Raw genomic sequence first — 56,313 nt, forward strand, 5'->3', positions numbered from 1 at the left:
TTAACCGATGCATATTCCTGACGGATTTTTGAATACAGCAACCGTGGCCACCACCGGTATCGCCTCGGTCGGCGGACTGAGCGTCGCCGTAAAAATAGCTGCCAATAAACTGGGCGAGAAACAGGTGCCGCTGATGGGCATTCTGGCCGCCTTCATCTTTGCCGCCCAGATGCTCAATTTCCCGGTTGCCGGCGGCACCAGCGGCCACCTGATCGGCGCAGCGTTGTGCGCCGTTTTGATCGGCCCCTGGGCTGGAGTGATTATCATGTCCGCTGTTCTCATTGCCCAATCACTGATCTTTCAGGACGGCGGTCTGCTGGCGTTGGGCGCCAATATCTTTAATATGGGCTTCGTAGCCGTTTTTGGGGCTTTCCTAACCTATAAACTGGTCTCCGGCATCCTGGGCAACAGCCGCCGAGGACGGCTGACCGGCGCGGCCATTGCCGGCTGGGTATCGGTCATGCTGGCAGCATTTGCCGCCGCCATTGAGCTGGCTGTTTCCGGGGCTTCCCCTTTTGCCGTGGTGACACCGGCCATGCTGGGCATTCACGCCCTGATTGGTATCGGTGAAGGGGCAATCACTGTCTTCATTCTTCAGGCCGTATTAGCCACCAGGGCTGATATTCTTGATTTGGAGCGGGTATAAGTTCATGAATAGCTATCGGAAATGGTGGCTGATTGCGCTGGGGACAGCTCTAGTCCTGGCTACCCTATCACCTCTGGCTTCCGGCTCACCTGACGGTTTGGAGCGGGTTGCTGAAGATCATGAGTTTATTGACACTGCCAGGGCCGCTCCTTTTGAGATCATAGCTGATTACGTTTTTCCCGGAATCCAAAATGAGGCACTGGCGACGATACTTGCCGGCTGGATCGGGGTGTTAATCCTGTTTGCGCTGATGTATGCCTTCAGCTGGCTGATAACTCGCAAGCAGCTAAAGCATAAAAGCAACAGTCACGAATTTTAAGTATAGCTGATCAGGATATATCTTCCATGCGACACAGTTTTTTAGACCAATACAGCCACTTGAACAGCCCGGTACACCGACGTGACCCGCGGCTGAAGTTCCTGTTATCACTGCTGTTCATAGTGGCAGTCGTCCTGACACCCGAAGCCGGTTGGCTGACCTTTGCCGCTTACTTCGGTATGCTCGCCGTCGTCTTTGCGCTGTCGCGGCTGCCGCTGGGTTACGTTCTAAAACGCTCGCTCGTTATTGTTCCTTTCGTTCTGCTGCTGGGCATCATCAATGTCTTTACCCGGCCCGGACTGGAACTCCTGGGATTCAATCTCGGCAGCTGGCATCTGGGCCTTACCGACGGCGGTTTGATTTTCCTTGGTACGCTGCTGGCCCGTAGCTGGTTATCGGTGCTGGCGCTTATTCTTCTATCCTCCACAACCCCCCTGCCCAGCCTGTTGAAAGGCCTGGAAAAGCTCAGAATTCCGCGGGTAATAGTGATGATACTTTCCTTCATGTATCGCTATCTGTTCCTGCTGATTGATGAAGTGATGCGGATGAAACAGGCCCGGGACTCCAGAACCGTGGGGCACTTATCCCGTTCTTTCCAGGCCAAAACCGTGGGCGGGATGATTGGCGCGTTGTTCATCCGTTCCTATGAACGAGGCGAAAGGGTCTATGCCGCCATGGTGGCACGGGGCTTTGATGGCACCTCCCGGACACTGAACGACCTGACCTTCCGCCGCGGTGACGCCGGAGCCGGCATTTTGATGGGGCTGGTTATTCTATTGCCCCTGATAGCCGGACGGTGGCTGTCATGAATAAACTGATCAGTATTAACAACCTAAGTTACTGCTACCCCGACGGCCATAAAGCGCTGGACGGTATCAACCTGAATATCAGCCGCGGCGAAAGTGTGGCCATTGCCGGCTCCAACGGTGCCGGTAAATCAACCTTGCTATTGCATTTCAACGGCATCATCCACGGCACCAACGGCGCCGTGAAGGTAGGCGGGTTGCCGGTAACCGCCGCCAATTTGAAAACGGTACGGCGGCAGGTTGGCGTGGTTTTCCAGAACCCCGACGATCAGCTTTTCTGCCCTGAGGTTTTTGATGATGTCGCCTTTGGCCCCATTAATATGGGCTTATCCGAAGCTGAAGTGCGCCGGACCGTAGCCGACGCACTTAAAGCCGTCGGTCTGGCCGGTTTTGAACGGCGCTCCTCGCATCACCTGAGCCTGGGTGAGAAAAAACGCGTTTCGCTGGCCTCCGTCATGGCTATGTCGCCGGAAGTGCTGGCGCTTGATGAGCCGTCCAGCAATCTTGATCCGTCCGCCAAATGGGGACTTATTGACCTGCTTCACTCACTTGATATCACCAGGATTGTCGTTACTCATGATCTGGAATTAATTGAAGCCCTCTGCCCGCGGCTGATCGTCATGAAGCAGGGGAAGGTGCTGGCTGACGGCGCCACTACCGACATCATGGCTGACCGGGAATTGCTGTTGGCCGGCGGCCTGGCAGCGCGAAGACACCAGTAATCAGGACCAATCGGCCGGGCTGATCAATGCAGGAAAGCGCCGTAACCTATCCGCCTCATCACCGTTGGCCTAAACGGTTGGATAAAGGTTTTTCGCCTCAATGTAAGCGGCCACCTGCGGCGGCACCAGGTCATCGGTTGCCAGTCCCTTTTTCAACCGGGCCCGGATATCCGATGCTGAAATTTCCACGTGCGGACCGTCCAGGATAACCGTGGCCGTTTTTATACCCGGTATCCGGGCATCCAGTGCGTCCAGATCCGGTCGGGGAAAACCGGCGCGCGGCGCGGCAGCTAGTTTGGCAGCGGTAATAATACGACCGGCGTGATGCCATAAAGGCAGCGCCGCCAGATTATCCCAGCCGAGAATAAAATAGAGCTCATCATCAGGATACAAATCCCGCAACTGGACCAGCGTCTCCCAGGTATAAGAAGCGCCGGGGCGCCGGACCTCAATATCACTGACCTTGAAACAGGGCCGGCCGGCGACAGCCAGTTTGACCATCTCCAACCGTTCTGCAGCGGGACTGACCTGCTGGGCGGCTTTAACCCACGGTTCACCGGCGGGAATAAAGATGACTTCATCCAGTCCCAGGCAACGACAGGCTTCTTCCGCCAGCATCAGATGACCCATATGAGGCGGGTCAAAGGTGCCGCCCAATATACCCCGTTTTACCAATAGAACTCCATATTGCCGATATAAAACTTCTCACCGGGTTTTAATTTAGCGGCTTTCAGGTGCTTGCCCACTCCCCAGCGCCAGAGTTCCCCGAACAACTGCCGCCTCACTTCCGGATCATTGGTTTCGGAACCGGCCACCAGACGTTCAAATTCATCAGAATAAACATGCCAGCCGTCTTCTTCCTGAACAGCTGTCACCTTTTCCTTCTCCGGTTCAGGGCGGAAAACCTTGATATCGCCGCTTTTATCTTCTGTTTGATCCTGCTCCTGAAGCAGACGGTCAATTTCTGCAAGCAGCTTATCAACACCTTCGCCGGTCAGGGCTGAGATGAATAACGCATTGAAGCCGGCCGCCTTGAACAACTTTTTAAGTTCCGGCATTCGCTCCCTGACCATGTCCAGATCTATTTTGTTGATGGCCACAACCTGCGGTTTTTGTCCCAGACGCGGGTCGTACAACGATAGCTCGGTGTTTATCATCACCATGTCATTGACCGGTTCCGCGGCGGAGCCGTCAATCAGATGGACCAAAACACGGGTGCGGGATACATGGCGCAGAAACTGGTGCCCCAGCCCTTTACCCAGGTGGGCATCCTCAATCAGTCCCGGAACATCAGCCATCACCCAGCGGCGATCGGCGGCTTCAATCACGCCCAGCGCCGGTTCCAGTGTGGTGAACGGATAAGCACCGATTTTGGGTGTGGCCGCCGACACAGCGCGTAACAGGGAAGATTTACCGGCATTAGGCAGGCCGACAATGCCGGCATCCGCAATCAGCTTCAGCTCCAGCAACAGCGTTTTGGTTTCACCCGCAACGCCCGTCTGCGCCAGTTTCGGAGCCTGGTTGGTGGAAGAGGCAAAGTGAGTATTACCCAGCCCTCCTTTGCCGCCGTGGGCAGCCACAACCCGTTCCCTGTGCGCCATCAGGTCGCCAATAACTTCCCCGGTGTCCCGGTCCCTGACCACCGTGCCGATCGGCACTTTAATAACAACGTCAGCCCCGCTTTTACCGGTACACCGCTGTCCGGCTCCCCGGGTGCCGTCGCCGGCCTTGAAATGCCGCTGATGCCGATACTTCATCAGGCTGCCGGTATCTTTATCGGCTTCCACAATAACATTGCCGCCGCGGCCGCCGTCACCACCGTCCGGACCGCCCCGAGGCACAAACTTCTCCCTCCGGAAGCCCGGCGAACCGCGGCCGCCGTCGCCGCTCTTAACTTCTATTTCAGCCTGATCAATCAACTGGAATATCCTTTTTCAGGTCGTCAAATACCTGTAACAACAATATCTTAAATCAGTATATCAGAATTAGTTATCTTTAACAGTTATATTTATAGGCAGATGCCGCATTCAAACGTAAGCTCTCCGCCGAGTGGCCTTTTCCTGAGTAACCCGCCGCTGACTTATCAAAAATAAACCATACTTATCTAATTTCTGTCTAATAGTTGTTTGATTTCATCGGGAAGTCATCAAAAAACGGCACCGGTTGTAAAATACTTTACTGCTTTTGCTGATGCTTTTGCGGGACAATGACCGGAATTAAAAAGAGGAGGTTTCACCAATGTCATTATCAGTTTGGAGCGCTATCTTTGTGGTCTTCGCGGGCGTTTGTGCCTTTACACTGAAGGCACCGGGTAATCCCTTGAAGGGCTTTATCACGCCGAAGCTGTTTTTTGTCCACATCCTGCTGGGGTTGACTGCGATTGTACTTGCCATCGCCGCCGCCTTGTAGTTATTGAACAGTTATCAAAAGAAGAAGGAAAGAGCGTTTACACTCTTGAAAAGCTGAATTTGAGAAGCAGATTACAGTGACCTTGCCCGTTTAAACGGCTGGTTCGGAAAAACACAGACAGCGCCGGGACGATAATGTTTCCGGCGCTGTTTCCGTCTCAATATTTAGCAGGTGCGGGGCTATGACCAGGCGCCGCAGTTCATTATCGGTGGTGACCAGCCCTTCTTCCCGGAGTGCTTTAAGGACGTTGGTTACCATTACCCGGGAAGTCCCAATCAATGCTCCCAGGTCGTCGTGAGTCAGCCGGAAGCCCAGACGGATGCCGTTTTCTGTAGCTTCTCCGTTTTGCCGGGCTAACCTGCCCAGTGTCCGCAACAGCCGGTCACGGGCATCATATATGGCCACATCCGCCAGGTGTTCGGTCAGTTGGGCCAGCCGGTCAGCCATCACTTTGATCACCCGGGTTGCCATTGCCGGATGACTGGACAGCATCGCCTCCATATCCTTCTTAAAGCAGGCGCAAACCCGGGTGTCTTCCACCGCTTCGGCATTAAAGGTACGGCGGTTGTCGGCAAACAGGATTTCCTCGCCGAACAGGTCATTCAAGCCCAGATAGCCCAGCGTGATTTCCCGACCGTCTTCAGATAGTTTGAAAAGCCGGAGGCGTCCGGCGGTTACCAGGAAAACCGCTTCAGCAGCATCTCCCTCACTGAACAGGCTTTCACCACGCTTGTATTCCAGCCGTCTTACTGAGGAACGCTGCAATTCTGTCCGTTCTTCATCGGACAGGGCCGCGAAAAGCCACATGTCAGTCATGCAGCCGAGTCTGGTCATCGGGTTGCTTAGCGCCTTCCGCCCATGAGGAGCATGACGAAGTACAGTAGCTGCATTACGGCCTGGAGCATGGCGGCCACATAGGTTAGCGCCGCTGCCGACAACACCGCTGAGGCACCGTTCATTTCGGTAACCGAGGCCAGCCCAGTGGAACGGAGCATGATCCGGGCTCGAGTGGAGGCGTTAAACTCCACCGGCAGGGTGATGACGGAAAAGACGACGGCAGCTCCGAAAAGTGCCACGCCGGCCCAGGCGATATTAAGCCCGAAAGCGGTGCCGAAACTGTAAAGGATGAAACCTAAAAACACTAAAATGAAGCCGAAGTTGGAGCCGAGGCTGGCTACCGGGTAAATGGCATTACGGATTTTAAGGGGGGTGTAGGCGGTCGCATGCTGCACAGCATGACCGACCTCATGGGCCACAATCCCCAGCGCCGCCACCGAGGACTTGTTGGCCACATCGGGTGACAGCCGGAGCACCCGGCCGCGCGGGTCGTAGTGGTCGGATAGTTTACCCTTGGACAGTTCAACCCGGACTTCCTGAAGATTGTGCTGGTCCAGCAGCCAGCGGGCGGCGGCCAGCCCGGTCATGCCGCGGTCATTGGCAATCTTGCTATATTTGCCGAAAGTTGAAGAAACCCGCCACTGGGCATAAAGCATCAACAGCAGCGGAGGTATGATAAATGCCAGATAAAGTCCCATCGCACCCTCCAGTTAGACATAACGATACACCAGAATTATACCAGAAATCCCCCGTAGCTTAAAGCTGTAGACACCGCTATGCGGTTGTCAGGCCGGTGTCCATGGGTACCGCTGTTACTCGCCCCCGCGTCTGGCCAGTGTCTCCTGACAGGCGGGCACCACCTCATGCAAGCCGCAGGCCAGACAAGAGCCGTCGTGACAGTCACCGGTGGCTTCCGCCGCCAGCGCCCGGCGGTATTCGCGTTTAAGGTGACCCGGGCTGACACCGATATCAATGTGCGACCACGGCAATAACTCTTCCAGGGACCGGGTCCGGCGGGCGTAGAAATCCGGATCAAGACCGGTCTCGGTAAAGGCCTCCGCCCAGCGCCCCCAGTCAAAGAACTCGCTCCAACCGTCAAGAGTACTGCCCCGCTGCCAGGCAGCGTAAATCACCGCCGAGATTCGCCGGTCCCCGCGCGAGAGCGCCGCTTCCAGGAGGCTCATTTTAGTATCACTCCAGGACAGGCGGATACCCTTGTTTTTAACCAGTCCCAGCAAATGGTGCTGCTTGGCTGTGACAGTGTCTTCGTCGTCCTGAGCGACCCACTGGAAGGGTGTATGCGCCTTAGGAATAAAAGTCGCCAGGCTGACCCGGAGACTCGGCCGCCGGCCGGGTGAAGTACGGCCCAGGTTATAGACCCGGTGCAGGGTTTCGGCCATGGCGGACAGGTCTTCCATTGTTTCGGTCGGCAATCCCAGCATGTAATATAACTTGAGGGTGGTCCAGCCCCGGTTGAAGGCGGCCGCTGCGGTCGTCAGCAGCTCTTCTTCGGGGATGACTTTATTGATGACCCGGCCCAGGCGCGGACTGGCCGCTTCCGGGGCGAAGGTCAGGCCGCTGCGTCGTTTTTCCGGCAGGCTTTCCACTAGTGATACGGAACCTGGGGTAACTCTGAGGCTGGGCAGCGAAATTGCCAGATGCCGGCCGCGGTAGCGCTCGCCGAGTTCGGCCACCAGTGTTTCAATACCTTCATAGTCGGAGGTGGACAGCGATAACAGCGATATTTCATCGTAACCGCAGTTATGAATAATCGCGTCGGCGGCTTCCAGCACTTCCTGATGCGGGCGCTGCCGGGACGGCCGGTACACCGTTCCGGCATGACAGAACCGACAGCCGCGGACACAGCCGCGGGAGATTTCAATAACGCCGCGGTCCTGCACCGCTTCCAAATAAGGCACTACCGGTTTGGTCACCGGCGGCGGTAATTCCCGGATAATCCGCCGGTTGATAACCGCCGGCGCGGCCGGGCTTTCGGGCACCAATGCAGCCAGCGTGCCGTCATCATGGTAATCCGCCCGGTAAAGAGAGGGAATATATACCCCTTCAATACCAGCCAGTTTCTCCAGCAGGGCAGCCCGCCCGCCCGCTTTGCCGCCTGATTGCCACTCGCCTAAAACATCCAGAAATTCGGTGATGCTGTCCTCGGCATCGCCGACAAAAAAAGCGTCAATAAATGCCGCCATCGGTTCCGGGTTAAAGGCCGAAGTCCCCCCGGCGATGACCAGCGGGCAGGTATTATCCCGCGCTGCCGCCCATACCGGCAAGCCGGCTAGATCCAGCATTTCCAGCACCGTGGTATAGGATAATTCGGCGCCCAGCGAAAACCCGATAACGTCAAAATCCCGCACCGGCCGCTGGTTTTCCAGCGACAGCAGGGCCAGTTCGTTTTCGCGGATAGCTGCGGCCATGTCCGGCCAGGGCATGTACACCCGCTCGGCCAGGGCATCCGGACGGCGGTTGATGATGTCGTAGAGGATCGGCAACGACAGGTTGGCCATACCGACCTCGTAAATATCGGGGAACGCCAGCACGCTTTTAACCAGCGTCCGGCTGAAATCCTTTTTCACGGCGTTCCATTCGCCCCCGGTATAACGGGCCGGTTTTTGAACGGCATTCAGAACCTGGTCAGGGTAAGACAAATTATTTCTCCATATTCAAATAACTAAAATACAATGGTAATCGCTTCCACGCCGGACACCCTATTCAGGCTTGGAAACATTCCCGTCAAGATCGGCGAGGCGGAATACCATCCCGTCCCGGGCGGCGATGACGCGCACCCCTGTTCGTAGGGTCATCTTTTCCGCGGCTTCCCACGGGTGGGCGCGCCAGACGTTCATGCCGAAGTGGGTCAGCAAGGCCGCCCCCGGCCTGACCGTTGCGATAATCTTCTCTGCGTCGTCCAGCGTCAGGTGGTCCACTGTTGGTCTGGGTTCGGTCAATACCACGTTGATGATTAGCAGGTCGGCCTGATAGACCTCGGCCAGCCGGTCAAAATACCGGGTATCGGTGATATAAGCCAGTGACCGGCCGCCGGAACGGAAAATAATACCATATGTTTCCACCGGATGCCGGTGCCGGAGCGGTGTTTCAAATGACACGCCGTCAAGGTCATATTTACCGCCCTCCTCCAAGGTGGTGACCTTGCTCAGGAACTTCCGGAGATAGGAAAACATCACCGGTTCCGGGCCGAAGGCGTCGGCGGGAGCGAAGAACTCCCCGTGACCGCGGAAACCGCCCCCGGTCATCGCCTCAATCATCACGTTGGTATCGCCGGAATGGTCCAGGTGACGGTGAGACAGCACCACCGCGTCCAGGGTTTCGGGCTTAAGCTCACGTTTATTTACCTGCACGATACAACCCGGCCCCGGATCCAACAGGATGTTTTTACCGGCCAACGACAGCCACAGGCCGCCGGAGGCCAGCACCTGATGGGCGACCATGAAACGGGCGCCGCCGGTACCGAGAAAGGTTATGGAATCATCAGTGGTGACAGATTCAGACATGACCGCCCCAGTATAGCGGGATTTTTTGGCAGGCGCTATTCAGCAATCCCTTCCCCTGTGGTAATATGGTAAAAATGTATTGTCGGGGAGTTTATGAGCGATAGACGTTTTATCACTGTTGCCGGGTTGATTGCCGTGGGCCTCTCCGGCCTTTTGTACACCCTGCATTACACCATTTTTGCTGATGCTCATCATATCTTCATCTTTGCCTTGCATGATATCGCCTTTTTACCTCTGGAGGTGTTTCTGGTTGTCGTGGTGATTGAACGCCTGTTGTCGCAGCGGGAAAAAAAGGCGTTGCATTCCAAACTCAATATGGTGGTGGGCACCTTTTTCATGGCCATCGGCAATCGGCTGATGGCGGAATTATTAACCGATTTCTGCGAGCGCGAAACGCTTTACCAGCAATTCAAGATCGGTGAGAACTGGCAGGCCTCAGATTTCCGCCGGGCTCGAGAGCAGGCACTCAATATAAAAATGGAAATTGATTTTGAACGGATTGACCTGGAAGGCTTGAAAGGTCTTTTAGGTGAAAACCGGCAATTCCTGATGACCTTGATGGAAAACCCGAATTTACTGGAGCGCGAGGCTTTCACCGACCTGCTGTGGGCCATCACCCATCTGGCTGAAGAGCTGGAAGCCCGGGGCAATCTGACCGCTTTACCGGCAACCGATCGCCGGCACCTGACCGGTGACATCAACCGTTTCTATGACCGGCTGGTGGCCGAATGGCTTTCCTATGCTGAGCACCTGAAAGGGCATTACCCCTACTTCTATTCCCTGCTGTTGCGTACCCACCCCTTCCAGAAAGCCCCGACTGCGGTCGTCGGGTAGTGACAACCGCTTCCGGCCCCGCCCTGATTGACTAGAGGGCGTCGTCCTGTTGCAGCGGGTTCAGGATGTGGTCGGGACCGGTACCGTCGCCCAACGGGGTCAGGGTCAGCAACCGTCGGGCAGTGTGCGGGTATCGGGCGATGAACAGCAGCTCTTCTTCCACCAGTGGTTTGTGAGACAATACGTTGGCGTAACGCACCAGCTCCAGAACTTGCTGCGCCTCTTCCTTGTCCTTGAAATGCCAGGCCATGCGGTCGCTCATGATGTGAGAGAAGCCGGAAATACCGGAATACTCGCCGGCACAGATTTCCCGGCCGGTTTCCACCAGTTCGGCGTCGCCTCGCCCCAGTTCTTCACAGCCGTAAAGCTCATAGTTGTGGGGGTCTTTCAATATGCCGTCGGCATGGATGCCGGATTCATGAGCGAAGGCGTTGGCGCCGACCCCCGGCTGATTGATGGGAATAGGCACGCCGAAGGCGTAAGAGGCGAATTTGGCAATCTTCCAGCTCTTGGACATGTCTATCGGACTGCCGAGTTCGTATTTGCCGGCAAAACTCTTGCTCTTTGTTAAGGCCAGCACCGTTGCAATAAGGTCGGCATTGCCGGCCCGTTCGCCGATGCCGTTGATGGTCGTGTTGATATAGGCGTCCTGGCCGCCGTCAATAACGCCGCGGGCTCCGGCAATAGAGGTGGCTACCGCCATTCCCAGATCGCCGTGGCAATGAAGCTCAATCGGCATCCCCACCCGCTCGGCCAGTGCCCGGCCGGTCTCATAAATTGAGAAGGGGTCGTCATAACCCAGAGTGTCGCAGTAGCGCAGGCGCACGGCGCCGTGCTCCCTGGCCGCCAAGCCATATTCAATCAAGAATTCCAGGTCGGTTCGGGAAGCATCCTCGGCATTAACGCCGACCGTCTCCGCACCCAGCCGGTAGGCGGTGTCTACCGCTGCGGTCATGTCATTGAGGACGTCTTTACGGGTCTTTTTGCCCTTGAACTTGCCGTTAATCATCTGGTCGGAAGTTGAGATGGACAAGTTGACGTGCTTGATTTCCGGTACCATCTTGAAGGCCAGTTCCACGTCCGAGGTAACTGCCCGCAGCCACCCCTCCAGGCGCAACGGGGTAATGACGCCTAACTCGGCCAACCGCAGATTGGCTCTCAGGTAGTTAGTTTCATGCTTGGTCGTCGGGAAGCCGAACTCAGACTGGAAGACGCCCATCTCCGAGAGATACATGTTGACCATGGTTTTTTCCAGTTTGGACAAGCCCAGTCGCGCCGTCTGTACGCCGTCGCGGTTGGTTACGTCAATGATATATATTTTTGGCATTTTTCACCTCGTTTTTGGGGGTTTGTTGCCCGAGTGGGCTAACTATCAATATACCATGAATAGACATTTTTGACCAGTATTCCGGCTTGTCATTGCGTTGGAAAACCAGGAAAAGAAGAGAAGCTTTTGCCTTACAGACAGCAGCCGGTGGCTCAATCGGCTTATGCCCCCGCCGCCATGCCCGACGCCCAGGCCCACGCCAGATTGTAGCCGCCGCGCCGGCCGTCAACGTCCAGCACCTCGCCGGCGAAATAAACCCCGGGGTAAATCAGCGATTCCTGAGTATGAGAGTTGACCTCAGTAACGGCCACGCCGCCGCTGGTGAATTCGGCTTCATTCCAGCCGCGGGTGCCGGTGACTTTGAACCGGCGGTCTTTCAGGAAGCCAACCGCCGCCTCCGGATTGTTCTGTTGGGTAAACAGCTCCCGCAGCAGCGGCCCGAATTTATTAGGCAGGAAGCCGGTAAGCATGTCTTCCGGCTGGAGGCCCATCTGGCAACGTCGAGTAATTTCTGTCCGCAGGGCAACCCGGTCCAGAAAAGGCACCAGGTCAACTGATAACTCAATATCGGCACGACGTTCCCGGTTCAGAGCCACTGAAATTTCCCGGCTGATATCCAGGATACAGGTGCCGGACAGGCCGTACTTGGTGAACAGCAGCTCGCCGCTGATCGGTTCGCCCGGTTGTCCGCCGATGATGCTGCGGGCACTGGCGAAGATGCGCTGTCCCTGAAGCTGTTGACATAAACCGTCTTTTATCACCAGCGGCACTGCGGAAGGCACCGGTTCCACGATGGTGTGTCCCAGTTTTCCGGCCAGCGCAAAGGCGCCGCCGTCGGCCCCGAACGCCGGATAAGTCTTGCCGCCGCCGGCGATGATAACTTTAGCGCCGTTTATCTGTCGGCCTGTTTTAGCTGTGACCGTCAGGCCGGCGGCTGTCCGGCTGATGGATGTGCATTCAAAATCGTATTCCACCGGTACGCCCAGCCGCTTAAGTTCCAGATCCAGAACTTTAAGTACCGATGCCGCCTGGTTGGTCCGGGGGAATACTCGTCCGTCCTGGGAATAGACCTCCAGACCGAGGTCTTTGAAAAAATCCAGGATTTCCTTTTTGCCGTATCGGTCAAAGACGGAACGCACCAAATCCTTGGCGGCCGGGTTGTAATGGTGTTCGCTCAGGTCGTCGTTCAGCAGATTACACCGGCCATTGCCCGTGGCCAGGATTTTCTTGCCCAGCCAGGGGGTCTTCTCACAGATAACCACCGGCCGGCCGCGTCGGGCGCTGGTGATGGCGGCGCAAATGCCCGCCGCACCGCCGCCGACAATAACCGTTAAATCATTCTGCATTGTCCCGGATTATACCGCGACGATACCGGGTGGGCGCAATAAACCTGTCTTTCACCCGGTTGATTAAAATTCAGTAACGCGGGCTTCCTCAACCAGCATGCTACCGAGTATCTTCTCAATGGCCATGGTGTGGGAGCACCGGCCCCAGGTGACAAAAAAGTCACAGTTGCAGTGCCATTTGCCGTTTCTAAGTTCTGTATCATGAATATCGTTCTCGCCGCGGAACTTTACACTCAGGTCGGTAAAGGAAATGCGGTCGGGTTCCTGGGCGTAGCGGTGGGCTTTTTCGATCTTGCCGATTAAGCTGGATTGCATGTCACCCCTCCTCAATTCTTCCTGTTAATAATTAAAAAGCACCGCCGCGTACGACGCGCCAGTGCTTCAGCACCCATTTTCCCGGGGGCTGACTACTCGCATATCTGAATATTCCTCAGTACGCTTTTCACTCCCTCATTTTACCCCTCTCCGGGGCTTAAGTCTAGGGGGTTTTGGGGAAATATTTTCTCCGGCGGGGCGTGAAATATCCAGCATTCACGCCCCGCCACTTCCGTTTTATTCCAATTTTTGTGTGTAACGAGTTGTATCAAAGCCGTAAACCGGGGCATTCTGGATGTCCCACCAGGTATTACGTTCTTCCCTTAATGAAAAGCCGTCTGCGCCTCGCGGGTCATAACCAAAGGCTTTGTCCATATTGGTGAAGAAACCGTCAAAGACAGGGGTAAAGGAGGCAATCGGCTTCACCACCCAGTCATGGATACTGGCTTTATCCTTCTGAGAGAACGGGCAGGATGCTCGGCAGATACCACAGCCGAACACGCTTTCAAACCAGTAGGTGAGACAGGTTGCTCCGTTGTAATAGTAGTTCTTGATGCCCGGTTTGTTGTAAGGCCCTATGATTTCCCAATACGGTTCAGTTTCAGAACTGATAGAACCGGACGGGCAGGTCTCGGCACAAAGTTTGCAAGTACGGCAGAAACTAAACATTCCGGCATCAATTGGTTTGGTCGCCGCTAACGGCAGGTCGGTAAGGAATTTGTAAGTCCGCATCGCTGGGCCGAAATCCGGATTTAGTGTTGACAGACTCATTCGACCCATTTCTGCCATCCCGGAAAGAGCGTTGCCTCCGGCGCACTGGACAATGGCATTAGACATCATCTCAACTAATCCCTGGTAACCAATGCCGCGTAGGAATTGCTGCATCCGGTTTCCTACCAGCGCGCCCTGGTTGTAGGCTAATGTCGTGGTGGCTGAATTAATGTTGTCGGGGGCGCGTTTTAGCATCTCCTGTGATTCCAGGATTGAGAACATGACCACATATTTGGCCTTTTCCGGAATCACTCTTTTAGTTTCCGTTTCCTCTGCCTGGTCAACGTTTTCGAATGTATAAGCCTTGCCGTCAGCTTCATGGGAGTACACGGTTTTTCGGGTGTTCTGGTCAAGTTCAAAGACACGGACGTCCTTCGCTCCAAAAAAGCGTGCAGCGGTTTGTATCATTCGCAGGTTCTCTTCCGGATTACCCTGCCATTTCGCTGCGCCGTATTCTTCTGGTGTTGATACTATCGGGGGAGCAACGAAATGACCCTCCAACCCGTAAGCAAAACCGAAACCGGTGGCATTATTCAAGGCAACGTCGCGGAGGGTCGCGCCCGGTTTATTTTCTTTAATCCAGCTTTTTGTATTTGTATCGTTGAGCTGAGCAACCTGCATCAGCTTTTCAAAGCCGATCACTTTAATGAATGCGTCGTTGTTAAACATCGTCTCCCGGTTATCAAAATAGGGCATCTGGCTCCAGTCAACTTCGGTAGTCGGCTTGTCAACGTCTTTAACCCACCAGGCGTTCTTGAATCCGGATGCGGCGCCGCTCATTTCATCAAGATCATGAAATATCGGTCCTGCCGCAGCAGCGGCTCCCAGTCCAACACCGGCCAATCCCAGCGACCTCATGAAATCGCGTCTGCTTAAAGTCGTGTGAAACTTCCCCATAGTTATGTTCCTTTCGTCGTTTTTTGTAAAGGTGTTATTAGGGAAACGAGATAATTTATTTCATGCCTTATCCCCCTTTGACGTTACAAGATGTTACTGAACAGGTTAGATTATACTCCCTGATTTATAGAAATACTAGATAGTTAGCAGAAAAATATGGACAAATATTACATATTCGCTGCCAGTGGCACGGTAGAACCAAATTGTCCTACAATAAGCCCGTGAAAGCCTTAATCCAGCGGGTCAGCCGGGCGCAGGTAAGCGTGGATGATGAGGTCATCGGCCGCATTACCGCCGGCCTGCTGGTCTTTATCGGCATCGCCCGCGGCGACGAACCGGCGGACATTGATTACCTGGTTAATAAGCTGGTCAATCTGCGTATTTTTGCCGATGAACAGGGTAAATTTAATTTATCGATGCTTGACGTTAAAGGCGACCTGCTGCTGGTCAGCCAGTTCACCCTCATCGCCGACACCCGCAAAGGCCGACGCCCCTCTTTTACCGATGCCGCGCCGCCGGAACAGGCGGACCGTATGTTTAATGACCTGGTCGCCGAAGCAGTTAAGACCGGCCTCCGGGTGGCCACCGGCCGTTTTCAGGCGCACATGATGGTGGAACTGGTTAATGACGGGCCGGTGACTATCATGCTGGACTCGCGTGATCGTCTGCTGCCGCGCGCCTGACCGGCGCGGTTGAATCATCCCTTTATGCGGCGTACAATGCAACCGATGTCCGACTTTAATCCCTACACATATCGCGACAGTGGTGATTTCAAGGTTGAGCCGGTGAACAGCTCCGGGGCTTTCAAGAAGTTTGAAGTCAGCTTTTCCTCTGCCTGTCCGACCGACTATCCGCAACTGGATACTGTTACCGGTGAATATTGTCTGCCTAATACTGATGACAAGCCGCCGCTGGTGCTGCTGGTTCATGGTGTCGGCGATACCAGCACCGTCCCCTGTCGCTTGCTGGCCGGGGCGCTGACCAAGTCCGGCATCGCCAGTCTCACGCTGACCATGCCCATTCATTCCCGCCGCCTGCCGGCAGAGATGAAGCGGGATTTTTATAGTCTGTCCGCTCAGGACTGGTACAATCTTTACCGTATTTCGGTGGTTAACATCCGGCAGGCACTGGACTGGGCGGAAAGCCGCTCGGAGCTGGATTCCCGGCACATGGGCGTCGCCGGTATCAGCTTCGGTGGTTATGTTTCGGCTATTGCTCTTGGTCTGGATCAGCGTCTGCGTGCCGGGGCACTGCTTTTTACCGGCGGCAATCTGGAGAAACTGGCTCGGACCCGATCATCTCGCAAATACGCCCGATACGCGGTCAGCGACGAACTCTATCGCAAAAATCAAAGCCGGTATATGGCTTATGTCGCCGAGGTCGCCGCCCGCGGTTTTGAAAATGTTTCGCCGCCCCAGCTCGGTTATCTCTTTGACCCGTACACCTTCACTCCGGAACTGAAAACGAAGCCGGTACTGATGATGAATGCTTTATGGGACGAATATTTTCCCAAAGAGGCCGTCAATGATTTCTGGCAGGCCAGCGGCAAACCCCGTCAGGTATGGCTGCCGGCCGGCCATGCCACCGCCTGGGTCTTTTACCCCGTGATTCGCCGCCAGGTAGTGGACATGTTCCGTAAAACGCTGCTGCGTTGATTTTAAAGCCTTTCCACCAACTCCGCCACCCGTTGCTTAATCTCGTCCCGGATTTCCCGCACCGTCGCCAGATCCTGCCCCTTGGGGTCGGGTAGTCCCCAGTCTTCCGCCGGAGTGAAGGTGACCGGGCAGACGCCCTCGTCTTTCATACAGCCCATGGTGATCACCTTGTCCGCTGCGGCGATCATTTCCGGCGTCAGTAAACGGGGTTTCTTCCGGCTCAGGTCAAAACCGAGTTCCGCAATGGCTTCGGCGACCACCGTATTGACGTTATCCCCCGGTGCCGTCCCGGCTGATTCAGCCGTCGCTTTGCCGCCGGCCAGGGCGTTAAAAAATTCCTCGGCCATCTGGCTGCGGCCGGAGTTGTGGATACAGACAAAAAGCACTTTTTTCACTGCCTAATACTTCCCGCCGATCTCCTCCTGTTTGCCGGTGACCACAAAGACCACCCGCTCGCAGATATTGGTTACCCGGTCGGCGGAGCGTTCCAGGTTATGTCCCGCCCAGATAAGCCGGGTCGCCCGGCTGGCGGTTTTGGGATTTTCAGCCATGAACAGCAGTAATTCACGGAATATCTGGTCATAAAGGGCGTCAATTTCATCATCGTCCTCGGTTACCTTCCGCGCCGCCGCCGCGTCCCTGGCCACAAAGGCGTCCATTGAACGCCGCAGCATATCAGCCGTTTTCTCAGCCATCCGCGGCAGGTCTATCAGCGGTTTAAGGGGCGGTTCGTCGCCCAGCATGACGGCAATCTTGGCATTACCTGCCGCGTGGTCGCCGATGCGTTCCAGGTCAATGATGATATTGAGTACGGCCACGATGACTCTCAAGTCGCTGGCCATCGGAGCCTGAGTGGCGATCAGGTGGATACAATCTTCCTCAATCTCAAAACGCCGGGCGTTAATCTTCTCATCCTGCTTAATGACCTTGTCGGCCAGTGCCAGGTCGCGGTTTTTCATGGCGTCCATGGATAAGATCAATGCCTGCTCCACCATGCTGCCCATGCTTAGTACTTTATCCTGCAATTTTTTCAAACTACGTTCATAATCTGTTCTCATTAATTACTCCTTTAGCCGAAGCGGCCGGTAATATAATCTTCAGTGCGTTTGTCCCTGGGATTGGTGAAAATTTCGGTGGTCGGCCCATATTCCACGAGTTGCCCGGAACGTTCTTCATCCACCATGAAGAAAGCTGTCTGGTCGGAAACTCGGGCTGCCTGCTGCATGTTGTGTGTCACAATCACGATAGTATATTGGGGCGCCAGTTGCCGCATCAAATCCTCTATCTTCAGGGTGGCGATGGGGTCCAGTGCTGAGCAAGGCTCGTCCATCAGGATAACCTCCGGCTCCACCGCCAGCACCCGGGCGATACACAGCCGCTGCTGCTGGCCGCCGGAGATGGACAGCCCGGATTGCCCCAGCTTGTCTTTGACCTCATCCCACAGCGCTGCCCGCCGCAGGCTCTGCTCCACTATTTCTTCCAGCACCTGCTTTTTACGGATGCCGTGTCGTCGCGGCCCGTAGGCGATATTATCAAAAATGGACATGGGGAAGGGGTTCGGCTTCTGAAACACCATGCCGATGCGCTTCCGCAGCTCTACCACGTCAATGTTCCGGTCATAGATATTGACGCCGTCAAATTCTGCCAGTCCCTCCACCCGGGCAATCGGGATCAGATCGTTCATCCGGTTAAATATCCGCAGCGCCGATGATTTACCGCAGCCGGAGGGCCCGATGAGCGCGGTGATGCCGCAGGATGGAATGTCCAGTGACAAGTCTTTAATCGCCTGGAAATTGCCGTAGTACAGGTTGATGTGTTCCAGCCGGAGCTTGCCGCCCTCGCCGGGGCCGGACGTGTTTTCAGTGTCTTGGTTAATTACAGGTCTGATATCCATTGTTACCTCTTACGGGTTTTTGTTCTCACTATACTGACCAGGATGTTGAAAAACAGCACCATGGCCACCAGCACCAGCGCCACGCCCCACATCACTTCTTTGGGCATCCCGGGCACATGGGCGGAAACGGTGTACAGGTGATACGGCAGCGCCATGAATCGGTCCAGCGGTGAACCGGGCAGGCCCGGCACCAGAAAAGCAGCACCGACCACCAGTATAGGCGCTGTTTCGCCGGCGGCCCGGCTCATAGCCAAAATAGCCCCGGTCAGGATACCGGTGGAGGCTTCCGGCAGCACCGCGTGGCGGATGGTCTGCCATTTGGAGACGCCGATAGCCAGACTGCCCTCACGGTACTCCGTGGGTACGGCGTTGATGGCTTCCCGGGAGGTGGTAATGGTCATCGCCAGTGCCTGAGCGGCCAGGGTCAGGGAAGCCGCCAGAATGGACATACCGAAGTCCAGCGCCAGCACGAACACCGCCAGTCCGAACAGACCAAATACGATGCTGGGTACGCCGGCCAGGTTGATAATGGCCAGATTTATCAGCCGCGTCAGCCAGTTGTTTCGGGCGTATTCGGCCAGATAGATACCGGCCAGAACGCCGATGGGCAGGGCAAAGAGGATAGTCCCCAGCATCAGGTAGAAGGTGCCGACGATGGCCGGCAGGATACCCCCGGCCTTGCCCGCCTGGGAGGGCATCTGAGACAGGAACTCCCAGTTGATGACGCTGTAGCCCTGGATAATCATGTAAGCCAGGATGAGGATAATAGGTATCACCACCAGCAGCGTGGCTGTCGCCAGCAGCGTCATGGCGGTGCGCTGGGTGAATATTCTGCGGTGATGGACGTGACTTTTAATATAACCGCTCAAATCAGTTCCTCGCGAATTTGCGCTTCTGGGCTTCCATGACCCGCGCCGCCGCCAGATTTACCAGGAAGGTCAGGATAAACAGGATCAGGCCGATGGCAAACAGTGACTGGTACTGCAATCCGCCCCGCACTGCGTTGCCGATACCGGACGCCACGGCCGCGGTCATTGGCATCATCGGTTCAAAGGGAGAATTGGGTACCGCCAGCGCGCCCCCGGCCACCATCAGCACCGTCATCGTTTCCCCGATGGCCCGGCCCACTCCCAGCATGACCGCGGCCGAGACTCCGGATAGCGCCGCCGGCAGACTGACATTCCAGATAGTTTCCCATTTGGTAGCGCCCAGGCCGTAGGAAGCCTGTCGGAATTCATCCGGCACCGCCCGCAACGCGTCTTCAGAGACGGAAACAATGATCGGCAAGCTCATCATCGCCAGCATGATGCCGGCGGTGAAACCGGTCAGGCCGGTATTCAGGTTAAACGTCGTCTGAACCCAGGGCGATAACAGCGCCAGCCCGATGAAACCCATGACCACCGAGGGGAAGCCGGACAGCAATTCCACCAGCGGTTTTACCAGGTCGCTGACCCGCCGCGGCGCCACCTCGGCCAGATACACCGCGGTGCCCACTCCCACCGGTACCGCCAGAATGGTGGAAACAGCCGTTACCCACAGGGTGGACACAAAGAACTGGGAGATGCCCAGCACCGGCGGTTCCGACAACGGCTGCCAGGTACTGCCGGTCAGGAAGTCCCAGGGGTTGGTCACGAACAAAGCCGGCAAACCCTGTTGCAACAGGATGAAGAAAACACCCAGCAGCACGAAGATTGCCATAAACCCGGCCAGCCGGATGCCCAGCTCAATCAGTCTTTCCGTCGGACGGCGGCGGGTATTCAGCCGGATACTGCGGGTCATTGTTTTCATCGGTTTTGCGGCCCCTTAACTTTCCCCGGTGCTTGCGCCGGACGGTGCAGCGTCTCCGGTGTCTTTACGCTGGATTTCCTGTTTGTGCCCGTCGCGGTCAACGGCAACGAAAGTAATTTTAGTTTCAAATAGAATGGCGTCGGGGCAACTGTGACGCCGGGTGCCGAAAACCCGGACATTATACTGCGCCGAAGTCCTTCCTATGTGGTGCCGGTTCACTTCAAAACGGATGATTTCACCGCCGGTGACCGCGTGGTGAAAGCTGACGTTGTCCAGCGCCACCGTAACGAAGCGGTTCTCGGGAAAATCCTGGGAGGCGGTGATGTAAGCGAATTCATCAATCCACTTGAGCATATTGCCGCCGAACAGAAAGCCGTCGTGGTTCAGGTGTTCCGGTAGAATCAGTTTGTAATGGTTCATGTTGTTTACCTGCTGTGTTTAAGATGACCGATTATAACACGGTATACCCGCCGCCCCGGGAGGGTTTCGGGGCGGCGGGTATCGGCCGTATTGTCAGGTTAGCTCAGGGCAACGAACCCCTGCTCTTCTACTATTTGCTGTCCTGCGGCGGACAAGGCGAAGTCAATGAAGGCTTTGATGATGCCGGTAGGAGTACCGTTGGTGTAGAAGTAGAGGTACCGGGCAATCGGATAGCTGCTGTCTTTGGCCGCGGCTACGGAGGGCAGTACCGCCGGGGCGTCGGCCGTGGCTTTGATGCCCACGGCTTTGACCGAGTTATTCAGGTATCCCAGTCCGGCGTAGAAAATGGCGTTGGCGTTCTGGGCCACCTGAGTGATACCTACTTCGGTGGACGGCAGCAGTTGGACAGCCGGAGCGTACTGGATACTGGTGTCCTTCTTGCCGGCCAGTATCAATTGCACCACTTCTTCCAGGAAGTAGGCGTAGGTGCCGGAGTTGGTATCGCGGGACAGAACCACTATCTGAGCGTTATTGCCGCCCACCTGGCTCCAGTTGGTGATTTTTCCGGAGTAAATGTCGGAGAGTTGTTCTATGGTTAATTCACTGACCGGGTTGGCCGGGTTGACCACCACCGACAGGGCGTCCAGGGCAACCTTGGTTTCCACCACGGTCAGGCCGGCGGCCGTCGCCTGGTCTTTCTCAGATTGTTTCATCGGCCGGGATGACTGGGCAATGTCGGTGGACTTGTTGATAAAGGCGGCGATACCGGCGCCCGACCCGGGGCCGGATACGGCAATGCTGACGTTCTTGTGCAGTTTCATGAATTCTTCGGCCCAGATAGAGGAAATCGGGGTAACCGTGTTGGAACCGGTGACATCAATAAAACCGGACAATGTGTCGGTGGTGCCGGTCGGTTCGGGATCATCCCCGTTGTTGCAGCCGGTCACTACCAGTGACAGCGCCAGTATCAGGGTCAGCGGCAGGGTGAGCCATTTCAGTACCTTTTTAGATTTCAATGTTATCTCCTTTTTTTATTTAGGGTATCCTATATTTCTACAGAGCCGAAACGACTCCGGTTAAAAAACGCGACCGTACCGAGGCCTCGTCAATAATGGCTGCGTGTTCAAAAATGAGGTGTAACACGGCTTCGGCGGTCGTCACATTCGTCGCCAGCGGGACATTATGGACGTCGCAAACCCGCAGCAGAGCGGTGACATCGGGTTCATGCGGCTGGACGGTCAGGGGATCGCGCAGGAAGATAACTGCCTTAACCACGCCGGAGGCCACCAGGGAACCGATCTGCTGGTCGCCGCCCATCGGGCCGCTCTGCATCAGGGTGACCGTCAGGTCGGTACGGGCCTGAATAAGCATGCCGGTGGAACGGGTAGCCACCAGCGGCAGGGACGCCAGTTTTTCCCGGTGGTTTTTGACCAGGGACAGCATTTCCTCTTTTTTGTTGTCGTGGGCGATCAGCGCCAGCGTGATACGGTTCAATTCGTCTCCTTGAGCCTTGTTACTTTTATTCATCTGATAATCCCAGTATAAAGGCCCCGCTTTAACGCGCTGTTAAGGCCATGTTAAGGTTTTGTTAAAGATTCCGGATAAACAAAAAACGGAGGCCGGGAGGCCTCCGTTTGCGGGACATGGCAATATTTTTGAGTGTTCTAACTGCCGGGCGTCTGCCCTCGTTTTTTCAGAAACTCTCTGGCCGCCTTTCGCGCCCGGGGGCTGGGAGCTTCGGCGTAAACTTTGGCAAATTCAATAACCGCCCCCTGGTCTTCAATAAGTTCAAAACAGCGATCCAGCGCCTCCAGGGCGCAGGCGGCGATAAGCGCCTTCCGGCTGGGGGTATGATGGGTCTGTTCAATGTTAAGGAGGTAGCCGATGATGCGCCGGCCGCATGAAGGTTTGGCCTTTAACACCCGCCCGGACTGCATGGCGACGTGTTTAGGGATGATCAGGCTGTTATCATCCAGTAAGCCAAAATACTTGTCCAGCAATGGTTCAAACAGGGTATCGCCCTTGGCGGCGGCCATACCGGCCAGCAAAGCCACGGCGATATATTTATCATCAATACTGCGGCTGTCCAGCATCGCCGCCGTATCCGCCCAGTAATGCACGTGCATCCGCTCCGGATAGGCTTCGGCCAGCGTCTGCAACGCCAGAAAGCACCGCTGGCGCTCAGCCAGGTCTTTCGCCTTCAGGCCCTGCCATAATTCCTTCAGCGTAGCGTCTGAGGTCACTGCCTCGCGCGCCAGGCTGATCACTTCCAGTTCGGTCGGTTTCATCAGCGGTTTTCCACCACTTTCTTTAGCCGCTCCACGGCCTCGGTTATATCGGCTGCCGTCACCATCCGGTGAGTCACGGCGCGTACCTGGCTGGGGCCGATGGTGATTAGCCGGACCCCCGCTGCCGCGGCGCGGTTCACCAGCTCTTCGGCATCGCCCCGCGGGGTGAACATCACAATATTGGTCTGCGGCGTTTCCACCGTCCATCCGGGTATTGTGGCCAGTCCTTCGGCTAGTTGCCGGGCGTGGTCATGGTCGTCGGCCAGCCGTTCGGTCATGGTTTCCAGGGCGTTGATGCCCGCTGCGGCGATAATCCCCGCCTGGCGCATGCCGCCGCCGGCCATCTTCCGCAGCTTTCGGGCGCGGCTGATAAACTCACTGCTGCCGCACAGCAACGACCCCACCGGTGCCGACAAACCTTTGGACAGGCACAGGCAGACTGAATCCACCGGCGCGCATAATTCACGCACCGGCACTTTGAGCGCCGCCGCTGCATTGAAGATACGCGCCCCGTCCAGATGCACCTTCAGCCCGTGCCGCCCCGCCGTTTCGGCCGCCGCCGCGGTATATGCCGCGCTGACCGCCGCCCCGCCGCAGAAATTATGGGTGTTTTCCAAACACAGCAATGTTGAAACCGGATAGTGGATATTCTTGCCGCGCACTGCCTGTTCCACCAGTTCCAGGTTGAGGGTGCCGTCGGCGTTATTAGGTATCGTCCTTAAGGATACCCCGCCGAAAGCCGCCGCCCCGCCGCCTTCATTGAGAAAAATATGACTGCGGTCGCCTAAAATTATCTCATCGCCGTGGCGGGTCTGGGCGAGCACTGCCAGCAGATTGCTCATGGTGCCGGACGGCGTATACAGCCCGGCTTCCTTGCCGGTCATTGCCGCTGACAGCTCTTCCAGTCGGTTGACAGTCGGGTCTTCGCCGAAAACATCGTCGCCCACCTCGGCTTCAAACATGGCTTGGCGCATGTCCGTCGTCGGGTGGGTGATGGTATCGCTTCTCAGGTCAATTATGTTCATCAAGATACTCTCGTTTACGGCAGGTGGAACGATATGGTCGTCCCCTGGCCCGGCACGCTTGCAGCCTTGATCTCACCGCCGTGCGCCTGGACGATATGCTTGGCAATGGCCAGTCCCAAGCCGGTGCCCCCGCTGCTGCGGGCCCGATCCGCCTTGTAAAATCGCTCAAAAATCCGCGGCAGGTCATCGCCGGAAATACCGGCGCCGGTATCGTTGACGCTGATTTCAATCCCCTTATCCGCCGGTACCGCCCTCAGGGTGATTTTACCGCCCGGCGGGGTGAACTTGATGGCGTTATGGGTCAGGTTCATCAGTACCTGTTCAATCCGTCCGGCGTCAGCCTTGACCGGCGACAGGCCCTCCGCGGTTTGCACTTCCAGCGTCAGCTCCCCCCTGTCAGCCTGGGGCCGCAGCCGGCAGGCAACGGCCTCCATCAGCGCGCCGGCATCCATGGTCTGCTTGTCCAGCGGTGCCGCCCCGCTTTCAATGCGGGAAAGTTCACCCAGTTCATCCACCAGCTGGCCCATTTTATCGGCTTCTACGCTGATACGGGTCAGGAAGTCATCCGCCACTGTCGGGTCGCTCATCGCCCCGTCTTTAAGCGTTTCCGCCAGCAGTTTCAACGAAGCGATGGGGGTGCGCAGTTCGTGAGAGATATTAGCCACAAAGTCCCGCCGCACCGTTTCCAGCCGCTTGAGATTGGTCAGGTCCCGCACCACAATCACCGCGCCGCTCTCATTCAGAACAGGGGTCACCGTAACGCTGTATTGCCGGCGTCCGGGGCGGGACTCAATCTCGCCTTCCTGCCGCCGCGCGGTCGCGGTGCATTTTTTCAGCATTTCTTCCATTTCATGGTTGCGTACTACGCTCATGAATGTCTGTCCTTGAGCCTTCCGGTCAAGGTGGAACATTTTAACCGCGGCATCGTTGAATTGAGTGATTTCGGTATTCTTGTCCACCATGAAGATGGCGTCATTGACGTGAGCCAGCACCAGATCCATGCGGTTGCGTTCCGCCGTCAGGGATTTCAATCGGTCGCCCACCTTGCGCGCCATTTCATTAAAGGCGTGTTTAACATCGGTCAGCTCGCCGATAGTCACCAGCCGGACCTTGTCCGGCGGTTCGCCACCGCCCAGCCGCTTCAGCGCCAGTTCAATCTCGGCTTCATCATCGGTAGTGGAAGGCACCAGCAGATAGATGGTCACCGCCACCGCCACACTGGCGGCCAGACCGGCAATCAGCAGGGTCGTGGAAAAACCCCACACCAGACCCACCACCACCATCGCCACCGCGATGGTGATAATCGCCGTCATGATCAAGCGCCGCAGCAATTGTTCGGTCATGTCATTCCTCAAATTTATAGCCGACGCCCCGCACCGTCACCAGGTGAACCGGTTGCGATGGATCGGCTTCTATTTTTTGCCGCAGCCAGCGGATATGGACGTCTACCGTCCGGTCTTCGCCCGGGTAATCGTAACCCCAGACCCGGTCCAGCAGGGCGTCGCGGGAGAATACCCGCCCGCGGTTATTCATTAAAAAGTGCAGCAGCTCAAATTCCCGCGGTGTCAGCTCCATGGCCTGTCCGCTCACCGTCAGCCGGTGCCGCACTGTGTCCAGTTCCAATCTGCCCAGCCGCAGTATGTCGCCGCTGCCGCCCGCTGCCGCGCCGCCGGTCAGTTCAATCCGCCGCAGCATGGCTTTGACCCGCGCCAGCAGTTCGCGCATGGAAAAGGGTTTGGTCAGATAGTCGTCAGCACCCAGTTCCAGCCCCAGCACCTTGTCAATTTCCTCGCTGCGGGCCGTCAGCAGCAGTACCGGCGCCGTGGTTTCAGCCCGCAGGGTGCGGGTGAGTTCAAAACCGTCCATTCCCGGCATCATCACGTCGGTGATAATGATATCTGGCTTTTCCCGGCGAATGACCTCAAGACCGCTGCTGCCGTCAGCGGCGGTTACCACTGTAAAGCCTTCCCGGCTGAGGTTGTACTTCAGCAGGTCGGCCAGGGTGCGGTCGTCTTCAACAACGGCTATTTTAGCCATGCCGCTTCAGTATAGAGCTTGCGGGTCAGGGAGGCAACCGGCGCTATCCCAATGGTGTAAGGCGTTCAAACGGTTTTGGCCGTCTGGTATTTCAAACGCGACAATGTGTCACAATATTCCCGAAAATCACTTTCGCTAAAAAAAGCCCGCCGCGGGATGATTAACGGGGACGTATCCGGCGCGTCCAGCCACAATCCGCGCCCGAACACCCCGAATAATTTGGCGTCCCCGCTTCGCCGTACGGCCAAATATAGATAAGAATCATCCGCGCCGACATAATCAATGTCCCGCCAGAAGACGCTCCGGTGTTTCCCCTCGGCTTCATCAACAAGGCCTTCCGGGGAAAGGCTCAGGTTATGGCTGCCCAGATTTGGTCCGGGATGATTGTTCAGTGCGCGCTCAATATCCGCAATCCAGCGGCCTAACAGCCACCGCATGAAGAAGCCCGCACCGAATGCCAGCAAGGCAATGTACACCATCCCCCAGGCGCCGCCTGTATTGCCGTTCACATAAAAAATCAGGGCGACTACCAGACATATCGTACCGACTAGCATTGGCCCGTGCCTGGCTCCGAAGAATATTCGGCGGATCAGCGGGTGTCTCCTGGTGACATGAGAGGTGTAAGCCATGATATCGTCAGGATAGGACTCGTAGCTGATTTGTTTTGAGTTTAACGCTTCAGACATGAATGCTCCTCCATCCCTGACTCTTTGTATTGTACCAGACTCCGTCAAATCCGGTCGGGAAATCGTCCGAATTCAGTTCCCATTTCCATTGCCGTCCGCTTGATTTGCCTCAAAGAGGCTAACCCTTTATCATTAAGAGGTTATGTACCAACAATATGGCCGCCCCGTCTGGCAGAATCCGCTGTTTGTTCTGATCGGTATTAATGTCCTGATTTTCCTGCTGACTCAGGGGATGCCGTCACTGGTGGTTCAGCTCGGCATCATGCCGGCCGCTTTTACCAGCGAACCCTGGACGGCAGTTACCAGTATGTTTGTCCATGGCGGTCTGACCCATGTGCTGTTCAATATGCTGGCGCTTTATTTCTTCGGCAGCTACCTGACCCAGACCATCGGAGAGCGGGCCATGCTGGGCATCTATTTTATCGGCGGCATCGTCGGCAGTCTGTTTTTCTGGCTGCTCGGCCCGGCTAATGCGGTGGCCGTCGGCGCTTCCGGCGCTATCTTTGCCCTCGGTGGCGCGCTGGCCGTCCTGCGCCCCATGACCCGGGTCATCATTTTTCCCATCCCCCTCCCCATGCCGCTGTGGATTGCCGTCATCGGCGGCGGTCTGCTCATTTCCCTCATGCCGGGCGTTGCCTGGGAAGCCCACCTGGGCGGCCTGCTGACCGGCATCATCGCTGCCACGCTTCTCAGCCGCGGCCGTCTGCGCCTTTAACCTTTTCGCCGCTGTTTTGACAGGGGTGAAGTTGTCTCTTTTTACTAACTAATTATTGCCTCATCTGGACAAAAGTCGCGGAATTTCGTCGTTTGCCTCTGAATAACCAGCTATTAGTCATAGTACCCGGTTGACATTTGTCTACATCCGAGTAAACTAGAGTGGTCATTCATTCAAAAGGCTTAATAATTTGTTAACCTCACCCGAAAACCGCATATTAGTCGCCGACGATGAGGCATCCATCTGTGAAATCTGTTTCCGGGTGCTGTCTGGTTTGGGGTTGGAAGTTGACTGTTGCCCCAACGGGCAGGAAGCCTGGGAAAAGATCACCCGGACTGATTATGCCATCATTCTTTTAGATATCCGCATGCCCATAGCCTCAGGCAAGGATGTATTCCAACATATCAAACAAGAACTCCCCGACCTGGTGGAACGGGTTATTCTGACTTCGGGCGACCTGATGAATAACGACACCAGTAATTTTGTCCAAAAAACCGGCCGGCCGTTCCTGCCCAAGCCCTTCACGCCGGACGAACTGACGGCGGTAGTGAAAGAACTCCATACCGCGCTCTATGCTGCTGAGATAGAGTGAGTTTCCGGTAAATTATTCCGGCGCGGAGACTATTCGTGCAGTTGGTAAGCCCCGTCCGCATCATGCACCTCGTCGCCCCGCAGCGGCGGCGTAAAGACGCATATCATCTTCATATCCACGGTGCCGCCGCGCAGTATATGGCGGTCATGTTTATCCAAAGCGTACAGCACCCCCGGTTCAATTTGGTGAACTTCGCCGGTGGCCAGGTCTTCAATGCTGCCGTTGCCGGCTACGCAGTACACTGCTTCCAGATGGTTTTTATACCAGATGGGCGTTTCACTGCCGGCATGGATGATGGTTTCATGGAATGAGAAGCCCATCCCATCGTCCCGCAGCAACAGCCGCCGGCTGACCCAGTTGCCGTTCGGCGCTTTGATTTCCCGTTCGTTGCCGGTACACTCTGCTATCGTTCTAATAATCACTGCCGTTCCCCGTTATCAGGTTTTCCTTCTTTTCCAGTACCGCGCCGATAGCCTCGTCAATGATATCCAGGCCGGCCCGCAGCACCTCTTCTTCAATAATCAGCGGCGGCAACAATTTCAATACATCGTCATTCGCCCCGGCCAGTTCAATGATCAGCCCCCGCTCAAAGGCTTCTCTGGAGACTTCCGAGCAGAAGTTCTGAGCCGGGATCTTCAGCCCGTTAATCATGCCCTTGCCCCGCACCGTCGCTTCAATCTGGGGGTATTTGGCGGCAATTTCGCCGAGGCGCTCGCGGACTATCTTTTCCCGGTAAGCCACCGCCTCGGTCATATCCGTGCCCTGCCAGTAACTGAAGAGTTTGGTAGCGGCGACAAAGGCCAGATTATTGCCGCGGAAAGTGCCGGTGTGCTCGCCGGGTCGCCACTGGTCCAGTTCCGGCCGCAGCAGCACCATGGCCAGCGGCAGTCCGCCGCCGATGGACTTGGACAGGGTGATGATGTCCGGGCTGATGCCGGAGCTTTCAAAGCTGAAGAAGGTGCCGGTGCGCCCGTTGCCCACCTGGATGTCGTCCACGATGAGCAGGATGTCATAAGCCCGGCAGATCTGCTCCACCTCTCGCAACCATTCATCGCTGGCCACGTTGATACCGCCTTCGGCTTGCACCGTTTCCAGGATGATGGCTGCCGGCAGGTCCACGCCGGAGGAGTAGTCGTCCAGAAATTTCCGCAGGTATTCGGCGGTATTAACCTCCGGCCCCAGGTAGCCGTCAAAAGGCATGAAGGAAACGTTGGTGCGGTTGATGAAGGACTCGTCGCGGTAGAAGGCGTTGCCGGTCACCGCCACCGAACCCATCGTCAGACCGTGGAAGCCGTTGGTGAAGGAGATGACATTACTGCGCCGTTTGACCATCCGCGCAATCTTAAGTGCCGTCTCCACCGCGTTGGTGCCGGTCGGTCCGGTGAACTGCACCTTATATTCCATGTGCCGCGGCTGCATGATCGTGGAATAGAAAGTTTCCAGAAAGTCGCGCTTGGCAGTGGTAGCCAGATCCAGACCGTGGATAACGCCGTTGCCCTTGATGTATTCAATGAGCGCCTCGCTGACCATCGGGTTATTATGACCGTAGTTCAGCGTACCGGCGCCGGCGAAGAAATCTATGTATTCGTTGCCGTGGTCATCGGTGAGCTTAGCCCCCTCGGCGGTGGCGAAAATGGCCGGGAACGCACGGATATAACTCCTGACCTGGGATTCCATTTGTTCAAAAATTCTCATGTGTTACTCCTCGTTAATCATATTCAGGTTTTCCGGCAGCGGTCCGATTCTCAGCAGTATCTCCGCTTCGTGGCCGCTGCCCAGCAGGTCTTCACCAAACAGCACGCTTTCCCTGAGCGGTGCTCCCAGCCGTTCGGCCAGCCGGGTAAACAGTTTGCGCGATGCTTGATTTGACGGGTTGACTGAAAGCTCCAGAAACCGCGGCGGCCGGTGCCGATAAACCGCTCTCAGTAGTTTCTCCAGCAGTCCCCGGGCCACCCTGTGACCACGGCAGTCCGCATGGACCGCAATCTGCCAGGTGAACAGGGTATCCGGGGCGTCCGGCCGGAGATAGGCGGATACAAAGCCGACTATCCTTCCGCTTTCGCTATCTTCAGCCACCACGCAGGTGTGGCGGAAATGATCGGCCAGCAGCAGGTAACAGTAGGGTGAATTAAGGTCCAGCGGCGGACAGTCCCTGACCAGTTGGTAAATGGCGGGTCCGTCCTGGGTTTCGGGGTGACGATAAATAATATTCATAATAGCAAAAGAAAAATACACGCTTTAGGCGGGGATTAGTGTTTGGTGAATTAAGCAGGTACACCGCTCCGGCGGCAGCCTGTCAAGGGCAACCGGAGAAAGGTCAGGGGAAGAAGCGGACGATAAGGAAATATTTCATTTTAGATTATTTCGCGGCATGCAGCGGCGGTGGCTGTGTTATTTGGGTGTTAAAGCCATCATAACCCATTGGGGTTATCATTTCAACCCCCCGGAGCGGATTTTCAGCTTCCAGAACCGTCCGGCAGGATTATCCGGAAGGTACTGCCCTCACCCGGCGCGCTCTCCACTTCCATCCCCCCGCGGTATATCTGCGCCGTCCCCTGGACAATGGACAGCCCCAGCCCGGTGCCTTCCACCCGACGGTCAATGCGGTAGAATCTCTCCCCCAGGTGGGGCAGGTGTTCCGGGCTGATGCCGATGCCGGTGTCGGTTACTCTTATGATGATTTCGCCGTCCTGTTGTGCCAGCGTGAGGTTGACCTTGCCGCCCGGCGGCGTGTATTTCACCGCGTTGGACAGCAGATTGTCCAGGAGCCGGTCAAACTGTTCCGGCTCACCAAAGATACTGACCCCCGGTTTTATTTCGGCAGTCAGTTCAATATCTTCGTTAGCGGCAGGGGCCTGCCACCTGTTCACGGCCTCTTCCGCCAGTTTAGAAAGCTCCAATTCAGCACTTTTCGCTGGCCTGGGCCCGGCGTCCAGTCCCGCCAGTGTCATCAGGTCATCCACTATCGCCTGCATTTTGTCGGTCCGTCCGATAATGTTTTCCAATGATTGGCGATACTCCTCCGGCGTCCTCTCTTTCATCAAAGCTACCTCGGCGGATGATCTGATGCCGGTCAGCGGCGCTGTCAGATCGTGTGAGGCGTCGGCGGTGAAGCGGTGCTGCCGCTGGATAAAGCCGTGGATACGGTCAAAGAGTGCGTTGAGTGTACCGGAAAGCCGGCCCAGTTCGTCTCTATGCTTTACCGGTATCCGTTCTTCCAGCTTCGCCGGGTCAATCTTCTCGGCAGTATCAGTGATCACCCGTACCTGTCTTAAAGAACTATTGGCCAGTACCCAACCGGCAATTGCAGCGATAATCAGGGCGCCGGGTAAGGTCATGAATAAAATGTTTCTATAGGTCTTGAGGGCCGCTTGAATATATGCCGTGTCGCGGGCCACCACTACCAGTTTATCTGATCCGGGCGTCAGGCTTATGAGATACAAACGTGACTGTCCGTCAACGGAATTCATTGAATGGGAATTGATACCCGTTTGCCAGTCTGTGATTCCGCGGAGCGTTTCCTGAATGACGGTGTTTGAAGGGCTGTCCCCGATTAACGATTTGGAATTCAGGTCATAAACAAAGAAGGAACTGACTGACTTATCTTCCAGTTCGGCTAACGCCTGAGGGTATTCGTCACTGGGTATAGTTGAGAGCGTGTTCAGTGCTTCTATGATATCTTCAGCAAGCGAGTTATTTAGATTGGACACCAGGCCGAAAGATAACATCAGGGAAGATGCAATGGACATGATCACCAGCGTGGACAGCAGGACAACGGAGTAAAGTCCGGTTAGTTTGAGTTTGACACTCACGATCTCAGCCTGTAGCCTTCCCCCCTTACCGTCTGTAAAGGTCCGGTACGGGCGTCCCACGCCAGTTTCAACCTCAGTTTGGCAATATGGCTGTCAATGACATTAGATTCGTAATTGCAATCCGTGCCGCGGATACGGTCTTCCATTTCCAGCCGGGTTATCAGCTTGTTCGGGTTGGTGATGAAGTATTCCAGTATCCGGTATTCAGTTGCGGTCAGCGCAATCTCCCGGCCGTTGAGATTGACCTGATGGCATGTAGTATCAACGCTAACATCCCCCACCGCAATCTCCGGTGATCGGTTTCCGGTCAAACGTCTGTTCAGCGCCTGAATTCGGGCCAGTAGCTCTTTGTACTCAAAGGGCTTGCCCAGATAATCATCCGCTCCGGAATTGAGGCCGGTTACTCTGTCGTCTATCTCTTTTCTGCCGGTCAGCATGAGGACGGGGATATTCAAACCTTGCCGTCTCAGTGTCCGGCAGACTTCTAACCCATCCTTGTCCGGCAGTGACAGGTCCAGTATCACCAGGTCAAAGTCGGCAACTCCGGCGAAGTGTACTCCTGAAGCGCCGTCATGGACGCATTCAGCCACGTGACCGTTCTCCCCCAGCACCTGTTTGATGTCGCAACAGAGTTCTTCGTCGTCGTCAATAACCAGAATTCTCATACCGTAGTACTATTTACCCATTACTAAATTCTTTTCAGAATCCGTGTTTTCTTCATCTGGCCTTCATCTTCGTATGGTAGTCTGTTTTAGCGGTATCCCAAAAAGGAGGCTATCGGTGAAAAGAAATGTCTCCGCTCTTCATTAACGAAGTCTTAGAATAATAGACCATCATAACTTCTACGAATAATAACATGTTTACATTGGTGACGCTAAAATCTCAAATAGGATGGTGGAGAAATGATATGAAATTATTGTCCAGAGTTGTTTCGAATTTGTCATTTTGGAGGGAGTAATAACATGTCGACCAAAATTAGGATGCTATCATGTGTAATTAGTATGGTTTTTATTTTATCAATACCCGTTTCAATTCATGCTGAACAAAACGAAGAATTTGTTGAATCTAAGGTGGAGGTGAGTGTAAATCAGGAGTCTTTTCTAGATATAGAACCCGTCGTGATTGAGCTAGTTTCTGATGGTAATATCTATGAAAAAACCGGCGTAAAACCGATGTTGTATGATGATGGGGTGGATGTCAAATCATTTGAAGATTCCGCTTTAGCTATTGATAGGTTTATGAAGACTTTCCAATTCAGTGAAAAGGATGTTATTGGTTATACAATCATGGGTACTACTGAAATCGTGTTGCTACGGACAAATCGCGATACTGTTGCTGAGTATATGTTTCAGGATGGGGAAGTGTTTGAATTTAACCTTTCGCTTGAAACTAAGGGAAGTTGGACGAGTGAAGATGGCACGGTTACAATGTCTATCAGTGATTTAACCTTCTACGGCCCTGCTTCAGATAACAAAAAGGAAGACTTTAGACTGCTGTCAATCAGACAATATTATTATTCTTACACTCAGTCGTACGCAGGTTTGTCTTGCTCTTATGTTGCAGCGGTGGAAGCTTGGCTAGATACTTCAGCTTGGGATTTTATCGCGGTTATTGATTGTTGTTATGAAGTTCCTTCACTTAGCTTTTGGACAGATTGGGAAAATTCTGATGCAGCGGATCAGGGTGAGGAAGGTTGGGCAGGTGGTGACGCTGAATTTTGCCAATTGTTGAACATAGATTATATTTATTTCATTTTCCACGAACAACATGGTGCATGGGTTACAATTACTTTAGGCGGCGCGACAAACCATGGGGGATATTCTGACTCTTGGTGGACCTTATGGTAAAAATGGACTGAGATTATTTTTGATTTTATCACCGAATTGAAAAAGAGCGAGTTCCCGTTCAAAATCCGTCATTGTTGAGTTTAACAAGTATTTAGCTTCTCAAAGTCAAAGATAAATTCTACTGATTGGTGTTATTGGTAGATGACCAAATCAATATCGTATCGGACTCCGAGTTTTCAAAATAATAGGAGGCCCTGAATGTTTAAGAAAAAATGGATTTCAGCCATTGCCCTGGTACTCGTGGTTACTTCGTTTGCCGGGTGTGATACAGGGAAGGAAGCGGTATTCTCTATTACCTCTCCCTTGACCGACACGGAAACACGTTCCAATATCGTTAAGGTGGAAGGTACGGTTTCGTCCACCGCCTCGTCCGTTGAAATTAACGGTCAGTCCGCCTGGGTGGATAACGGTTCCTTTTTCGCCTGGGTGGAACTGGAGGAAGGGACCAATATCGTTAAAGGTACTGCCGTAATTGGCGGCACCAAACTGGATGATAGCGTTACTGTCACCTTTACCCCGAATCTGACGGTGTTTCTTGATTACCCCAACGGCGGTACCCAGGTTGATTACCGGGTTTCGCCGGTGACTGTCAACGGCAGGGTAACGGTGCCCGGTGCGTCGGTCACGGTGAACGATTCGCCGGTTTCCGTTAATACCGACGGCTCTTTTTCCACAAAAGTTCAGCTTGGTGAGGATGGTGGAACTCTGGAAGTTATCGCCGTTTCAGGTGATGATCAGGACAGTTTGGTTTACTCCGTTCCTCTGGATGACGCCGGCCATGTCGTTTTTGATCCCTATACCTCCGGTTTTCTGGACTACAACGGTTCAGTGGATTTTCCGGATTCAGTAACGGTCACTCGAGGCGACATAACCGTGATGAACTGGACGCTGTTGACCGGAAAAAGCATTGACTCTCCCCAGGTGTATTATGTGACGATTACCGGCAAAGAGAATTATTCGGCCGGGGATAAGCCGCTTCCGTCCGGCTTGAGCGTTACCCCGGTACCGGTTGATCCGGTTGTCTATCCGAATACCGAGTATTCATTGGCGTTTATCATTGAGGCGTCGGCGGACCTGACACCGGGAACTTATTCCCTTGAAGCCTCGGTCTTCGTCCAGGAAGGGTTCCGGAGTTCTCAGCGCATCGTGATAACAGTGGGGTAGCGTAATGCTGGATTATCTATTAGAACAGATCACTCCGGAAAACCTGCATCATGAGGTTGATGTCGGGATTCCGGTTGGTAATGAAGCATGGTGACCACCGGTGAATAATCTTCATACTTGAAAAAATTCTCTAAAAACCCCGTTTCGTTCATCTCCCGTTCATGTTGGGGTGGTATAATCGCTCCGGATAACGTCTATTAAGCCGGATTCCTAAATCCCATAAATGGAAGGGGGCCGTAGTGTTAAACACCTCTGTCAGCTCAACGGAGCCGGTCAAAAATACCTGGCTGCCTACCGGCGCGGGTTTCCTCAACATCATCAACGGCACTATTGAGATACTTGGCGGTCTGACGCTTATCGGTGCTGTTGAGGTGCTGTCGGGAATCAGGAACACCTGGGTGGGTGACACCTTTTTTGGTTTACCGCTGATTATCGCTGGAATAGTCGCTGTTATCGGCGGTATCTATTCTTTCCGAAGAAGGTCTTGGAAGCTGGCTCTCGCTGGAGCTGTCTGTTCATTATTTTTACTCCATTGGACGCTGACCGGCATATTTTCCATCATCCTCCTCTTCCAATCCAGAAAGGAATTCAAATAGAAAGAATGGATGCCAGAGTTCATAAATCGGAAAGGAGTATGTACTGATGTCGGGATTAGGGCTGATAGTATTCATCGGTAGTGCATTACTGATAGCCGGGGTCACATATGTCGTAGTGAAAGCGTTGTTAGCGTATATCAACAAGAAAAAATGATGTTAAGACTCTGGCTCCTTGAACTAAAGAAGATTTTCAAAGGGAAATCCTTCTATCTTGTGACTCTTTTACTGTTACTGTTTACCGTAATCACCATGGCGGGGCCGGGGGATTACTATGAACACCAGGTCATTGCCACCACAGATAGAATGAATGAAGCTATCGCTGCTCTTGGAGCAGACTATGACCTTGTATATTCTGAGGCGCTACCCGCCGGTTTTGACCGTAGCCGGTATCCGCTGCGGGATGAAAGCGGCAATAAAATCCCTGGAAATGTTGAGGTTTACCAGCAGATGTACCAGGAATATTATCAGGGACAAATTGACGCCCTTACGGCCGATGGCGCTGAATTTTCGTTCTCAAGCTTAATGTCGCCCGGCAAAATTGTTCCCATCATGCCGGTTTTTGCCGTTATTCTGGGAGTGATTGTTTTAGCTATGGAATATAATGGCGGTGTTTACCGTCTGATCATCGGGCGCGGTGTCAAAAGGGGCGATCTGATGTGGGCTAAATTCCTTGCGTTAGCCTCATTGGCGTTGTTGCTGGCAACGGTGTTGGTGATTACTTCATTTATTATCGGTCTGGCGAATTACAACAGTCTGGCCGCGGCGCAACCGCCCGTTATTGATCCCGGAGCCGTGTTTGAAATCTATTGGGTATTATTCCTCCTGCTGTTTGCTTATATGGTGTTTGGCGGGGTGCTGGGTACGCTCCTAGCCTCGCCGGTGCCGGCGTTGGTGGCAGGGGTGGTCATTGCCTTTATGCTGTCTCAGTTTTTTGTATATGGGCTGACGCCTTGCGGGGACGACATGCTGAGTGCAATTTCCCCGTTAACCCTGGGCTACAATTTCAACAGTCTGACCCACCTGTTGTGGGATTCGTCCGATAAAGTGGAATGTTACCGGAGTGTCCCCTGGGCTGTCGGGATGGCGTTGGCGTATATCACGGTTATGATTATGTTTGTTCAAGCCAACTTCGGTCACAAGGAGTTGAAGTCTTGACCGGTAGTATTAATGGTAGTATTATTAGTATGCCGATATTATGTTGCAGGATGGAGGATTCAAATGGGTGGCAAAGCGAAGACGGAAAAAATGTCGGTTACTCTGCCCAAGGAATTAGCCGGGGAAATACGTACGGTCGCTTCTCAGGGAGAAATCAGCGCCTTTTTTACCGAGGCGTTGGAGTATTACCTGGCCCGGCGCAAGCAGATGATTGCCTTGGAGAGAGGCTTGGGTGCCTGGAAAGATAAAAGCCATCCTGACCTGATGACTCCTGAGGATTCAACAGCCTGGGTTCGCGGTATCAGAACGGCGGGTGAAGTACGGCTGCCCGGGCCTGTAGAGACTAGTGTCGGGTAGTCGGGTCAAAGGCATCGCGTGTGTCGTTGATACGGATATCGCTATTGATTTTCTTAGAAAACGAGAATACGCCCGCATACTGTTAAATCGGTGGGCCGATGACGGTCTGCTGGCTGTAAGCACACTCACCCACCTTGAAATATACCAGGGTATGAAGCCCGCAGAGGAAGCGGACACCAATGCTTTCCTGGATGGTCTGGTTTCCATTGGTGTTGATGTCCCGGTTGCCCGGCAGGCGGGTATGATGTTAAGGGCGCTTCGTTCAACAGGGATAACCATCGGTATGGCTGATGCTATTATCGCCGCTACTGCCCTTTGGCTGGGGGTTCCGCTGTTGACCAACAACGTAGAGCACTATCCGTTTACTGATTTGCAGGTCATCAGGGGTTTGAAAATTTAAGTAATTGGTAGCTGACCACCAGGCGGATGGGATGTCCGATTTGTTCCGGTTTCTCACAAAAAAAAACCTCAAAAACCCCGTTTCGTTCATCTCCCGTTCATGTTCGGGTGGTATAATCATCCTCCGTGGCGGCCTAATTAAAAAGCGGGGGTAAAATGAAAAAGTGGCTGTTTCCCTCTGTCGTTTTTATTCTGTTGATGACTTCAGCGTGTTTTTCGCCGGTGTCTGAACCGGTGAAGACCGCTGTCCCTGTTTTGGATTCCTTGCCGGTATATGATTTGAAACGGGGGGATGACCTGGTTCCCACCCCCGGCGGCCTGGCTTATCGAGCCTTGGTTGCCTCAGCAGAAGATACTGAATATTGGCCGGCTGTTGAAACCAATCCGGTTGATCTTTATCGGGCTCAAGGCCGGGAGAGTCTTAATTATCGGAAAAATATTGAGACTGCTCCAGGTGAAACGCATTACAGCATGTTTTACCTCAGCCGTCCAAGCGGTTTTTCAGCTGAGGAGGAATTGAATTTTTATACCGCCGATCTCCCTGAAAGCATCCAGCTTTCCCAGTATGGTAGCGGCGGGTTGTGGTTGCCCGGGACGCTGGCCTCAGCCTTGATAATCACGGTTTCCGAAAACATTGAGCCGGGTGAGCACTCGTTTGAAATCGGGTTGCGTACTTCGGAGTTTGATTACGGCCGGTTTCCAGTTCGTTTGAAGATTGTCGGCACCCCCGCCTTGGCGATGCCTTTCAATGAACCGTTACTGTCCCTGAATTTGAATCATACCATGGCCGGGGATCGGGTGGTGTTGGATGTTTACCCTGACGGCTTGATGGTTCAGATTTACGATGAAGGAATCCGGTTCCCGGTTTTTGGGAACCCTGCCACCCGCACCTGGAAAACTGCTGTGCTTTCGGAATCCGAACTGAACAGTTTACTGGCAACCGTATCCGCGAGTGGCTTTTATGAACTGGCGTCTGCTTATTCCTTTCCCGGCCGCCTTAACGAAAGCGGATTGTCTTTCGGGGACATGATATTGTCCATAACCGCAAGCGTCAACGGCCTGACTCATACGGTGAATGCAACCGGCTATCTGTCTCCTGACGGTGACCGGTCATTCCCGGATATGCCGGCGCAACTGTCTCAAGTCTATGAAGCCATCGTTAGTCTGACCGATAAATTGGTTACCGTCATCCAACAAGAGATACCTCAGGGGTAGTGGGGCAGAATAATGATGTGTTTGAAAGGACTATGAAATCTTGAAGCGTTTCAGGCAATCTGTTTTTCTGGTGCTAGCGGTAACCCTTCTATTGTCGGGAGTGTCATGTATTGATCAAAAGGACACGTCTGATATTATGGTCAATACCGGTTTAATCCAGACTCAGGAATTCATCGTTACCTCAGAATCAACGGAGTTGGAGACGTCGGTCAGGGGTTCTATCTTGCTTTTCGGCAATGATAGCGTCACCGAACGTATCTCAATTATAGCCTGGGTCAATATTGATCCGAACGATTGGGGTGGGGTTGTCTTTTATATCCCGGGAAACTGGAATATTTCCGGTGTTACCAGTAGTTATCAACAAAATACAACACCCGATAATGAAGCAGTGATCATCTGGCGTACCGGTGACACCGATGAAGAATACGATAAAAGAATAGAAATCGGAATGAACCGTTATACACCGTCAGGAGGTGGAACCGGAGTGGTCGTTATTGAACTTGACAGGATTGATAAAAGTGCCGATTCATCGGCAATATTCAGGGTACTGATTGGAGTGGGTAGTGATGAGAAAGACGGAATTAGGATTTCTCATCCTGATTATAAAGTAATTGAGGTGCTGAATTAGTCGGAGAATAATAGAAAAAAATGCTAACTATAATAGTGCTTCAACGAGGGTTCAAATGAGGAATATAGTTTCCAGCTTAATCATAGTCACCAGTATTATTGCAGGTATCATGTTGTTCGTATTGATGAAACCGGACTCTGCCCCAATCATCACGATCGGCTTTTTAGCCAATTTGGTGGTATTTATCGTTGCCTTGATTAATTTAATGCGTAATCGCTTGAGGCAATTAATAATAGGCGGAATAGCCGGCGGAGTTTTGTTGCTGGTAATTGTAGCAAACGATGTTGTTGGCGGAACGGGCCATCAATTACCTGTAATAGTGGGAGTATATTCCAGTTTTTTGGTTTATTGTTTTTTGTTGGGATGCTGGTCGCCGCGGGAATCGTAGTCAAAGGCCAAAGCCGGGTTTTGGCTTTAGCCCCGGCAGTGACGATATATCTGATCTATTCAGTATTATTGTTACAAACTCGTGCGGGTTGGTACGTCATATTGGTTGAATCTTTTCTGATCTTCCTGCCGTTTATTCTTGTGTTGGGATTATCTACAGTCTTTGTTCTTCACGGATCAACCAAACAAAGTCACAGGTAGTTTATAGGAAGCAAATCTGATGTTGAATCCGGGTTTTTGGCCAAGAGCTGGTATCTTATTTGTCGGGATGATTCTTACGGCAACAGGGATGATTACCGGTTCGGTTTTTGCCTCGGTAATGGGAGCTGTTTTCTTTCTCGTTGGCGTAGTCGGAGTTGTCGCCCATTTCATGAAAACCGACGGATAATATTTTAAAAAATTCTCTAAAAACCCCGTTTCGTTCATCTCCCGTTCATGTTGGGGTGGTATAATGCCCCGAAAGCCGTGGAAAAACGGCAAAAAACCATCCGGAGGTGCCCATGTCCGACACCAGCAGTCTCTTCCGGCTCAGCCGCCTGGAGTTCCGGAAGCTCCGCAAAGGTGCATCGCTCTACATCATCGCGGCGGTCATTATCCTTTTCTCCATACTGATAAGCTCCAATGCTAGTGATTCCTACAATTTTCAGGTGCGGCAGTTAGACCAGAATTATTCTGAGATAGTTTCCCAACTGGATGCCGGTCATATGGTATTGTTCTCGAATTTTATTCCGGACGACTTTGACTGGCGGGCCTACCCGGTAAACGATGAAGAGGGCAACCCTATTCCAGAAAATATAGAGTTCTGGAAGGACTTCTACCGGGATGCCGTCCAGGCGGAGAAAGACAAGCTGACCGCTGAAGACGGACGTTTTTCGCTTGCGCAGCTAACCAGTAGCGCCGCTATCAGCTTTTCCAATCTTATTCCGGTGCTGGGAGTGGCGGCCGGTGTCAGCCTGTTTGCCGGCGAATTTCGTAATTCCACCTACCGGCTGATGTTATCCCGCGGCATCCGCCGTAACTCCCTGATGAGTGCCAAAATACTCACGGTAATCGGCATGTCGCTATTCTTTGCCCTGGTGCTTGGTCTGGCGGTGACGCTGAGCGGTTATATGTCCTATTCCGGTTTGTCCGCTGCGGCGCCGGCGGCGTTCAGTTTCGGCGCTTTCCTGTCTATTATCTGGCTGGGGGCTTTGATGTTCCTGGGCTACACCATGGGCGGGGCAGCCCTGGGCATACTGCTGGCTTCGCCGGTAACCGCCATGACCGTCGGCCTGATCATTGCCTTTGTCGGCGGCACCATCTTTCTGTTCGCCCATCCGGGTATGGACGGCATCATCGGTTCGTTGTCGCCGCTGTCGCTGGGCTATAACTATGGTTCCATGATTCAGGAAACCTGGGTCAACACCACCAGTTTGGGGGTTACCGTTCCGGGCGAAGGGCGTAATGACTACCGTGACCTGCCGGCGGCCTTCATCGGCGCCTTCATCTATATCAGCTTGTACACCACAGTTGTCTTTACCGTGTTCGGTCGCAAGGAGTTGAAAGCATGAATGTAAGTAACAATATTCTGGAAACTGAAAATCTGACCAAACGCTTCGGCGAGGTCACCGCCGTTAAGGATTTGAATATCACCGTTGAGCGCGGACAGGTCTTCGGCTTCCTCGGCCCCAACGGCTCCGGTAAAACCACCACCATTTCCTGTGTCCTGGGTCTGCTGTCTCCCACCTCCGGGAAGGTACGGCTGTTTGGTGAGCCGTGGCAGGCGGAGTCTTTACGCCGGGTCGGCGTGGTCATGGATCTGCACGGCTTCTACCCCAATTTCTCCGGCCGGGACAACGTTCAGATTTTTGGCGAACTGACCGGGCCCGTGTCCGATGAGCGGGTGGATGAAGTGTTGAAACTGGTCGGTCTGGCCGACCGGGCTAAAAGCAAGTTCCGCACCTATTCCATGGGTATGAAACAACGCCTGGCGGTGGCCCTGGCCCTGCTGAATGACCCGGAGTTTCTGATACTGGATGAACCCACCAACGGTATGGACCCGGAAGGTATTGTTGAAATCCGTAATCTGATTAATGATCTCAACCGGCAGGGCAAGACTATCCTGCTGGCGTCTCATCTGCTGTCGGAGGTGGAGCAGGTGTGTACCCATCTGGCTATCCTCAAGAAAGGCGTGGTCGTCAGTCAAGGGGCACTGGCCGACCTTATCAGCGGCGCCGGTCAGGCCGGGGTCGTCTTTGAGATCATCACCTCTGACCTGGCGGCATCGGCCGCTGTGCTGGAAAAAGCCGGCTACGAGGTTAAGCAGGGCCGGGACAGGGTTCTGGTGTCCGCTCCCGCAGACGCGGCTGAAAAGATATCCGCCGCTCTGGCCGGAGAGAAGCTCTATGTCACCGAGATGCGCCGCACCACCGGCAGTCTGGAAAGTGTCTTTATTGAGGCCACCCAGCCGGGCAAGAAATAGAATGGATAAAGAGAGCCACCCGGCGGAAAATCGTATGGACAAGGAAAAAAGATTGTTTTACGGCCTGCAGTTGACGGTCGTAGTTAGTGCCACCATTCTCAATACGGCCTCGTCAAGCCACCTCAGAAGTAACCAACCATGAATAACACAATCAGGTCTCAATTAGGATTGCAGCGGATGATTGCCTGTCAGGCGGGCAGACGATTCGGTATGTCCGGCATGTCGGAGCCCGCTACGCCGGAGAGAAATATGATGTTTTACCGATGAGATTCGGGGTTTTTGAGATTTTGTTCATCGGGCTGCTCCTGGCCGGGCTGGTTTGGGTTGTTTACTAGATTGCCCGGCCACCGGCGGCGCCTGAGCATGAATCGCTGAAACAGGAACTGCGTGACCTGCGCCGCCGCCTGGCGGCTCTGGACTCCGCTGAAGGGGAAAACTCGGCTGAGGATAAAGGAGACACGCATTGATGACATTCGGTTTTATGGAATTCATAATCATATTCATCAATATCTTGCTCTGGCTTGTCCCCATCGCTATCGTCGTCATTCTGGTGCGGAACTACCTTCTCAAACGTCGTCGGGAAGAAAACCGGGAACTTCGGGAGGAAATAGACGCTTTGAAGGATCAGGTTTCCTCTCTGGAGCAGAAAAGGAAGGACTGAGATGCTTGGATTTTACGCTTACCTTTTAACATGGTATATCCTCGCCGCCATTATCGGTGTCATCGTATTCCGTGACGCCCGGAAGCTGGGCCGGCGCACCGGCGAAGCACTGCCCTGGGGTATCGCTTCGGGGCTGTTGCTCCCCTTTGTCGCCCTGATTTACTATTTTATTACTCGCCGGGACTGGCAGAAGGAAGCCGCCGGTGAGGTTCCGGTGGCTGATGAATCCGCTAGTCCGTTTATCCGTTTTCTGCACTCAGCCGGTCGTAACCGGGGCGTTCTCGTCGTGTTGCTGCTGATCCTGTTCTCCGTGGGTGCCAATCTCTACGGCCAGGGCTGGTTCTGCTTCAACTTCGGTGGTTCGGAGGATGTTGACCCGCTGACGGTCCAGTGGCAGAGCGGCATCGGTGCCTGTTTTGACGGTCAGTATCTGTGGGTGGCTGACGACGGCGACCGCTCGGTTCGCAAGGTAGACCCGGCTGACGGGTCGGTAGTGGCGGAGGTCCCTATCGAGGGCCGGGCCGAGGGCATGGCTTTTGATGGGAAGTATCTATGGGTATCGGTGCTCAGCGGGAGTTACCCGAGTGGTCACTTGGTGAAAATAAATGCCGCCAATCTTAAGGTGACAGTGTATGACCAATGGACGGTCAACCCTGATGATTACGGCTCCCTGTATTATGACGGCAAATATCTCTGGGGCGGTATGGACAGCCTCAGCAAGATCTGCCGCACCAACGGCATCGTTTTGGAAGACCATCTGGTGAATAATGGCCTTAGCTATCTTTCTTCCGATGGGCGGTACCTGTGGGCGGCTGGGGAGTCCTTTTATCGTATTGATCCCGAAAATGGCGTTATCGGGGACCCCATCGGCCTGATGCCCGGTGCTCTTGGTGGTTCGCTTGTCTTTGACGGTGAAGATTTATGGTATTATATCGGCCCCTTTCTCTACTGGCTGGATCTGGACGCTGCCGGCAATCCCATCTCCGTGACCACTATGGATATGCCGGTATACGGCGGCAACTCCGTTACCGACGGCAGCAGTATCTGGATGGTGGACTATGAGGACGGCACGGTGGCCGAATTTGATATTGCCACTCAGGAAATCATCGGCCTGACTACTTATTCTTTCGCCGAAGGTACCTATGCCATGAGAGCCGCTCTGGCTTACGACGGTCAGGACGTCTGGGTCGTCAACCGCGCCAATGGTTCGGTTTTCAAATTATTAGACTGAGGAATAACCATGGCAATACCCCGAAAATATCTGGTTCCGGTAATCATGCTCCTGGCGGGGCTGGTGGCGTTCTCCGGTTGCGCCAATCCGTCAGTTGCCGTTTCCAGTCATATTGATGACCTGGATCTGACCGGGGTCTGGCACCAGGTCGTGGATGTCATTGATGTTCAGGAAGAGACGGCCCGGCTGGACACGTTCAATCTGCTTACCGATGCTGATGGTGACATACAAAAGTTGTCTCTGAAATTCTATGGCTACGATACTGACGGGAGCCCGAAATTCTATTCCGCCGAGATGAACTCTGCCGGTCAGCTGGTGGTAAAAACGTTGGTCACCACATCGGTTTTGGAGTACCGGCACCCGTTGGGGATTCTGGCCGAACTTGATGCCGTGGGCATCGCGGCGTTGGAGCGTGGGGATGGCGGGTTGGCCGTGCAAATAAGATTCCAGCGTAACGATATCGGCTACACATATGACTATGTGGATGTCTTCCATCTGGCACACGGTCATTTGCGGCAACTGGAACTAATAAGATTATCCAGCAATTATTATAGCTGTACCATTGAATATTTCCGGCTTCAAAAATCTGATTCCGGTATCAATACCACGCCGCCGATGCCTGTTCCGCCGGGTGAAAGGACCGGACAGGTCTGGTTTTTAACCGAAGATATTAACCGGGCCACCGACGTGGTTTATCTGGGAGGTTGATTGTAACGATGACCAGGAAATCATTGGTGTTGGTTGCCGTTTCGCTGCTGGCCGTACTGTCTGCATGCGGTGATTCTCAGAATCCCGCGACGCAACCGCCTGCGACAACCAGCGTCAATTTTGATGTCGCGGCGGTTGCCGCCCAATACATTCCGGCCGAAATACTGGCAGCCGGAGAACTCTCCCCAACCAGCGTTAACATCAACCCGATCACGCCCAGGCATTTTAAATTCACCCTGACGGAGCCGGTTACCCTGGCGCAAATGGGATTGGAAGATAACCCTCTGGTTGATGACCGCAGCACCGGCGAGTTGCCGGCGGGACAATTCGTTCAATTCACCTTTAAAGTCCAGGCTGAAACCAACGAATTGCTGGAAGTTACCGCCACCGACAAGGTTATCCCGGATATTACCTTCGGCCCCTTCCCTCCGCCGCCGCCGAGTGTTAACCCGATTATGCTCATCGCTGCCTTTACCGCGGGCATTTCGCTGGCCGGGTTGTTATTCACCTGGTTCCGCCGCCGCCGCCGCACCGGATAGAACTTTCGGCCCGGTACCGTTCCCATCCAGTCATTGCGAAAGCGCGAAGCGCTTGTGGCAATCCAGCAAGAATAGTCTGAGACCGTTTTGTAGGGGCTTGGCATGCCAAGCCCGCCCGGTAAAAAGCCTGACAGCTGACGGCTGACACCTTACACCTTACGCGCCGCCGCCGAAGCAATCTCGGTTTCCCCCATTGTCATTACCCGTGGAAACGGGTAATCCATAAGAACCGATACTGTACGATTGCTTTCGGCCTGGTACCCCGTTTCGGACATTTGGGTTTGTAATTTAGAAATTGTATGGGATTTGGTGCTTAGAGCTTGGAATTTCCATCGCAACGTAACCATGCCGCGTCCACCCGGTACCGTTCCCATCCAGTCATTGCGAAAGCGCGAAGCGCTTGTGGCAATCCAGCAAGAATAGTCTGAGACCGTTTTGTAGGGGCTTGGCATGCCAAGCCCGCCTGGTACCCCGTTTCGGACATTCGGATTTGTAATTTAGACATTGTTTGGGATTTGGTGCTTAGAGCTTGGAATTTCCGTCGCGACGTTGCTCAGGCCCGCCCTGTAAAGGCTGAAAGCTGATAGCTGACGGCTGACAGCTCGCCTAAAATATATTTCCAAAATGGGACATTTACCTCTTGCCTAACACACAATAATATGCTATTATATGTTCTGATAAAAAGACGTTTTGGTTGTCAGCCTATTTTCGTAGCACTCCTCTGGAACAGCAGTTACATTCATAAGAAGAGGATTCGTTTCCTTCGCTTTTAGAAAAGGGTACCAATACTTTACCATGTTGCCGTCCCGTAACATCAGCCGCTGCTGTAATGCGCCGGAAAAGGGCTATTATTACACTCCAGCCATCCTCGTGAGGCTGCTGCCGAAGTAATCCCTGTACATTTTACTGAAAACTGCCCCTTTTCGGCTGGCCGCTGATAGCTGAAAGCTGACTGTTGACAGCCAATTGCCGTCCGCTTAGCCCTGAACTCTCAGGACGGAGAGTCCCCGGTGATGTTATAATGACCGCGGATTTTACCGCATGTTTACACACCTTCACGTTCATACTGAATTCAGCCTGCTGGATGGCATGTGCCGCATTCCGGTGCTGGTCGCCCGTGCCAAAGAACTGGGCATGACCGCCCTGGCCATTACCGACCACGGCAATATGCACGGCGCCCTCCGGTTCTACCGGGAGTGCCGCGCTCAGGGTATCAAGCCCATTATCGGCTGCGAGGTCTATGTCGCCCCCGGTTCCCGGCTGGATAAAACCGCCGCTGACAAGAATCATCGTCACCTGGTGCTGCTGGCCCGCGATCTCACCGGTTACCGTAACCTGCTCAAGCTGGTTTCCCTGGCCAATACCGATGGCTTCTACTACAAGCCCCGCGTGGATAAGGAAATCCTCGCCCAGTACCGGGAAGGGTTGATTGCCATGTCGGCCTGTCCTTCCGGCGAGGTGCCGCGGCTGATCATGGAGAGCCGGCTGGATGAGGCCCGCGAGGCAGCTGCCTGGTACCGGGACAACTTTAATGGTGAGTTTTACTTTGAGATCCAGCGGCATCCAATGCCGGAACTGGATAAAATCAACAACGCCCTCATCGCCCTGTCCAAAGAACTGGATATTCCGCTGACGGCCACCGGGGATGTGCACTACGTCCGGCGGGAAGATGCCCAGACCCATGACCTGCTGCTGTGCATCGGCACCGGCGCCATGGTGAAGGATACCGCCCGGATGAAAATGCAGGCGGACTCGTTCTACCTGAAAAGCGAAGCTGAGATGGCGGAGCTTTACCGGGACATTCCGGAGGCGCTGGCAAATACCGGTAAGATTGCCGATAAATGCGACCTGACGCTGGAGTTCGGGCGGCTGCACCTGCCGCAGATAGACCGGCCGGCCGGCATGACCTCCGACGAATATGTCGCTGATCTATGCTATCAGGCACTGCCGAAATACTACCCCGATGCTTCCGACGCGGTGAAGGAACGACTGGCTTATGAGCTGGATGTCATCAGACAAACCCAGTTCGCCGATTACTTCCTGGTCGTCTGGGACATCATCCGGTTCGTCAAGGAACGCGGCATCTACTTCGGCGTCCGCGGCTCGGCGGCGGCTTCCATCGTCCTGCGCTGCCTGGACATCACCGAGGTTGATCCGCTGGAATACAAGCTGGTTTTTGAACGCTTCCTGAACATTGAACGCAAGGAAATGCCGGATATTGACATGGACTTTCAGGATGACCGCCGTGACGAGGTCATTGAGTATGTGTCGGAAAAATACGGACTGGATCATGTTGCCCAGATCATCACCTTCGGCACGCTGGGTGCCCGGGCGGCCATCCGGGACACCGGTCGGGCGCTGGGCATTGATCTGGCGGATGTGGACCGGGTCGCCCGCCTGATTCCCTTCGGTCCCAATATGACGCTGGATAAAGCCCTGGAAGAAAACACTGAACTGCGCGAGGCGGTAGCCTCAGACGGTACCGTGCAGAAGATAATTGATGCTGCGCGCCAGGTTTCCGGTTTATCCCGGCATGCCAGCACCCACGCCGCCGGCGTGGTCATTTCCAAGGACCCGCTGGCGCTGCATACCCCGCTGCAACGCCTGAACCGGGAATCATCTCAGGGCGGCAAGGCCGACCTGGTGATGACCCAGTACCCCATGGAAGACATCGGGCTGATTGGTCTGCTGAAGATGGACTTCCTTGGTCTGGCCAACCTGTCCATCCTGTCGCGGGCACAGCAGATTATCGGCGAACGCCGCGGTCAGCCGCTGGACGTGCACAGTATTCCGCTGGATGACGCCAAAACCTTTAAACTGCTGGCCGCCGGCGAAACCATGGGCGTCTTCCAGTTGGAAGGCGTCGGCATGCGCCGCTACATCAAGGAATTGAAACCGACCCATTTTACCGACATCGCCGCCATGGTCGCCCTTTACCGGCCCGGCCCGATGGAGCAGATTCCGCGCTTTATTAAAAGCAAACACGGCGAGGAACCTATTACGTACCCGCACCCGGCGCTTGAGGAGATACTGCAGGAAACCTATGGCGTTATCGTCTATCAGGAGCAGGTGCTCTTTATCGCCCGCACCTTCTCCGGCTTCTCGTTAGGCCAGGCGGACATCCTGCGTAAGGCCATGGGTAAAAAGAACCCGGAAGTCATGCAGAAACAGAAGCAGAACTTTATCGCCGGGGCGCTGAAAAACGGTTATACCGCAGAACTGGCCGCCGAAATCTTCGGTCTGATTGAGCCGTTTGCCGGTTACGCCTTTAACAAAGCCCACGCCGTCAGTTATGCCCTGATTGCCTATCAGACGGCGTATCTCAAAGCTAATTTTCCGGTAGAGTACATAGCCGCCTTCCTGGCCACCCAGCGTGATGTCGCTGAAAAGGTCGCCGCCGCCGCCGTGGAATGCCGCCGCCTGGGTCTTGAACTGCTGCCGCCGGATATCAATGCCAGCGATGTCAATTTCACCATTGAAGAAACCGGCAAAGGCTCGGCCATCCGTTTCGGTCTGGCGGCGGTCAAAAATGTCGGTGAAACGGCGGTCGCCGCGTTGGTGGCGGAACGCAACACCGGCGGGCCTTTCCGCGGCGTAGAGGATTTCTGCCGCCGGGCTGATGCCGCCTGCATGAACCGCCGCGTCCTGGAGAGCCTGATTAAGGCCGGAGCGCTGGATTCCTTCGCTGACCGGGGGGCTTTATTACATAATGCCGGCCGCCTTCTGGAGTTTGCCGAACGGGAACGCCGTATCCGTGATTCAGGTCAGGGGACGCTGTTTGATCTTTTCGGCGGCGTGGCCGAAGCCCCGCCGATGGTGCTGGAACTGGACGGCGGCAGTGCCTCGCTCAATGATATTCTGGCCTGGGAGAAGGATTTGCTCGGGCTGTATATTTCGGCGCATCCTTTTTCCCGCTTTGTCGGCCATATTGACCATGACACCACCGCCACCTGCGGTGAGATCACTGAAGAAATGGACGGTCAGTTGGCCACCCTGGCCGGAATGGTGGTGACCGCCCGCCAGTCCCAAACCCGGGACGGCAATACCTTCGCCTCCGTGGAACTGGAAGACCTGAATGGCCGGGTGGAGGTAGTGGCCTGGCCCAAGCTGTTCGCCCAGACCCGGGAATTCTGGCAGGAAGGCAACGTCTTGCTGGTGGAAGGCAAGGTGGTGTTCCGCGGTGACCGCGGCTCCATTCATGCCGATGCCGTCAGGCTCTATCAGCCCGGCGCTGAGGAAGCCGATGTTCAGGTGGGTGAGATGGTCCGCATCCAAAGAAAGACCGGCGGCAACGGTTACAACGGCCGGCGGGATTTCTCTCCCCGGCCGCCCAAAGCTGTTGCCAAACCCAAACCGAGTCCGGTCAAGGCGACGGCCGCCGCTGAACCGGCTGAAAAAATTACCCCGCACAATTTACCGTCAGATAAGGAAACACCGCATAACATGTCCCGTAGCTTAAATGTTGTTCTTAACCAAACCGAAAACGCTGAAGCTGATCTCAAACTATTTAACAAGGTCATGGATATTCTCAGTCTGTATCCCGGCCCCGGCAGCGTTAATCTCCAGATTGCCTGCCCCGGCAAGTTGTACCGGCTAAAAATGACCCAGGTGAGAGTAACCTGTAACGATGAATTACTGGAGGAACTGGTGACCCTGCTGGGTGATACCGGCAGTGCCGCCTATGAAGGCCATGGCTGATAACGAGTGGGTTGCCGCCGCAACGGCGGATAATGAGTTTGCCGCCACTTTGTGGCGGGATATCCTGGTTGATTCCGGTATTCCGGCCTATATTGAATCCTCCGGTTCGGCTACCTTTCTGCAGGTAGCGTCGGCGCTGATGCCGCGCCGGGTGATGGTGCCTCAGGAAAAGCTGGAAGAGGCCCGGGCGGTTCTGGCTGATATTGAAGAGGTTGACACTCCACCTGTTGAGAGCGATGAAGCTGACGACGCCTGATTGGCCCCGGCTCAGCGCCTGGACGCTGGCGGTCGTGCTGCCCCTGTTGATTATCAGTGCCGTTATCGCCGCCGCCTTTAACTTCCAGCCGCTTTATGAGTACGGCTTCAGCCGTTATAACGTCGCTGAGGCCACCGGGCTGGCCCCGGCGGAACTGACTAAGGCCGCCCACGGTTTGACGGCCTATTTTAATTCCGGTGATGAGTTTATTGATCTGGTCGTTGTGAAGGACGGCGAGCCCTTTACCCTGTTTAATGAGCGGGAAATTATTCACCTCTATGACGTGAAGGCCTTGATCCGCCTGGACTATCTGGGGCTGGACGTCAGCTTGGGGTATTCGTTGCTGGTGGCCGGGCTTTTGTTTTACCGCCGGCAAAGGCAGCTTTTAGCAGCCCCGGTTTTCTGGGGCGGGTCGTTGACCCTGGCCGTGGTCGCCGCGCTGGGTTTGGCCGCCGCCATTGACTTCAACGCCTTTTTTACCCGCTTCCACATGATTAGTTTTGCCAATGATTTCTGGTTGCTGGATCCGTCAACCGACTATCTCATCATGTTGTTTCCCGGCGGTTTCTGGCAGGACGCCGTGATTTTCCTCGGTCTGGGCATTGTAATAATCGCTGCGGTAGCGGCGTTTATCGGCTGGCGGAGTCTTGGCCGCCAGAATATTGATAAGAACAGTGGAGATTAAGTCATGACCAACATAGAGCGACTGAAAGCCGGTTTCAAGGTGTTCCGCGAGGATTACTACAGCGGCCACCGGCACCAGTTTGAAGATTTAAAACAGGGGCAGCGACCCCGGGTGATGATTATATCCTGCTCGGATTCCCGGGTTGACCCGGCCATTCTGACTAACAGCGGGCCGGGAGAGATATTTACCGTCCGCAACGTGGCTAATCTGGTGCCGCCGTATGAAGAAACCGGCGGTTATCATGGCGTCAGTGCCGCCCTGGAATTCGCCGTCTGTAATCTTCAGGTGTCTAATATTATTGTGCTGGGTCATTCGCAATGCGGCGGCATCGGCGCACTGATGGCTGATGGTGTTTCCGGCAGGGACAAGTTCATTTCCAACTGGATGACTATTGCTGAACCGGCTCGACGGCAGGTGAACGCCGAATTACCGTCAGCCGATATCGCAACTCGTTGCAGGGCGGCTGAGCGAGCCGCAGTCGCTCTTTCACTGGATAATCTGCGGACCTTCCCTTTTGTCGCCGAAAGGCTTTTAAGCGGTGAATTGACGCTTCACGGCTGGTACTTTGACCTGGAGAACGGCGACTTACTGGAGTATCAACCCGAAACAGCTATGTTTCAGAGTATCGTGTAAGCCGCGTAGGCGGCCGCGCTGAGGTTGTCTGTTTTACTACTCTTCCGGTCGGTTGAGTTCGCTGTGTCCGGCTTCAATGGCTTTGAGCAGCACTTCCGACAACCGTAAGTCCCCGATGACCTGGCCGTCGTCATCAACTACCGGCAGAATGTCCTCGCCGAGGTCCATCATGCGTTGAAAGGCGTCTTCAAGTCGGTCGTTTTCTTTGAGGCCGAAGGACCGCCGGCTGCCATGCGCCAGATCCTTCGCTTTAATTGAGGTAACCAGCTCACTGATCTGGGAGTAGGAACCTTCGTTGCGCCATTTACCGAAAAGCTGGTATTCCGCCCATTTCTGAATAGCCAGCCGGGATACCATGCCGGCAAATTTCTTATCTTCATCAATTAAAAACACGCCCCGGACTGACGGGTTCGTGGCATAAATATTAATCAGGCGCTCAAGAGTCGTGTCCTGATCCGCAATAAGACTGGCCGTGCCGTGGAGCAGATAAACATCTCTTACCAGCAGTACCTGGTTCATCGGTAGCCCCCTTGAGTTAGTCTCCTGCTTAATTGTAAACCGTACCAACGGTAGAGGCAAAGATAGCTTTAAGAAATAAGGAGGCGGCTCGTACGAGCCGCCTCCTGAAAGACCGGAGATATTGAATTAGTAGAGATAAGTCGGGTCAAACTGGAAGGTGGGAACTTCTCTCTGCCACCAGTCATCCGGGTTGCGGGTACCGTATCCGAAGGCTGTTTCCATGTCGGCGAAGAAGCCATTGAAGATAGGCGTGATGGCCTGGGTGGTTCTAACTATATTGTGAATAATGGCCTCATTACCGCCGTTGAACACGCAGGCGCCGTGGCAGTTTTTGCAGCGTGGGCAACGGAAGTTGAATAGCCTCCAGCCCTTGAAGCCGGGGATATAGTTCTGGATAGCTTCCTCTTCCGGATTCTCGTGATCCCAGCGCTGTTCACCCAGCGGCATGCTTTCGTAAGGGCAGGAATGAGCGCAGGTCATGCAGTCAATGCAGAAGCGGGCGATGCCGGCATCAATAGGCTTGGTGGGAGTCAGCGGCATATCGGTGATGATGCGGCCCATCCAGCGGAACAGGTTACCGTGGCTGTAAGAGGTGCCCAGCATAGCGGAGCGGGAATGCTCGGTGGTCCCGGCAAAAGCGCCGACACCGGCTGCGGGGGTGAAGCCGCCGGCTTCAATATGCATGAAGCCCATGGAACCCAGGAAGTAGTGGACATTATTTCTGACTTTGTTGCCGTGACAGTAACCGGAATAGGTTGGTGCCGGGGCCTGGCGGACGTGGTCGGTCGCCTCCAGACAAGCGTAATTGATAAGGTATCTGGCGGTATTGGGGATGACATATTCCGAGTCGGTTTCTTCCGGTTGGTCGGCATCCTTGAAATTATAGGGCTTGCCTCCGGTGGAGTTTTTATAGACTAGCTTCTTGCCTTTGTCGGTCAGTTCCATGACGCGGACACGGGTGGCGCCGAAGAACTTGAAGGCGTTGGTGATGGTTTGCAGGTTCTCTTCGGGAGTACCCTGCCATTTAGCCAAACCACGGTCTGCTGGGCTGGGAATATTAACTCCATCCATTTCTCCGATATAGTTTGGAGAAGGTAGTTTTCTGGAAGCGCCACTAGCTCCAGTAAGTGAATAATCCCGCAGACTCGGACCCTGGTAGGAGGGGAATTTCTCCTTCATGTACTCAATATCGCGGTTCTCCTCCTGCTTCATGGCGCGGTACTTGGCGATTTCCGGATGCAGGGTGGCATGAGTACCGTTGGTGGCCGTCAGGGGGAATCTGGAACCTAAGACTTTACGGGTGCGGTCAACGCGCTCAAAGACGTTCCAGTCAATTTCCAGAGTAGGATCGTCATACTCACGTTCCTTAACGTACCAGGGATGTTTGAACTGAGCTGACGAACTGGTTACCTCATCCAGGTCATGGAAATTGGGGGCAACCACTGCGGCAGCACCCAGGCCGGCACCGGCGAGGCCGATGCCTTTCATGAATTCGCGGCGGCTGATAGTGGAATGGAATTTGGACATTTGTGTAGTTCTCCTCATAAGTTTTCTTTTTTCAGCGGACTTTCTCGCCAGTCAACCGGTCTCTCCCGGCAGTCAAAAGTTCATCAATTAACCCTCCGCGTAAATATGAATAACCACTCTCAAACAAGTATAAGGGTGATTTTGTGATTGCGCATCGTACCAAAGGACTAGAGGTTCTAAGCATTTCGGCTATGGACAAAAGGCTAATAATACAATTACTAAAGATGGAAATAATGGGAATAAAGGAGGTATTTAACAAAACGAAAGGAGGCGGCTCGTACGAGCCGCCTCCTGAAAGACCGGAGATACTGAATTAGTACAGGTAAGTTGGATCAAACTGGAAGGTGGGGACGTCGTGTGTCCACCAGTTGTCCGGGTTGCGGGTGCCGTAACCGAACGCCTCTTCCATATCGGCGAAGAAGCCGTTGAAGATGGGGGTGACGGCCTGGGTGCCCCTGACCACTGCGTGAATGATAGCTTCGTTGCCGCCATTGAAGACACAGGCGCCGTGGCAGTTCTTGCAGCGCGGGCAGCGGAAGTTGAAAAGCCTCCAGCCTTTGAAGCCGGGGATATAGTTCTGCAGTTTCTCTTCTTCCGGGCTCTCATGATCCCAGCGCTTTTCACCCAGCGGCATACTTTCATAAGGGCAGGAATGGGCGCAGGTCATACAGTCTACGCAGAAACGGGCGATACCGGCGTCAATGGGTTTGGTGGGCGACAGCGGCATATCGGTGATGATGCGGCCCATCCAGCGGAACAGGTTGCCGTGGCTGTAGGAGGTGCCCAGCATGGCGGAGCGGGAATGCTCGGTGGTGCCGGCAAAGGCGCCGACACCGGCCGCGGGAGTAAAGCCGCCGGCTTCAATATGCATGAAACCCATGGTGCCCATGAAGTAGTGAACGTTATTGCAGACCTTGCGGCCGTGGCAATAACCGGAGTAGGTGGGTGCCGGAGCCTGTCTGACGTAGTCGGTGGCTTCCAGACAAGAGTATAAAATGACATATTTGGCTTTATTGGGGATTACGTTCTCGGTAGCCGTAACTTCCGGAGCATCAACGTCCTTGAAGTTGTACGGTTTGCCATTACCTTCATTCTTGTAGACCAGTTTCTTGCTTTTTTCGGTTAGTTCCATGACGCGGACACGGGTGGCGCCGAAGAACTTGAAGGCATTGGTGATGGTCTGCAGGTTCTCTTCCGGGGTGCCCTGCCACTTGGGAAGGCCGCGGTCTTCCGGTCCCTGGGGAGTGAAGTTCTTGGATACACCCAGGAAATCGGGAGTGCCCAATTTATCCGTGGCGCTGGAAGCGCCGGATAAAGCGTAATCCCGCAGGCTGGGACCCTGATAGGAGGGGAATTTTGCCTTCATGTACTCAATGTCGCGGTTTTCCTCTGTCTTTTTGGCGCGATAAGCGGCAATTTCCGGATGCAGGGTGGCATGAGTCCCGTTGGTGGCCGTCAGGGGGAATCGTTGACCTAAAACGGTGCGAGTGCGGTCAACGCGCTCAAACACGTTCCAATCAATTTCCAGGGTTGGATCGTCATACTCACGTTCTTTAACGTACCAGGGGTGCTTGAAGGCGGGGGACGAACTGGTAACTTCGTCTAGGTCGTGCCATGCGGGGGCAACGGCTGCTGCGGCCCCTAAGCCGACACCGGCCAGGCCGATACCCTTCATAAATTCGCGGCGGCTGATTGTGGAATGAAAATTAGACATTTAAGTTATCTCCTTAATTGATTTTTCTTTTTGCGGACTTTCCCGCCAGTCAGCCGGTCTCTCCCGGCGGTCATTTTTGTTTTTCCTCCTTTTAAGTGATCGTAAAGTGTATAAACAACAAGACTTACGTTACTATTGTAAACACTAAAGTCAGGGAAAACATCGTACTAAAGGACTAGTGGGTCTAAGCATTTCGGGTATAGACTAAAGTACAAAATAAGCGCGACTAAAGTATAATTAAACGCAAAAAAGGCGGGAGCGAATGTTCGCTCCCGCCGGAAGTGATAAGGCTGTGGTGTTTTAGATGATGTTTAATTGAGAAGATTTGAGGGCAATCTGAGTACGGTTGGTCACGTTCAGCTTGTTCATGATGCGGGTGACGTAGCCCTTAACCGCTGACTCAGAACAGCTTAATTTGATGGCGATTTCCTTATTGGTCAGGCCGTCGGAAACCAGGCGCAGGGTGCTCATCTCGCGCGGGCTGAGCTGTTGGACAATGATATCAGCGCTGGTAATCTCCTGGGTATCGTTGGATACTTCCTGCATCCTGGTGGGCAGCCTTAAAAGTCGGATCGCCCGGTACAGCAGGTTGCGGTCCCAGATACCGCCGCCGGCGGCTGCGGCGCGGATGGCAATGGCAATCAGGGCCTTGGAGCTTTCCCGGGTAATAAAACCGGCGACCTCGTATTGCAGCGCCTGGGCCAGGCTGTATTCATCACCTCGGCTGGTTAATACCACCACCGCGGTTGATGGCGAATTAGCGCTCACCGCCCGGGCGATTTCCATGGTGTCAATCTCGGTCAGTTCGCTGTCCACCACCACCACATCCGGAGAAAGTTCTTCAATCATCTTGATGGCTTCCCAGTTACCTTCGGATTCGCCAACCCAGTCCATATTAGGTTCTTCTCTTAAAAGAGTCTTGAGGCCGGTGCGGACAATCGGGTGGTCATCCACCAGGAAAACACGGATGGACGCCGCGGCTTCACCCAGTGCCAACTTAGCTAGATCGTGGACTGTCGCTTCGTCTTGATTATTCATCCCAGCTCCTTTTCGGTTGCTATCTTTGGTTTCCATTGTCGTTTATCCCTTCAATGACCGGGACGGTTTTTACCGGACACACCAGACAGGTCATTTTCCTGACGGCTTGCTGTACGCGGTAGTATTGTTTTGGCCGGGTTAAAGCAAAAAGCTCACCCGGCACGCCCTCGCCGGTGATCACATAGCGGTCATAATAACGCACCAGCATCTGGTTACGGCGCTTGATAAGA

At 54.4% G+C, this 56,313-nt stretch carries 63 protein-coding genes (1 of these 63 only partly in view); 30 read left to right on the forward strand and 33 right to left on the reverse strand.

The annotated features are described in order from the left end of the window. Positions 1-7: 7 nt before the first annotated feature. The 4 genes from V8247_RS03495 to V8247_RS03510 are packed head-to-tail and all read left to right on the forward strand — an operon-like array spanning position 8 to position 2,493. Complete coding sequence (locus V8247_RS03495; protein WP_338738808.1) at positions 8-646, forward strand: energy-coupling factor ABC transporter permease; 639 nt, start codon at positions 8-10, stop codon at positions 644-646. Between the two features lie 4 nt (positions 647-650). Continuing rightward, the gene (locus V8247_RS03500) at positions 651-965 is read left to right on the forward strand and encodes a PDGLE domain-containing protein (protein WP_338738810.1); all 315 of its coding nucleotides are present in this window, start codon (positions 651-653) and stop codon (positions 963-965) included. A 26-nt stretch (positions 966-991) separates the two neighbouring features. Further along, entirely contained in the window at positions 992-1,774 is a 783-nt protein-coding gene (gene cbiQ / locus V8247_RS03505; protein ID WP_338738812.1) for a cobalt ECF transporter T component CbiQ, read from the forward strand. After that, the gene (locus V8247_RS03510) at positions 1,771-2,493 is read left to right on the forward strand and encodes an ABC transporter ATP-binding protein (protein ID WP_338738815.1); all 723 of its coding nucleotides are present in this window, start codon (positions 1,771-1,773) and stop codon (positions 2,491-2,493) included. Before cbiQ ends, V8247_RS03510 begins: the two co-directional genes overlap by 4 nt. Before the next feature lie 69 nt (positions 2,494-2,562). Here the strand turns inward: V8247_RS03510 and nadD are convergent, their stop codons facing one another. Both nadD and obgE read right to left on the reverse strand, forming a co-directional pair. Then, positions 2,563-3,168 carry a nicotinate-nucleotide adenylyltransferase gene (nadD, locus tag V8247_RS03515; RefSeq protein ID WP_338738817.1) on the reverse strand — a complete coding sequence of 202 codons (606 nt, stop codon included), beginning with the start codon at positions 3,166-3,168 and terminating at the stop codon, positions 2,563-2,565. Then, complete coding sequence (obgE, locus tag V8247_RS03520) at positions 3,162-4,412, reverse strand: GTPase ObgE (RefSeq protein ID WP_338738819.1); 1,251 nt, start codon at positions 4,410-4,412, stop codon at positions 3,162-3,164. The genes nadD and obgE overlap by 7 nt, the downstream gene beginning before the upstream one ends. Positions 4,413-4,731: 319 nt before the next feature. On the opposite strand from obgE, the gene V8247_RS03525 reads away from it, so the two are divergent. Then, positions 4,732-4,902, forward strand: a complete 171-nt coding sequence (locus tag V8247_RS03525; RefSeq protein WP_338738821.1) for a hypothetical protein — start codon at positions 4,732-4,734, stop codon at positions 4,900-4,902. 90 nt (positions 4,903-4,992) lie between these two features. Here V8247_RS03525 and V8247_RS03530 read toward each other — a convergent pair whose 3' ends face one another. From V8247_RS03530 to V8247_RS03545, 4 genes are all read right to left on the reverse strand, one after another. Continuing rightward, positions 4,993-5,736 carry a Crp/Fnr family transcriptional regulator gene (locus V8247_RS03530; protein ID WP_338738823.1) on the reverse strand — a complete coding sequence of 248 codons (744 nt, stop codon included), beginning with the start codon at positions 5,734-5,736 and terminating at the stop codon, positions 4,993-4,995. Positions 5,737-5,744: 8 nt separating this feature from the next. Then, positions 5,745-6,437, reverse strand: a complete 693-nt coding sequence (locus V8247_RS03535) for a zinc metallopeptidase (protein WP_338738825.1) — start codon at positions 6,435-6,437, stop codon at positions 5,745-5,747. Positions 6,438-6,551: 114 nt separating this feature from the next. Then, positions 6,552-8,399: a TIGR03960 family B12-binding radical SAM protein gene (locus V8247_RS03540; RefSeq protein ID WP_338738827.1), complete on the reverse strand. Its 1,848-nt coding sequence runs from the start codon at positions 8,397-8,399 to the stop codon at positions 6,552-6,554. 60 nt (positions 8,400-8,459) lie between these two features. Then, positions 8,460-9,263, reverse strand: a complete 804-nt coding sequence (locus tag V8247_RS03545) for an MBL fold metallo-hydrolase (RefSeq protein WP_338738829.1) — start codon at positions 9,261-9,263, stop codon at positions 8,460-8,462. 93 nt (positions 9,264-9,356) lie between these two features. Between V8247_RS03545 and V8247_RS03550 the strand changes: the two genes are divergently transcribed. Next, entirely contained in the window at positions 9,357-10,097 is a 741-nt protein-coding gene (locus V8247_RS03550; RefSeq protein ID WP_338738831.1) for a hypothetical protein, read from the forward strand. Between the two features lie 31 nt (positions 10,098-10,128). On the opposite strand, the gene V8247_RS03555 is transcribed toward V8247_RS03550, so the two are convergent. The 4 genes from V8247_RS03555 to V8247_RS03570 all read right to left on the reverse strand — a co-directional run bounded on the left by V8247_RS03555 (position 10,129) and on the right by V8247_RS03570 (position 14,714). After that, positions 10,129-11,424 carry a homocitrate synthase gene (locus V8247_RS03555; protein ID WP_338738833.1) on the reverse strand — a complete coding sequence of 432 codons (1,296 nt, stop codon included), beginning with the start codon at positions 11,422-11,424 and terminating at the stop codon, positions 10,129-10,131. Between the two features lie 161 nt (positions 11,425-11,585). Continuing rightward, positions 11,586-12,770: an NAD(P)/FAD-dependent oxidoreductase gene (locus tag V8247_RS03560; protein ID WP_338738835.1), complete on the reverse strand. Its 1,185-nt coding sequence runs from the start codon at positions 12,768-12,770 to the stop codon at positions 11,586-11,588. A gap of 63 nt (positions 12,771-12,833) precedes the next feature. After that, positions 12,834-13,085, reverse strand: coding sequence for a hypothetical protein (locus V8247_RS03565; RefSeq protein ID WP_338738837.1), 252 nt, complete (start codon positions 13,083-13,085; stop codon positions 12,834-12,836). 237 nt (positions 13,086-13,322) lie between these two features. Beyond that, the gene (locus V8247_RS03570) at positions 13,323-14,714 is read right to left on the reverse strand and encodes a reductive dehalogenase (RefSeq protein WP_338738839.1); all 1,392 of its coding nucleotides are present in this window, start codon (positions 14,712-14,714) and stop codon (positions 13,323-13,325) included. A gap of 260 nt (positions 14,715-14,974) precedes the next feature. Here V8247_RS03570 and dtd point away from each other — a divergent pair, with 260 nt between their 5' ends. Both dtd and V8247_RS03580 read left to right on the forward strand, forming a co-directional pair. Beyond that, entirely contained in the window at positions 14,975-15,436 is a 462-nt protein-coding gene (gene dtd / locus V8247_RS03575; protein WP_338738841.1) for a D-aminoacyl-tRNA deacylase, read from the forward strand. 36 nt (positions 15,437-15,472) lie between these two features. Next, positions 15,473-16,408, forward strand: a complete 936-nt coding sequence (locus V8247_RS03580; RefSeq protein ID WP_338738843.1) for an alpha/beta hydrolase family protein — start codon at positions 15,473-15,475, stop codon at positions 16,406-16,408. A 2-nt stretch (positions 16,409-16,410) separates the two neighbouring features. Here V8247_RS03580 and V8247_RS03585 read toward each other — a convergent pair whose 3' ends face one another. The 13 genes from V8247_RS03585 to V8247_RS03645 all read right to left on the reverse strand — a co-directional run bounded on the left by V8247_RS03585 (position 16,411) and on the right by V8247_RS03645 (position 26,546). Then, the gene (locus V8247_RS03585; RefSeq protein ID WP_338738845.1) at positions 16,411-16,803 is read right to left on the reverse strand and encodes an arsenate reductase ArsC; all 393 of its coding nucleotides are present in this window, start codon (positions 16,801-16,803) and stop codon (positions 16,411-16,413) included. A gap of 3 nt (positions 16,804-16,806) precedes the next feature. Then, entirely contained in the window at positions 16,807-17,466 is a 660-nt protein-coding gene (gene phoU, locus V8247_RS03590; RefSeq protein ID WP_338738847.1) for a phosphate signaling complex protein PhoU, read from the reverse strand. An 11-nt stretch (positions 17,467-17,477) separates the two neighbouring features. Next, complete coding sequence (pstB, locus tag V8247_RS03595; RefSeq protein ID WP_338738849.1) at positions 17,478-18,302, reverse strand: phosphate ABC transporter ATP-binding protein PstB; 825 nt, start codon at positions 18,300-18,302, stop codon at positions 17,478-17,480. A 2-nt stretch (positions 18,303-18,304) separates the two neighbouring features. Further along, on the reverse strand, positions 18,305-19,171 hold the full coding sequence (pstA, locus tag V8247_RS03600; RefSeq protein ID WP_338738851.1) for a phosphate ABC transporter permease PstA: 867 nt from the start codon (positions 19,169-19,171) through the stop codon (positions 18,305-18,307). 1 nt (position 19,172) lies between these two features. Then, entirely contained in the window at positions 19,173-20,090 is a 918-nt protein-coding gene (gene pstC, locus V8247_RS03605) for a phosphate ABC transporter permease subunit PstC (protein ID WP_338738853.1), read from the reverse strand. A 15-nt stretch (positions 20,091-20,105) separates the two neighbouring features. Then, entirely contained in the window at positions 20,106-20,510 is a 405-nt protein-coding gene (locus V8247_RS03610) for an acyl-CoA thioesterase (RefSeq protein WP_338738855.1), read from the reverse strand. A gap of 98 nt (positions 20,511-20,608) precedes the next feature. Next, positions 20,609-21,526, reverse strand: a complete 918-nt coding sequence (locus V8247_RS03615; RefSeq protein ID WP_338738858.1) for a PstS family phosphate ABC transporter substrate-binding protein — start codon at positions 21,524-21,526, stop codon at positions 20,609-20,611. A 37-nt stretch (positions 21,527-21,563) separates the two neighbouring features. Next, positions 21,564-22,004, reverse strand: a complete 441-nt coding sequence (locus tag V8247_RS03620) for a methylglyoxal synthase (protein WP_338739305.1) — start codon at positions 22,002-22,004, stop codon at positions 21,564-21,566. A gap of 170 nt (positions 22,005-22,174) precedes the next feature. Next, positions 22,175-22,798 carry a hypothetical protein gene (locus V8247_RS03625; protein WP_338738860.1) on the reverse strand — a complete coding sequence of 208 codons (624 nt, stop codon included), beginning with the start codon at positions 22,796-22,798 and terminating at the stop codon, positions 22,175-22,177. Further along, the gene (ltaE, locus tag V8247_RS03630) at positions 22,798-23,823 is read right to left on the reverse strand and encodes a low-specificity L-threonine aldolase (RefSeq protein ID WP_338738862.1); all 1,026 of its coding nucleotides are present in this window, start codon (positions 23,821-23,823) and stop codon (positions 22,798-22,800) included. Before ltaE ends, V8247_RS03625 begins: the two co-directional genes overlap by 1 nt. Positions 23,824-23,837: 14 nt before the next feature. Further along, positions 23,838-25,166 (reverse strand): ATP-binding protein, encoded by a 1,329-nt coding sequence (locus tag V8247_RS03635; protein WP_338738864.1) that lies wholly within the window; start codon positions 25,164-25,166, stop codon positions 23,838-23,840. 1 nt (position 25,167) lies between these two features. Further along, positions 25,168-25,860 (reverse strand): response regulator transcription factor, encoded by a 693-nt coding sequence (locus V8247_RS03640; protein ID WP_338738866.1) that lies wholly within the window; start codon positions 25,858-25,860, stop codon positions 25,168-25,170. 65 nt (positions 25,861-25,925) lie between these two features. Then, complete coding sequence (locus tag V8247_RS03645; protein ID WP_338738868.1) at positions 25,926-26,546, reverse strand: hypothetical protein; 621 nt, start codon at positions 26,544-26,546, stop codon at positions 25,926-25,928. Positions 26,547-26,688: 142 nt separating this feature from the next. On the opposite strand from V8247_RS03645, the gene V8247_RS03650 reads away from it, so the two are divergent. Together V8247_RS03650 and V8247_RS03655 are read left to right on the forward strand one after the other, a co-directional pair. After that, entirely contained in the window at positions 26,689-27,261 is a 573-nt protein-coding gene (locus V8247_RS03650) for a rhomboid family intramembrane serine protease (RefSeq protein ID WP_338738870.1), read from the forward strand. Between the two features lie 190 nt (positions 27,262-27,451). Continuing rightward, positions 27,452-27,853 (forward strand): response regulator, encoded by a 402-nt coding sequence (locus tag V8247_RS03655; RefSeq protein ID WP_338738872.1) that lies wholly within the window; start codon positions 27,452-27,454, stop codon positions 27,851-27,853. Positions 27,854-27,882: 29 nt separating this feature from the next. Here V8247_RS03655 and V8247_RS03660 read toward each other — a convergent pair whose 3' ends face one another. The 5 genes from V8247_RS03660 to V8247_RS03680 all read right to left on the reverse strand — a co-directional run bounded on the left by V8247_RS03660 (position 27,883) and on the right by V8247_RS03680 (position 32,330). After that, entirely contained in the window at positions 27,883-28,275 is a 393-nt protein-coding gene (locus V8247_RS03660; RefSeq protein WP_338738874.1) for an ectoine synthase, read from the reverse strand. Beyond that, positions 28,265-29,548: a diaminobutyrate--2-oxoglutarate transaminase gene (gene ectB, locus V8247_RS03665; protein ID WP_338738876.1), complete on the reverse strand. Its 1,284-nt coding sequence runs from the start codon at positions 29,546-29,548 to the stop codon at positions 28,265-28,267. Before ectB ends, V8247_RS03660 begins: the two co-directional genes overlap by 11 nt. Before the next feature lie 3 nt (positions 29,549-29,551). Then, the gene (gene ectA / locus V8247_RS03670) at positions 29,552-30,067 is read right to left on the reverse strand and encodes a diaminobutyrate acetyltransferase (RefSeq protein ID WP_338738878.1); all 516 of its coding nucleotides are present in this window, start codon (positions 30,065-30,067) and stop codon (positions 29,552-29,554) included. 242 nt (positions 30,068-30,309) lie between these two features. Continuing rightward, positions 30,310-31,665 carry an ATP-binding protein gene (locus V8247_RS03675; RefSeq protein ID WP_338738880.1) on the reverse strand — a complete coding sequence of 452 codons (1,356 nt, stop codon included), beginning with the start codon at positions 31,663-31,665 and terminating at the stop codon, positions 30,310-30,312. Then, entirely contained in the window at positions 31,662-32,330 is a 669-nt protein-coding gene (locus tag V8247_RS03680) for a response regulator transcription factor (protein ID WP_338738882.1), read from the reverse strand. Before V8247_RS03680 ends, V8247_RS03675 begins: the two co-directional genes overlap by 4 nt. Before the next feature lie 297 nt (positions 32,331-32,627). Between V8247_RS03680 and V8247_RS03685 the strand changes: the two genes are divergently transcribed. The 20 genes from V8247_RS03685 (at position 32,628) to V8247_RS03780 (ending at position 51,285) form a co-directional block, all read left to right on the forward strand. Then, a complete protein-coding gene (locus V8247_RS03685; protein ID WP_338738884.1) occupies positions 32,628-33,512 on the forward strand; it encodes a hypothetical protein in 885 nt (294 codons plus the stop codon). A gap of 198 nt (positions 33,513-33,710) precedes the next feature. Continuing rightward, the gene (locus V8247_RS03690; protein ID WP_338738886.1) at positions 33,711-34,676 is read left to right on the forward strand and encodes a hypothetical protein; all 966 of its coding nucleotides are present in this window, start codon (positions 33,711-33,713) and stop codon (positions 34,674-34,676) included. A gap of 239 nt (positions 34,677-34,915) precedes the next feature. After that, the gene (locus V8247_RS03695) at positions 34,916-35,272 is read left to right on the forward strand and encodes a hypothetical protein (RefSeq protein WP_338738888.1); all 357 of its coding nucleotides are present in this window, start codon (positions 34,916-34,918) and stop codon (positions 35,270-35,272) included. Between the two features lie 150 nt (positions 35,273-35,422). Further along, positions 35,423-36,427, forward strand: a complete 1,005-nt coding sequence (locus V8247_RS03700) for an ABC transporter permease subunit (RefSeq protein ID WP_338738890.1) — start codon at positions 35,423-35,425, stop codon at positions 36,425-36,427. A gap of 63 nt (positions 36,428-36,490) precedes the next feature. Then, the gene (locus V8247_RS03705) at positions 36,491-36,784 is read left to right on the forward strand and encodes a hypothetical protein (RefSeq protein WP_338738892.1); all 294 of its coding nucleotides are present in this window, start codon (positions 36,491-36,493) and stop codon (positions 36,782-36,784) included. Next, entirely contained in the window at positions 36,774-37,184 is a 411-nt protein-coding gene (locus V8247_RS03710; protein WP_338738894.1) for a type II toxin-antitoxin system VapC family toxin, read from the forward strand. Before V8247_RS03705 ends, V8247_RS03710 begins: the two co-directional genes overlap by 11 nt. Positions 37,185-37,339: 155 nt before the next feature. Beyond that, entirely contained in the window at positions 37,340-38,398 is a 1,059-nt protein-coding gene (locus V8247_RS03715; RefSeq protein WP_338738896.1) for a hypothetical protein, read from the forward strand. A 136-nt stretch (positions 38,399-38,534) separates the two neighbouring features. Then, the gene (locus V8247_RS03720) at positions 38,535-39,026 is read left to right on the forward strand and encodes a hypothetical protein (RefSeq protein ID WP_338738898.1); all 492 of its coding nucleotides are present in this window, start codon (positions 38,535-38,537) and stop codon (positions 39,024-39,026) included. Positions 39,027-39,081: 55 nt separating this feature from the next. After that, positions 39,082-39,414, forward strand: a complete 333-nt coding sequence (locus V8247_RS03725; RefSeq protein ID WP_338738900.1) for a hypothetical protein — start codon at positions 39,082-39,084, stop codon at positions 39,412-39,414. Between the two features lie 219 nt (positions 39,415-39,633). Then, positions 39,634-39,801 carry a hypothetical protein gene (locus V8247_RS03730; RefSeq protein WP_338738902.1) on the forward strand — a complete coding sequence of 56 codons (168 nt, stop codon included), beginning with the start codon at positions 39,634-39,636 and terminating at the stop codon, positions 39,799-39,801. Between the two features lie 112 nt (positions 39,802-39,913). Continuing rightward, on the forward strand, positions 39,914-40,963 hold the full coding sequence (locus tag V8247_RS03735) for an ABC transporter permease subunit (protein WP_338738905.1): 1,050 nt from the start codon (positions 39,914-39,916) through the stop codon (positions 40,961-40,963). Next, positions 40,960-41,874, forward strand: a complete 915-nt coding sequence (locus tag V8247_RS03740; RefSeq protein WP_338738907.1) for an ABC transporter ATP-binding protein — start codon at positions 40,960-40,962, stop codon at positions 41,872-41,874. Before V8247_RS03735 ends, V8247_RS03740 begins: the two co-directional genes overlap by 4 nt. Before the next feature lie 466 nt (positions 41,875-42,340). Next, positions 42,341-42,535 (forward strand): hypothetical protein, encoded by a 195-nt coding sequence (locus tag V8247_RS03745; protein WP_338738909.1) that lies wholly within the window; start codon positions 42,341-42,343, stop codon positions 42,533-42,535. Between the two features lies 1 nt (position 42,536). Continuing rightward, positions 42,537-43,766, forward strand: a complete 1,230-nt coding sequence (locus V8247_RS03750) for a hypothetical protein (protein ID WP_338738911.1) — start codon at positions 42,537-42,539, stop codon at positions 43,764-43,766. A gap of 9 nt (positions 43,767-43,775) precedes the next feature. Further along, positions 43,776-44,474 (forward strand): hypothetical protein, encoded by a 699-nt coding sequence (locus V8247_RS03755; protein WP_338738913.1) that lies wholly within the window; start codon positions 43,776-43,778, stop codon positions 44,472-44,474. A gap of 8 nt (positions 44,475-44,482) precedes the next feature. Further along, the gene (locus tag V8247_RS03760; RefSeq protein WP_338738915.1) at positions 44,483-45,013 is read left to right on the forward strand and encodes a hypothetical protein; all 531 of its coding nucleotides are present in this window, start codon (positions 44,483-44,485) and stop codon (positions 45,011-45,013) included. Between the two features lie 1,041 nt (positions 45,014-46,054). Continuing rightward, entirely contained in the window at positions 46,055-49,711 is a 3,657-nt protein-coding gene (locus tag V8247_RS03765; protein WP_338738917.1) for a DNA polymerase III subunit alpha, read from the forward strand. Beyond that, positions 49,704-49,967 (forward strand): putative signal transducing protein, encoded by a 264-nt coding sequence (locus V8247_RS03770; protein WP_338738919.1) that lies wholly within the window; start codon positions 49,704-49,706, stop codon positions 49,965-49,967. The genes V8247_RS03765 and V8247_RS03770 overlap by 8 nt, the downstream gene beginning before the upstream one ends. Beyond that, positions 49,948-50,652, forward strand: coding sequence for a TIGR01906 family membrane protein (locus V8247_RS03775; RefSeq protein WP_338738921.1), 705 nt, complete (start codon positions 49,948-49,950; stop codon positions 50,650-50,652). Before V8247_RS03770 ends, V8247_RS03775 begins: the two co-directional genes overlap by 20 nt. A gap of 3 nt (positions 50,653-50,655) precedes the next feature. Further along, a complete protein-coding gene (locus tag V8247_RS03780) occupies positions 50,656-51,285 on the forward strand; it encodes a carbonic anhydrase (RefSeq protein ID WP_338738923.1) in 630 nt (209 codons plus the stop codon). Between the two features lie 36 nt (positions 51,286-51,321). Here V8247_RS03780 and V8247_RS03785 read toward each other — a convergent pair whose 3' ends face one another. The 5 genes from V8247_RS03785 to V8247_RS03805 all read right to left on the reverse strand — a co-directional run. Next, positions 51,322-51,804 carry a CBS domain-containing protein gene (locus V8247_RS03785; RefSeq protein ID WP_338738925.1) on the reverse strand — a complete coding sequence of 161 codons (483 nt, stop codon included), beginning with the start codon at positions 51,802-51,804 and terminating at the stop codon, positions 51,322-51,324. A 126-nt stretch (positions 51,805-51,930) separates the two neighbouring features. Next, the gene (locus V8247_RS03790) at positions 51,931-53,331 is read right to left on the reverse strand and encodes a reductive dehalogenase (RefSeq protein ID WP_338738927.1); all 1,401 of its coding nucleotides are present in this window, start codon (positions 53,329-53,331) and stop codon (positions 51,931-51,933) included. Between the two features lie 313 nt (positions 53,332-53,644). Further along, entirely contained in the window at positions 53,645-55,045 is a 1,401-nt protein-coding gene (locus V8247_RS03795) for a reductive dehalogenase (protein ID WP_338738928.1), read from the reverse strand. Positions 55,046-55,345: 300 nt separating this feature from the next. Beyond that, entirely contained in the window at positions 55,346-56,083 is a 738-nt protein-coding gene (locus tag V8247_RS03800; protein ID WP_338738930.1) for a response regulator transcription factor, read from the reverse strand. Between the two features lie 19 nt (positions 56,084-56,102). Continuing rightward, positions 56,103-56,313: the 3' portion of a sigma factor-like helix-turn-helix DNA-binding protein gene (locus V8247_RS03805; RefSeq protein WP_338738932.1), read on the reverse strand. Its footprint extends 155 nt past the window's final position; 211 of the gene's 366 nt are visible here — the last part of the coding sequence; the start codon falls outside the window, past its right edge; the stop codon is at positions 56,103-56,105.

The sequence above is a fragment of the Dehalogenimonas sp. W genome (genome assembly GCF_037094495.1).
In the GTDB taxonomy this organism is placed as follows: Bacteria; Chloroflexota; Dehalococcoidia; order Dehalococcoidales; family Dehalococcoidaceae; genus Dehalogenimonas; species Dehalogenimonas loeffleri.

Bases quoted from the DNA above. Each gene is read 5' to 3' on its own strand.
- V8247_RS03495 (WP_338738808.1), top strand. From the start codon at position 8: ATGCATATTCCTGACGGATTTTTGAATACAGCAACCGTGGCCACCACC.
- V8247_RS03500 (WP_338738810.1), top strand. From the start codon at position 651: ATGAATAGCTATCGGAAATGGTGGCTGATTGCGCTGGGGACAGCTCTA.
- cbiQ (WP_338738812.1), top strand. From the start codon at position 992: ATGCGACACAGTTTTTTAGACCAATACAGCCACTTGAACAGCCCGGTA.
- V8247_RS03510 (WP_338738815.1), top strand. From the start codon at position 1,771: ATGAATAAACTGATCAGTATTAACAACCTAAGTTACTGCTACCCCGAC.
- V8247_RS03525 (WP_338738821.1), top strand. From the start codon at position 4,732: ATGTCATTATCAGTTTGGAGCGCTATCTTTGTGGTCTTCGCGGGCGTT.
- V8247_RS03530 (WP_338738823.1), bottom strand. From the start codon at position 5,736: ATGACCAGACTCGGCTGCATGACTGACATGTGGCTTTTCGCGGCCCTG.
- V8247_RS03535 (WP_338738825.1), bottom strand. From the start codon at position 6,437: ATGGGACTTTATCTGGCATTTATCATACCTCCGCTGCTGTTGATGCTT.
- V8247_RS03545 (WP_338738829.1), bottom strand. From the start codon at position 9,263: ATGTCTGAATCTGTCACCACTGATGATTCCATAACCTTTCTCGGTACC.
- V8247_RS03550 (WP_338738831.1), top strand. From the start codon at position 9,357: ATGAGCGATAGACGTTTTATCACTGTTGCCGGGTTGATTGCCGTGGGC.
- V8247_RS03555 (WP_338738833.1), bottom strand. From the start codon at position 11,424: ATGCCAAAAATATATATCATTGACGTAACCAACCGCGACGGCGTACAG.
- V8247_RS03560 (WP_338738835.1), bottom strand. From the start codon at position 12,770: ATGCAGAATGATTTAACGGTTATTGTCGGCGGCGGTGCGGCGGGCATT.
- V8247_RS03565 (WP_338738837.1), bottom strand. From the start codon at position 13,085: ATGCAATCCAGCTTAATCGGCAAGATCGAAAAAGCCCACCGCTACGCC.
- V8247_RS03570 (WP_338738839.1), bottom strand. From the start codon at position 14,714: ATGAGGTCGCTGGGATTGGCCGGTGTTGGACTGGGAGCCGCTGCTGCG.
- V8247_RS03580 (WP_338738843.1), top strand. From the start codon at position 15,473: ATGCAACCGATGTCCGACTTTAATCCCTACACATATCGCGACAGTGGT.
- phoU (WP_338738847.1), bottom strand. From the start codon at position 17,466: ATGAGAACAGATTATGAACGTAGTTTGAAAAAATTGCAGGATAAAGTA.
- pstB (WP_338738849.1), bottom strand. From the start codon at position 18,302: ATGGATATCAGACCTGTAATTAACCAAGACACTGAAAACACGTCCGGC.
- pstC (WP_338738853.1), bottom strand. From the start codon at position 20,090: ATGAAAACAATGACCCGCAGTATCCGGCTGAATACCCGCCGCCGTCCG.
- V8247_RS03610 (WP_338738855.1), bottom strand. From the start codon at position 20,510: ATGAACCATTACAAACTGATTCTACCGGAACACCTGAACCACGACGGC.
- V8247_RS03625 (WP_338738860.1), bottom strand. From the start codon at position 22,798: ATGAAACCGACCGAACTGGAAGTGATCAGCCTGGCGCGCGAGGCAGTG.
- ltaE (WP_338738862.1), bottom strand. From the start codon at position 23,823: ATGAACATAATTGACCTGAGAAGCGATACCATCACCCACCCGACGACG.
- V8247_RS03635 (WP_338738864.1), bottom strand. From the start codon at position 25,166: ATGACCGAACAATTGCTGCGGCGCTTGATCATGACGGCGATTATCACC.
- V8247_RS03640 (WP_338738866.1), bottom strand. From the start codon at position 25,860: ATGGCTAAAATAGCCGTTGTTGAAGACGACCGCACCCTGGCCGACCTG.
- V8247_RS03645 (WP_338738868.1), bottom strand. From the start codon at position 26,546: ATGTCTGAAGCGTTAAACTCAAAACAAATCAGCTACGAGTCCTATCCT.
- V8247_RS03650 (WP_338738870.1), top strand. From the start codon at position 26,689: ATGTACCAACAATATGGCCGCCCCGTCTGGCAGAATCCGCTGTTTGTT.
- ectB (WP_338738876.1), bottom strand. From the start codon at position 29,548: ATGAGAATTTTTGAACAAATGGAATCCCAGGTCAGGAGTTATATCCGT.
- ectA (WP_338738878.1), bottom strand. From the start codon at position 30,067: ATGAATATTATTTATCGTCACCCCGAAACCCAGGACGGACCCGCCATT.
- V8247_RS03680 (WP_338738882.1), bottom strand. From the start codon at position 32,330: ATGAGAATTCTGGTTATTGACGACGACGAAGAACTCTGTTGCGACATC.
- V8247_RS03685 (WP_338738884.1), top strand. From the start codon at position 32,628: ATGTCGACCAAAATTAGGATGCTATCATGTGTAATTAGTATGGTTTTT.
- V8247_RS03690 (WP_338738886.1), top strand. From the start codon at position 33,711: ATGTTTAAGAAAAAATGGATTTCAGCCATTGCCCTGGTACTCGTGGTT.
- V8247_RS03700 (WP_338738890.1), top strand. From the start codon at position 35,423: ATGATGTTAAGACTCTGGCTCCTTGAACTAAAGAAGATTTTCAAAGGG.
- V8247_RS03705 (WP_338738892.1), top strand. From the start codon at position 36,491: ATGGGTGGCAAAGCGAAGACGGAAAAAATGTCGGTTACTCTGCCCAAG.
- V8247_RS03715 (WP_338738896.1), top strand. From the start codon at position 37,340: ATGAAAAAGTGGCTGTTTCCCTCTGTCGTTTTTATTCTGTTGATGACT.
- V8247_RS03720 (WP_338738898.1), top strand. From the start codon at position 38,535: ATGGTCAATACCGGTTTAATCCAGACTCAGGAATTCATCGTTACCTCA.
- V8247_RS03725 (WP_338738900.1), top strand. From the start codon at position 39,082: ATGAGGAATATAGTTTCCAGCTTAATCATAGTCACCAGTATTATTGCA.
- V8247_RS03730 (WP_338738902.1), top strand. From the start codon at position 39,634: ATGTTGAATCCGGGTTTTTGGCCAAGAGCTGGTATCTTATTTGTCGGG.
- V8247_RS03735 (WP_338738905.1), top strand. From the start codon at position 39,914: ATGTCCGACACCAGCAGTCTCTTCCGGCTCAGCCGCCTGGAGTTCCGG.
- V8247_RS03740 (WP_338738907.1), top strand. From the start codon at position 40,960: ATGAATGTAAGTAACAATATTCTGGAAACTGAAAATCTGACCAAACGC.
- V8247_RS03745 (WP_338738909.1), top strand. From the start codon at position 42,341: ATGACATTCGGTTTTATGGAATTCATAATCATATTCATCAATATCTTG.
- V8247_RS03750 (WP_338738911.1), top strand. From the start codon at position 42,537: ATGCTTGGATTTTACGCTTACCTTTTAACATGGTATATCCTCGCCGCC.
- V8247_RS03755 (WP_338738913.1), top strand. From the start codon at position 43,776: ATGGCAATACCCCGAAAATATCTGGTTCCGGTAATCATGCTCCTGGCG.
- V8247_RS03760 (WP_338738915.1), top strand. From the start codon at position 44,483: ATGACCAGGAAATCATTGGTGTTGGTTGCCGTTTCGCTGCTGGCCGTA.
- V8247_RS03765 (WP_338738917.1), top strand. From the start codon at position 46,055: ATGTTTACACACCTTCACGTTCATACTGAATTCAGCCTGCTGGATGGC.
- V8247_RS03770 (WP_338738919.1), top strand. From the start codon at position 49,704: ATGGCTGATAACGAGTGGGTTGCCGCCGCAACGGCGGATAATGAGTTT.
- V8247_RS03775 (WP_338738921.1), top strand. From the start codon at position 49,948: ATGAAGCTGACGACGCCTGATTGGCCCCGGCTCAGCGCCTGGACGCTG.
- V8247_RS03780 (WP_338738923.1), top strand. From the start codon at position 50,656: ATGACCAACATAGAGCGACTGAAAGCCGGTTTCAAGGTGTTCCGCGAG.
- V8247_RS03785 (WP_338738925.1), bottom strand. From the start codon at position 51,804: ATGAACCAGGTACTGCTGGTAAGAGATGTTTATCTGCTCCACGGCACG.
- V8247_RS03790 (WP_338738927.1), bottom strand. From the start codon at position 53,331: ATGTCCAAATTCCATTCCACTATCAGCCGCCGCGAATTCATGAAAGGC.
- V8247_RS03795 (WP_338738928.1), bottom strand. From the start codon at position 55,045: ATGTCTAATTTTCATTCCACAATCAGCCGCCGCGAATTTATGAAGGGT.
- V8247_RS03800 (WP_338738930.1), bottom strand. From the start codon at position 56,083: ATGAATAATCAAGACGAAGCGACAGTCCACGATCTAGCTAAGTTGGCA.